The following is a 57671-nucleotide window of genomic DNA, read 5'->3' as shown; positions in this document are numbered from 1 at the left end:
CACCAACCGTGACTTGGCGGACTTGGTTGGACTAAATCGATTTCGGCAAGACCTGTACTACCGCTTGAACGTGGTCAGCATTCTGCTGCCGCCTCTTCGGGATCGTCGCGACGACATCCCCCTGCTGGCGGAACAGACAATCCGTTTATTGGGTCGAAAGTATCGATGGCCACAGCTCGCGATTTCGCCCGAGGCGCTCGCATTGCTTTACGAACATCCATGGGCAGGCAATATTCGTGAGATGCAGAATGTTCTGGCTCGTGCAGCGATCATTGCACGAGGACGATTAGTCCTACCTGAAGATTTGTATGCGACGGCATTGCTGGCCGCAACCCCCTCAGCCACCTGCGCCTCCGCCCCTCTCTCTCTCAAGGAGATTCTTGCTGAGACTGAACGACGTGTGATCCACCAAGCTCTAGAAGAAACGAAGTGGAATCGTACCAAGGCCGCGCATCTGTTAGGAATCAGTCGCCGACAGCTCTTCGACAAGATCCTGCAATACGGGCTGACCCGCTAGCCTTGGGTGGAAGTTCCTCACTGATGGGGGAATTCTGCTCAACTCACGTTCCTTGCCTCGTTTATCGCAAGAAATAGTCTCTAGGCGTAGCCTCATTCCTGCGGTACAGCCTAGTGCCTCGATTCTGTCGCAATCCTATTGGCAGCAATGGTTTCCATGATCATGCGGCAGTGGCTCTTCCAATTTACAGGGATTGCATGTCTCTGCGGTCGCGTTGCTCTTGCCTTGGTCCGCGACTTGCTCAGTCCCTTCTGTACAAAGGGTTCACACTGGACCTTTTGAGAAGGCATCAGGCGTTCCAGAGCTACCTACATTCTAGAGGAGGTTTTCCATGAAACCCATTATGCAGCACACCATGTTCACTGGCCCCGTGCTCGTTGCGACCATGGCGTTAGCGTTCGCCAGTGCACAGGCACAACCGACGCCACCGCCACTTCCGACTCCAGTGCCTGCTCCGTCGGCTCCAACTCCCGGTGCATCTACGGGATTCGGGCAGCCCAACCCGCTCATACAAGGCACAGTGACCCAGTACATGATGAATCCACATGGCGAGGTGGATGGGCTGCTTCTCAGTGATGGCACTCAGGTGCATTTCCCACCGCACATGGCGACTGAGTTGGTGGGCACGGTCAAGCCTGAGGATTCGGTGAGCATTCAGGGATATCGGAGCGGAGGGGGACCGGTCGTACGGGCGAACGTCATTACGAATACGCAGACCGGTCGATCCGTTATGGATCGAGAGCCTGGCATACTTGATCGGCCGCTCCTCCCACCGTCGGTCAGGGACTGGTCCATGGTCGAACGGCATGCTGACGGCATCGTGCGCATTCTACTCTATGGACCCAGGGGTGAAGTGAATGGAGCGGTGCTTGAGGATCGTAGCATCGTTCGTGTTCCGCCCCACGCCGCGTATCAACTTAGGAGCCTTCTTCAAGTGGGGCAACCAATCAGTGTCGTTGGATACGGCGTAGAAAACGAGTATGGGCGAGTGATCGAAGCGAGCTCCATTGGTGCCCCAGGCAAACCAATGACTCTTATGAGCGATCCGGGTCCCGGTGGTCGGCGTTGAGAATCAATTGACAGGATGCGAACTAGCCGTGGTGCATGCGCCACGGCTAGCGTGTGGACAGAGGGGTCAGAGTCCTACAATCTTTCGACCTGATGAGTCAGGGATCACTCGATCATACTGGTAAGCCTGTGCGCAACTTCCGAGAGAGCTTGACCTAGACCCAGCACCGTAAGACAAAGGAACGATTGAATGAATAGCAACATTGGGGCTAGCGCACAGAGTCTCCGGGCTCTCGACTATCTCAATGTATTCTTGGCCGATGTACGCGACGGCGTGGGCCCGTACCTCGCAATCTATCTGTTGGCGACGCATCACTGGGATGCGGCCAGCATTGGGATCGCCATGTCGGCCATGGGGGTCGCCACCGTGGCCGCGCAGACCCCCTGTGGCGCGCTGCTTGACTGGTTCACACATAAACGCCTCCTGGTCGTCGCGGCGGCACTCCTGGTCGGCATCAGTTGCACCGCGATGACCGTCTTCCCTTCTTTTGGATTTATTCTCGCCGCCCAGGCGCTCAACGGTGTAGCCGCGGCGATCTTTCCTCCCGCCATCGCTACTATTACCCTCGGCATGGTGGGGCCTAAGCGGTTCGCCAGGCGGATGGGCCGCAACGAAGCATTTAATCATGCGGGGAATGTGGGAGCGGCTCTTTTGGCCGGCTCGGCCGGCTATCTCCTCGGTCGACAGTGGATCTTCTACCTCGTGGCGGCGATAGCTGTGGCCAGCATCGTGTCCGCATTGTTGATCAAGGAAGAAGATATCGATCACCGGCTGGCCAGAGCGGAGGCCACAGAAGCGGATAGAGGGGGTGACGCGGTCTCAGGGATCCGAGCGGTGTTTGCCAGACGCGAATTAGTGGTGTTTGCGGTCGCGGTTACTCTCTTTCACTTCGCCAATGCGGCGATGCTGCCCCTAGCAGGACAACTCCTCTCTGAAGGCAAAGCCACGGGCGCGTCTTTGTATATGTCGGCCTGCATTATTGCGGCGCAACTCGTGATGATTCCGGTCGCGGCCCTGGCCGGCACTTTCGCCGACCGCGTGGGCCGGAAACCGATTTTCTTGATCGGGTTTGCCATCCTCCCCATTCGCGGATGTCTGTATGTGTTCAGCCATGACCCGATCTTTATCGTGCTGGTTCAGCTCCTGGATGGGATCGGAGCCGGGATTTTTGGAGTACTGTGGGTGACGGTCGTCGCCGATCTCACGAAAGGAACCGGCCGGTACAATCTCGCCCTAGGGGCCATTGCGACCGCGCAAAGTATTGGTGCCGCACTCAGCAATGTCGCGGCAGGCTACGTGGTGCATTTGTGGAGTTATGATGCGGCCTTTCTGGCGCTCGCCGCCGTGGCGTTAGCCGCTTTCAGTCTCTTTTATGTAACAATGCCCGAGACGAAAGACGCGACGGAAACCGAACGTGTTCGCAGAGGCATGACAAGCGTCTCTGCCATATAAACTACTGGCGTATTTGTCCTCTTTCTCAGACACAGGAGACGACAGCGATGACATATGCCCTCACCATTCTTCTTCTTGTTTGCTCGAACATATTTATGACCCTGGCATGGTACGGCCATCTCCGGTTTATGAATAACCCGATGTGGCTTGCGATTGTCGCGAGTTGGGGCGTGGCATTCTTTGAGTACTGCTTGCAAGTGCCCGCGAATCGGATTGGATATCAGCTGCTCTCCGCCTATCAGCTCAAGGTTCTTCAAGAGGTGATCACGTTGACGGTGTTCATCATCTTCGCCCAGCTGTATCTGGGCGAAGGGCTGAAGCCCAAACATCTTGCAGGATTCTTATTACTGGGTGTAGCGTCCTGGGTGGTCTTTCAAGAGCATTATGGACTGGAATGGTAGGTGAGACTCGCGGCATTCCCTGCGAACTTGATGTATGTTGGTGGCTTTATCGTTGGCAAATAAATCAAGAGGCCATTTTACCCACCTGTATGCAGGATGCTTGCTAGAATGGAGTCTCTCAATCGTGCGGTGAAGACCATTATCCTGTAGCAGGACCCATGGCTACTGCTCATAGCAGAAAGCTTCTTGTATCACTTGCTGTGCTCGGCTTCGTGGGCTGCGCTCCTGAAGTTCAGTACACCAAACCAGGCGGAACGCAGGAGGAGCTTCACTGGGACCGGTATGAATGTCTGTCTCCTCGGGGAGCGAGAATGGATCGGCCCATGCCTGGGCAACAGGAACTTGACCGGTGCTTAGCCCGGAAGGGCTGGCGTCGAGTGGATGCTATGAAGCAGGGCGACTTCCTATCGTGCGATCTGGCATCGGAATGTGGCTCTCATAGGCATTTACACGTATAAACAATATTAACTGGAACGCTTGTACGCGAACTTCAAGAGATGGCTCAGATTTGACGCTCTCCCGCCACCACCACGTTAGCACTTCAACGTCGTTCTCCTTCCCATGCTCCGAGAGCATTACGCTTCGGACACAATTGCAGGAAGTTTTTTCGCAAGGCGAGTGTTTGCAATGCCGTCTGTGCCTGCAACGCCGCATACTTTGCCAAGGCGTTAGAGCACTCCCGTGGGGCATTCGCACCCGCCGCTAAGCACAGCAGCGCTTCGCATGCAAGGCGCTGATCGCCTGTCAGGACTTGCGCCTGGGCTGGCGGTGTCATCAATGTTTGCGCCAATACCATCAGTGCCAATGCCAACAACATGGTCTTTGTCGTTTTCATTGTCATATCCTCACCTTTTTTCCTTTCTGACCCTGCTTCTTCCTCCTGCTGTGCCGGTTTGTATCGACGGTCTCGCCCCACAAGAGGCACCCGCTCGGTGAGCGGTTCTACCATTGGCCGCCACACGACGTGAGGCCTGCTGGATTGTCTGACCCCTAGGACGACACAAGTATGCTGCTGGGCTGATGTCTCTGTGCCATGGCCTCGCGTTCGAGCACCACGCCGTGGCCGCCGCTGTGCCGGCACAGCCCGGCACGTGCTCGGGCTCGTCACGGTGAGCGCTCGACTCATCGGCCATCGGCGCATACCCTCCAATCATAGTGGCCTTCGCTCTCCACGTGTGGCGAGAGAGCAACGGCCATATGTTTTGGAGGTTTTATGAAGAGACCCGTCAGCCCGTTTACGATTCACATCTATGAGGCTAATTATGTGGTGAAACACATCGCCGCCCCACGACACTCGACCTGGGTTCGTACGCAGCCGCAGATGACACAGGGACTGATCCGCGCGGGGCATAGCCTGGTGCGATCCGGGCTCGTGGCGGTGTTCGTGGTCGCTCGGTTGTCCTATATGATCGCCCGCATCTGCATCGGCGCCGTGAGAGGTATTCGCCTCGTCTACGACGTCTCGATCAGGTTGCTTGAATTCGTGTTTATCACTATCCCCCTGTTCGTCATTGGCCTGTGCTTTTTGCTGGCTACGATCGCATTTGCTTGGGGGATTGTCGATGCGCTGTATCGTAGCTTTTCTCATCTTCCTCGTCCTTGACTGACCTCTGTGCTTGTCCTTGACCGGCAAGGGATCAGTCTTCCTTCACAGCTATCGCACATCATGACGTGCTCAATGGTTCACGCGCATCGCTGTATCGAGCACGAGCCACTCCTTCACACACGTGTCCGTCGTTGCCGCATATCAGACCGGTTTCTCCGTCTACCAGTGCGAGAATACGAGCGTGACGGTCACCTGAAAGCTCGAGGCAGTGCCAGAACTGGTGTCCGGAAGTCCGCAGTTGGATGCGCCCCAAGTCAATCGCCACAATTGTCATGGCAGGGTCCGCCAATCCTGGACTCGATGAATCCAGTTCGAACCCAGTTGCACGATGAAACGCGAGAGGCCGAAGCATGTCGCTCGCTTCGCTCAACGATTACAACGTCGATTGATAGGATGTCTGGATGTCGTGCCATAATGTTTCATGAGTGGTTCTGAATTCTGAACCCCAGCAACAGGAGGACCGCAAGGTGTGCGGGATAATAGATATAGAAAAAGCGTGATGCTCTCGGAATCTCGAGCGTAACGCCATAGGCCATTCCGGCGAGGACCACAAACGACGCGCAGGCCCACCAATTGCCATTGATCAGCGTGAGGCTGGCTGTGCCCGCCAGCCACAATAGGAGCGCCCCCCAAGTCGGATGCTTCCAGTACAACCATGCGCCTACACAGAGCGCGATTCCCGGCCACCAAAATTCAACCATGGCGCCACCCAGAAGAAACACCGCCGCCGCTCTGGTTTTCCAGAACGGCCGACGTGACTCGATCACGGACATGATGCAGACAGCGACAGCGAGCGTCCCCATGCAGTTGAGCGGCCACCAGCCAAACCCGAGTCCTCCTAAGGCGATGAACGGGACTGATGCGATCACGCCACAGAAAAGAAGACGAGTCAGTACTCGGACGTAGACGGCAGGATCGTGGCTCCGAACTCGAGCAAGGTTGTAGGCCAGCACGATTCCAAAGAGCGGCATGGCCAATCGTCCTGCCTCATAAACCCCCGCCACGACCGGCATCATGCCGTATTTCTGCACATGGTCCGCCGTCATCAGAATGAGTCCGAGCCACTTCATGGCTTCCACCGCACCGTCCGACAACTCTACATGAGGCAACGTCCAGACAGGCATACTCGATTACCGTTCTATCCTGATGCGCTCCTGTTCACGCATTCGCGTCTCATTGGGGACGTGATCGGTGTGGGCCGCCGTGCGATCAAAGACCTGCACCACTGGTTCATGGGTCGTCGTCCTCACGGCGGACGTGATCGTGTCGCGAGCTTTGACGCCTAGGGTCTGGAGATTGAGGACTTCCCACACATTACGCCGTACAGCATGGGGCCCCATGCCCACTACCTCCCCGGCCTCGTTCTTCACCGGAGACTGGACGGTCACCCTCTCATTCGCTCGTTGGATGAGGGCGACCGCCTGGCCTATTTTGGCGTCGCTTCGCTCAATCGCTCGCGCCAGATTTACGCCCCACACGGTTTGTTCTCCTTTTGCCGTCTCCACGGTGACGAAATAGCTTTGGGGGGCCTGTTCGTCATGACCGTACCGAGCAGGGCCATGTTCTACGATTGTGCCGACCACGAGTCGTTCGCCGTGCAGCCGCGCGGTCGCTTCCTCCACCGCAGCCGCAATCATCGCGGCCGAGTCACCCCGTTCGCGCAAAATAGCCTGAAGAGTAGTGATTGCCACATTCTGTGAGGCAGTCAGTGTGGTCGGACTTTTTTCAACAGGAATGGTCGAACGGTCGCGAGGTGCCCTCTCTCCAAACGAACTCTTTTGTTGTTTCGTAAGTGTTTCTCCCTTGCGTTCGTTCAGTCGCGCTCGATCAATCTCACGCGGGTTGTATCCCTCTACCTCAATGCTCGCAATGGTGGCTTGAATCCAGACCTCCACCTTGAATCCTTCCGACCCTTTCACTCGGAGGGAGGTCCACCCTTTTTCTTGGGCCCGGAGCATCATGCCGTGGATCACGGTGTGATCATTCTGATCCGTTGTCAGGCGTTCCCCATGATCAGAAAATGCCACTTTCGCGGCTTCACCATGGCCAGCACGAAAGTAAAATTTGTTGTCGGCTTTAAGGAAGCGTCGCCGCAACGATTCGGCGGCGGCTGTGCTCTGATTCATGAACGGTTCAGGTGGTACGGTGTCTCGTGGGTCCTCCCCAGGTAGAACAATTTCATTCACGCTGCCCCTCTCTCGAGTCTTTCGCTCCCGCAATTCGTTCATCGGACGTTCTCCTGATGCTCTCTTGGGCCATATACACTATCGAGTTTGATAGCCATGACTCACCGTCAACACATCGAGTTATTCACCGGCCCGCGGCCGGCGCATGGATGGCGAAGCATTCGCCGATCGGGAGCATCTGGCCTTCGGTATTCGTCAACGTCTAGCCACGAGTCTCGGCAAACAACCCTGCTGTTGTATATGATCATCTCTTGCCCCTCATTGAGCTTGGCAGCTACCGGAACACCACACTCCTGTTCCAAAGCTCGGAGCACTACCACGTGTGACAGACCGGCAGGGTCCATGGTCGGCCCGGCCATCAGCGCTACGATTTAGGTAATCGGAGGTGAGGTCGATCCACCCCTCGAAATTCGCAGCCCCTGGTCGCGGCCCGCATGTATCGGTGGGAACCGCTTCCATCGCGATCATGGGCACCACAGACGCATTGATTGGCGCCGTCGAGAGCGGAAATACGGGCAGGGATACCGTCACTGCCTTGTCTTTCGTGGCCGTCTTATCAGCGGCTTGACTCAGAAACGGTGGACTGCCGACACCCACAGGCTGCACCTGGCGGACACGGCCTTTATCCGATTCCTGTTGTTGAAGTTGTAACAGTGTCACGTAGGCTTTTAATTCCTGAACTTGTTTCGTAAGCGCGTCTACTTGACGTGCGAGGCTACTTCGCTCCACTCGATCCCGGTGATCACCCTTTACCCGTTCCCTGTATTGGCTGATCACTTCCTCTGAATTGACCGGGATCCGAGACTCGCCTGATGGAACAACCGGCTTCGGCGCACAGGCGACGCACAACGCACTCGCGAGGTAAAGGATCAGACCTTGAACGCGCCACGATTTCATAGGTTCCTCCCTGAGCCCTCTCGTTCCAGCCCAGATGAATCACGGACGGCGCGCAGAGGCGCTAACTGTGCGACTAGGCTCTCATCCGTTGGACGGTCCTCTACTCGCGGACAATTCAGTGGACGGCCATTCGCGATGCTCGGATCGCCTGGGACGGTGCAAGCATCCGGCTCCGTCCACTCTAACTGCGCAAAAAATGCATCGACCAGTTGGGTGACGTCTTCGACTTTCGGTGGACGGTGAACCACGGGCGGCAATAACCCTGTGTCGATCGTGAGCTTGGTGAGGTCTAGCGGTTCGTTCGCGGTCAGTGGACGAACGCGCCGTTCCACCTTGGCCATGTGGAGATCCACATCGAGGAAAGGAATGTCTGCTGAGAGATCCTTACGCACAAACGCGGCAGTCTCGAACTCGCTCTGTGTGGGCAATCTGCGGCCTAAGCTGGCGAGAAATGGGCTCACCGTTTTCAAGCGATTCACCAAGATCGGATCGAGGTAAAAGAAGGCTTTATTGCAAAGGATGGGTTTCGTGTTGATGAGGTTGATAATTTGCCGCGTCTGCCCCAACTCCTTCAATTCCTGTGGCAACATGAGGGGCCGCGCGTGGTCGGATACATTAGAGCTTGTGGAGCCGTGGCCTGTATGGCCCCAGGCTTTCGGGTAGCTCATGCCCGTGGAAACGGCTTTAGCGGTGTAGGTGCCTAACATGTGCGAATACTCCTGTGCGTCTTGTTGCTCGCGGGGCGCAAACATCACTTGGCAGGCGTGGTTCGTGACCAAGGTGCGCGCATCCTTCTCTCCGTAGATCGATTCCAATTGGGACAAGCTCTGGATGATGGGAAAAAGCCGGATGTTATAACCCGCGATAAACCCCACACTCTTCGCCAGAATATCGACGCGTCCGATGGCCGGAAACTCATCGAGGAACAGCAGACATTGGTGCTTCAGCGCGGGATCGGTCGCGGGGAGATCAATCGTGTTGTAATGAATGAGTTGCGAGAAGAAGAGATTCACCAATAGGGCCGCATCGCTCAGACGATTGGCTGGAATGCCTACATAGATAGCCATGCGGCGCTTCCGTACCGCGCTCAGGTCAATGTCCGTCGCGCTGGTCGCCGCATCCACAATGGGGTTACTGAATATGGTGAGGGGAGCCGTAAAGGTCGCCAGGATGCCGGCCATCGTGTTGTCGCTCGTGGTACAGAAGCGTTGCAAGGCTTCGGTACACTCATTGCTCAACGGCGCATGACCCAGGCCACGCTTGTTCATCAGCCCATTCACATAGTCCTTGATGGGTTGGCCCTTCCCGGACGCTTGTCGGAGTAATTCCCCCAAGCTACAAGGCAGCGTCGGTGTTTCGAGGAGGTACAGGCATAGACCGAGGAACAAATTTCTCGCGGACTCATTCCAAAACGCATCTTTGACATGCTCTGTCGGGTACAGCACATGCCCGATCGCCTGGATTTCACCCACGCGGAGGTGAGACGTGCGATGCACCGCATCGAGCGGATTCCAGCGATGGCTTCGATTATCCGTGCCGAACGGGTTAAAGAGAAACACCGCGTGGCCGTGCATCTGTCGAAACTTCGATGTGTATGCGAAGTTCTCCATTTTGATATCGAGCACCACCACCGAATCGTTATAGTTGAGCAAGTTCGGCAGGACGACACTGACCCCTTTTCCCGATCGAGTTGGCGCGGCCAGCAGGACAAATTCTTGACCGCCATAGATCAAATATCGAGAGCCTTGCTTCCCGATGATCACTCCGCGGTCTCCGTACAATCCGGCCCGGGCAATTTCCGCCGGACTGGCAAATCGCGCGGCACCGTGTAATGGGATGGCGGCATTCTTCAGAGTCATCACCAGCACGCCGGGAATACCGAACACCATAAAGAGGCTAAGCCCGGCTGAGAGTTGCAGACGCTTGCGTTGGGTCGCATCATCGCGATAGGCCCGCCAGGCATCCGGCCACCTCTGTAAGGACACCTCTGCCGGGACACGTTTGTTCGTCACATCGAACATCGCCCCGGCGAGGCAATCAGCACCCACAAGGCCCACCGGGATGTATAGGAGCGCCGCGAGTACCGTGGCCATCAGATTCAGTCGCATTGGACCCTCATGCCCGTACCACCGTGGCGGCTCCGAACCGAGCCATGAGCTTCGCGATGGGGTCGTAATGGACTTCCGCGACGTAGCGTTCTTTATGAGTCGGTTGGCCGTGGACGTCATAGTGGTTGTGCGCGACGACGTGTACGATCACATCGATCGTCAAGGACACGAGGCGCTTGAGGGACGCTGCATCATAAATGGCGGCTTGCTCATGTTCCTTGCACATAAAGACATAGCGCTCTGCCGCCAAGGCGCAAGACTCGGCATGATAGGACGTGATCGAGCCGCTGTGTCCCGTGGTCAGCAACTTCAGGAAATCGAAGGCTTCCCCTCCTCGCAACTCAGCTAACAAGACTCGATCCGGCTTCATCCGCATATTCGACGCGATGAGATCCGCTGGGGTCACTTTCGCCACGCCTAGACCACCTTTCGAGTACAGGAGATGGACTCGATTCCCATGATTCGGCAAAAACAGTTCGCGCACGTCCTCAATCGTCATCAGGCGTTCATCGGTAGGAATGGACTGACAGAGGGATTTCATCAGCGTGGTTTTGCCAGAGCCGGTCTCCCCCACCACGGCAATGTTCTTTTTCGCCCGTACAGCTTGGTGAAGGAATGCCCCCAGACGTTTCGAGTCCAGACAGTCCACCAAGCTGCGTTCCACCACGTCGAGATCACCTATACGTCCATCCAGGTCACTGGAGCGCGCCCAGACATAGCGATGGAACGCCTGTTCATTCTCGTACTCGTCCAGGGACTTGATCCTGGCGCTGGGTCGACGTATCGAGAATGAGACGGTCCCCAATTCGACGGCCGGCGGGAGCACAATCTGAACGCGCTCTCCATCGGGAAGCATGGCCGACAGTATTGGTTTGTGTGGTCCGACCTCTTGCTCAGTGTAAGTGGCAATGGCGGTCGCGAGGGCCATGAGTTGGCCCAACGTCAAGTCCGGCGCATCACACCGTGCCCAAGCCGCGCCCACCTCGATATAGACCTCTCCGGGACGATTGATCACAATTTCTGTGGCCTCAGGCCGCGAGAGAAATCTGAGCAATGGACGCAACAATTCGCGCACCATGGTATCGTGCGCGAGGACATTACTCGGCACGGAGTGCATAGACCGTTCCAAAGTCCAAGTCACGGGCCACGAAGATCGTCGCCCGATCGCCCTGGTGTTTGTAAAGTGTCGGCTTCATGTTGATGGTCGATTGCAACACAAGCTCTGCCATTCGATTGCCCGTCGTGGCAGAATTTTGATAGATCGAGAGTTGCCCTTGTCCGCCGCCGCCAGCGGCTTGCGCGGTCGCAAATCCAATGGCATCCTGCACGACCGAGAGAAGAAATCCTGCCCCTAAACGGTCCCACCAGTGATTGTCCACATAGCCGGCAAGCCCGGAGGTGCCCAATTCATCGGCGGCCGGTGAGTTGAGATTGATGACCACTCCATTCGGTGTCTTCACCCGCGTCCATAACAGGAACAGCCGACGTTGTCCCTGTGCCATCGTCGCGGAGTATTCGCCTACCGCTTCGGAGCCACGATCAAGGAGCACCACCCGGCCGTTATCGCTATAGACATCAGAACTGAGCACGCAGGTCGCCATGCCGGCCACCTCATTGACGAGACGGATGGTTAACGCGCAATCAATGCTTCTTCCTTTTGGAAGCAGCATATTTCGGTCTCCTACCATGCCCGCTTGAACCATCGGTGTGGAGGAGGGAGTGAGTAATCCCCCGATTGCGCCGGCGCCGCTGGGCGCAGGGCTCGGGGGGAGCGGCAGTCCCGCAGGCCTGAGACCCATGAGTGGCATCCCAACGCTACCTCCCTGCCCGGGCTGTCCAGGATCGGACGTCGAACTGGACAAGTCCGTCTCCGGAAGGTTCAGGCCAATCGCTTGCGCCCCGCCGATTAGGGCTTGATCCAGCGACCCAACTCCGCGAGGATTGCCGAGCAGATCGCGCACTAATGAAAGTGCGGCCTCTGGTCCGGTGGTTTGGAGGTGCTGTGTGGCTGGTCCAGTCGGAGCATGGGTGCTGGCCAGGATCGCCTCTCCCCCAAATCGGCTCTGCCGTCGTGATCCCGGTTGCTTCCCCCCATCTCTTCCAGTTCCATAAGGCATCGACTGCCCACTTTCAATCTGACCATTCTCCATCCCTGAAACGACCATCCGAGAGGTGAGGGACGCCGGGTGAGCCTGACCCTTGCCCATTGAGGAGGAAGCTTTGTGAGGCTGATACACGGGATCCGAGTCGAACACACGTTTCGGCCCCACCTGGGCGGGTTTATTCTCGACCTTCGCCGCGTGCTCCTCTTTCTCGGCTTCGGCGGTTCGATGAGCGGTCCATTTGTTCAGGGCCATCAGGAGGCCGATCATAAGGACCAACCCCACCACCACGAGGAACCCGAGTTTTGCAGCCCTATGGCCCAGCGCACCAGCTCGATGATTGACGGAGACAATCCCTAGCTCGCCGCTCCCGTCTGTCGCCACGTTCTGTTCCATCATGCCTCCCTCAACGCACTACGCGACTGACACCCGACACCGTCACGCCATTGGTGGGAGGGACGCCGGTCATATCGTACGCGTCATTCCACAGGCCCACGACCGCCTGCCCCAGCCGCAAGACAAAGCGCCGACCCGTCCGCTGGACCACGGCCAGTTCCTTCTCCATGTGAAAATTGAGGCGGGTTTCTTCCCCGGCCGGAGAGATGTAAAAAATAGCTGGAATGTCACGGTTAGATGGGAATGAAAAGTAGGTAAACCGTCCATCGTCGAACACCAGCGCGGGAGCGATTTCATCCGCGCCGGTCAGGACTTCCATCGAATAGGCCCAATTCTGTGGCTCCGGCGTAAAGGCTGCGAGGCGATCGGCCACAATTTGTTGATTGTCACGCGCTTGCTGAGTGTGGTCCAGACTGGCGGTGAGAGCCATGACGGTCTGTGGGTTCGGGAAGGGGATCGGATGGCGGAAGATCACCCGATACATAGCCTCCTCGATGTCGTGGCCATCGGCTGGCCTGCGCGACCGTCCCAGCTTGGTGTCCGCAAGGACATGAAACTCCAGGCTGTAGTCCCGCTTATCCGTCCGAATTTCGAGATTGTTATGCGTCGCGTTGTCCTTCGGCTTCACCCACACTTGATTCGTTCCCACGTCGGCCCTGATACACCATTCCGCTTCTGACTTCGCACAATCACCCAAAAATCCCGTCGCGGCCACGACGATTTTTTCATCTTCCCCGAGGACGACGCGCGTGATCACGCCGCGGCGCACGTGCACGGTGGTGACATCATCCTGTTTGTACGTCACATAACGCACTCGTTGATCGAGTCCGCCAGGCTCTGGAATTTCCGCCGCGGAGACCCCTACATTCGCCAGCCCCAATGCAAGGATCAGACACCTGACCATCCGCCTGAGTTTTCCGTTCATGATGACCTTTCTAGGGGCGTTCCATCAGAGCCAGGGCGCCCGCCGGGCTGACCGTACCAATTTCATCGTCTACTCTGTAGCTCGTCACTTTGTAGCCCAGCGGGTTCTGAATCAGATCCTTTTCCTGGCCCTTCATCGACATACGATATTCATAGGCCAGTGTGGCGATGAAATACTGGGGCGAGCCTACAGTCTCGGCTTCCGTATGCTTGGCTGTCTTTTCAAACCGCACGGTGGCCTTTAATCCGACAGCATCGGCGTGTAACGTCACACTCAGGACCTTGACCTTCACTTCCATCCCCGCACCGAATTTCTTGTCGCGCGCGTGTGGCCCATCATAGATCTTCGCGTAGTCCCGCCCCACCTCGTCAGCACTCATGGATAACACCGTGTCGTAATCTGCCTGGAGCAGCCGGAAGTAGTAGGACTCCCGCGCGAGGACATATTTCTGAGTCCAGTGCTTATCGAGTAATTCTTGATACCCCATCACGGTGCGATCATCCGCCGCGCTGACAAACTCCACGTTTCCAGTCGCCCGATCGACCGCGAACACATACGGAATGGTGGATTTCAGTGGAGCAAGACAGGCCAGCCCGATCCCCAACCCACAGGCCAACAGGCAGGCCAGCCCGGCTACCCACCAGGCCCGTCGTTCGGACTGCTTGAGACGGAGGCTTCGATCTATTTCCCAATCACGGCTCTGCTCGTAAAATTGTCGCTCATCGCCACTCTTCACAGGGCTTGCGTCTGCCATGGTCTTCGCCGTCCTTATCGGTGTCTCTGTCTATGGGTAGGTCAGTCTGTCGATGCCCCGAGGCGTGCCCGGAGCTAACATATGCAAGGTTCGTTCATGATGTTCCTGTTCCGCTGCCTTCTCTTCCGCTTCGGCCATGGCGTGCATCGTCATAATACGATTGGTATCGTTCTGAACCAGTGCCTGCTCTCCGGCGATTCGCGACTGAAGATCTAACGAGGCTTTCTCGTCGGCGGTGCTATCGATGCTGTTGGTGAGTGAGCGGATTTGATTCAGGCGGCCTTCCAACATGCGAAAGGTGTTCGCGTAGTACGCTTGGGATTGGGGGGTTTGGTTGAGAATGTTTTGGCAGATTCGAAGGGCATCGCCGGTTCGCCCCTCACAGTTATAAATCATGCGATTGTTGCGAATAATTTGCGCCGCCGTCGTCAAGCCATTGATCCCCCCACTGCGAATCGCCCCATAGACCGCGTTCACATCCGAGGGCACCACGCCAGCCAATGCGAGGTTGTTAAACAGGCTCGCCATATTCCGGGAACCCGTGATGGCATCAATTTGGGACTGCGCTTGCGTAATTTGCTGCTGCATTTGCTGAAGCTGTTGAATCCAGGAAATCGCCTGAATCACAGACTGCACCAGGTTGGCCGAATCAATGACGGGTATCCCCGCCTCTGCCCTCGGCACAAAGCCAACCATCACCAGCGTGATAAACGCACCCAGGGCAACGGCTTTTTTCAAGACCCGCACACGGGACCTCCTTCGGTTAGGTAGAGCGCTGCAATCGTTCCAACACCCCTCGTTGATAGAGATCTGAGCCTGCCGGACTCGTTGGGATCGGGAGAGCCACACTCGTGCCAGATTGGCCGCTCTTGGAGCGACCGCCGGACGTGTTAATGAGGGTCCCTGACATGGATGGCGTATTCCCCTTTATGGCTACAGCCCGGGCAAGGCTTCGTAACCCTCCGGTCGCAACCAGTGCGCTCTCCCCTCCAGCACTCCCAAATGAAATCGATCCTGCTAAGACCGCACCCAACGATTGAACGTGAGTCAAGACATAGGCACAGGTTAAGGAGAGTAAGAGGAGGCCACAGGTGTCGACCACAATGGAGGTCTGTGAGTAGCCGGCCAGTATTTGCGTACAGGCCGTGTGCACAATGCTGGTCATGAAACTGACTGTGGCCATGATCAGCACATTGGTAAAGACAGAAGAGAGCGCGGCCGATACCCAACTCTCTGCATAGCGCTGCGTCACGGGAAACATCGCACAGAAGATAAAGGCAGGGCCCAGCGCCAGAAGGACGGCCAGGGAGACCTTGGCCACCAGATAAATACCCATTGAAATAAACCCCATGGCCAACGCCGCCACGGCACACAGGGAGCCGGCGACCAGTAACGCGAACTTGGGAAACAGACTGGTGCTGGCGTCAGTGAACAGTTGTTCGATCAGACTGTAGAAGGGCGCGGCCATGTGATCGACGGTGGCCCCGACCGTCGGACCGCCGCCGAACGCCGTGGCAAAGGCGCCTTGTAGACCGTCCAACCCATCTGTCACGATCGTTTGATATGCCGGTCCATGTAAGGCGAGACCGGAAATCATCGCGATCCGAAACCACTTCCATAAAAGAGTCGACACCGCATCTGGTGCCTCCCCTCGCATCACTTGGAACCCGGTCCAGAGGATATAGGTGGCCACGGCAGTGACCGCAATAGGCGTGAGCACATCAATGACGGCATTGCTGTAGGTCGTCACATAATTCGTGAGTGATGTGTTGATCGCGCCTTCGACAAACGTCCCGATACCCATTGCACCCTCGGCTCTGTCGTCTCACCACTCAGCTGCTAGAGTTGCTCCCACGGGCGAAGACTGTTCCGCTATCCAAGCTACTTCCATCGCATACTTCGTCATTCCAGTGCGGTGTCGTTCCCGGCTGTCCATAGGTATGCTGAGGTTGCCAGGCCCACCACGTTCCATTCTGGCTCGTGGCTTTGGTGTGTCTCCCCGCTGTGCCCGGATTGCTCGCTCGATGCATCTGGAGCCGATAACCCTGCCCTGCGTGTTCGCCTGCTGTTCGTCATTTGATTAGGCCGCGCCGCGCCGCGATTCGTTCGTGCAGCACTGGCATCCAGGCCTCCGGCGCATCGCCGACGTCTTCACGGATCCGATCGAGCAATGCCACATTCTCTGTGGTCCCGGAAATGACATTCAGAATGTCTGGCATACTACCCAAGTCAAAGGTGACAATTGCGGACCCATGCCCTTGCTTCACCAAAAACATGCGGCTGGCCTCTCCCAGATTCTTGATAATCCGATATTCGGATTCGGTGACTTTGAATCCGTGAACATAGTCGGCGTGATCCGCTCGGGGATTCGGCAAGAAAATCTGTGTGACACTTTGCTCCACCATGGTTTTACCAATCGGATGCCCGAGGACGTCGGATGGGGATTGAGTCACAAACACACCCAGACCGGATTGCTTTCGAATCGTCTTTTGTTTATTGAGGGCAAACTCCGAGAACATCGAGTCTTGCAGGGGTTTCCAGAACTCCTCCATAAAGTAGACAAAGGGGTCGCCCGTAATCAGGCTCTCAGTCAGATGGAGTAGGTACGCCACGATCGGCGTCCGAATCTCGGGATCATCGAGAAATTCTGTATAGTCGTACCCAAACAAGCTTGCGCCGCTAAAATCCTGTGTATCGGAGGGATTGTCGAAGGCCCATCCGAGCGGGTGCCCCCTCGTCCATTTCTTCAGCCGCGCCTTCACACTATTCTCACCGGTGGCCGGAAGGTTTTGCATGATCAATGAGAGACAGCGCACCTCGCGTGATACCGCCTCGCTCATCACGATTCGCACGGCATGGCTGATCTCGTGCTGCTCCTTCGCCGATAGCAAGGGCAGGTCCTGTCCCGCAGTCTTGATGAACTGGCGGATCAGTTTTTCGCAGAATTGCAGGTTGTGGGCTGTCGGCTCGAGCTGGAAGGGATTAAACCCTGTTGGCGCGCCTCGCTTGAGGGGAAAGTATTTGCCGCCCATCGCTCGAATCCCGATCTCGGCGCCCCGATCCTTATCAAAAAACACACAGCGGAGCCCGCGGTATTTCGTCGCAAACGAGAGCAAGGCCATTTCTAAGGCGGTTTTTCCCACCCCTGTGGTGCCACAAATGAAGGTGTTGCCAGGATATTTCTCATCCCGTGAATCTTTGTCTTCGGGGGACGCATGAAAGTTAAAATAATACGGTTGGCCGCTCGGCGTTTTGAATAGCGCCAATGCTTCTCCCCAGGGATTGCCGGCTCGTTTCCCACGGGCGAAATTATGAAAGGGGCTCAAACAGACAAAATTCCGGCTGGTAATCGTCGCCTCTCGCGGCCTGAGGCTCCAGTTTCCGGGAATCTGGGCGTACCACGCGCATTCCGGGATCACATCGACCGGGGACATTTTAAAACCTGATCCATCTTGAAATATGGCCCGGAGTTCCGCCAGGGACTTCGCCACCGCGTTCATCGTGGCTCCGAACACGGCGATGGTATAATGATACTCCCCCAGATCAATGAGGCCGCTTTGGATGTCTTCCGCCGCCTGATCCATTTGCTCAATTTCTCTGGTCGCGGCATCTTCTGACGCGATCAAATGGCCTTTCTGTTTGTCGAGCGCCTTGAGAGCATCCCGCTTGTTGTAGATCGAATAGCTCTGCGTCTCGATATACTCGTCCTCTCCATAGAGGATGCCGTTATTCATTCCCGGCTCGGAAAACTGAGGATACTCCTGCATGTCCAGAAACCCCGCGAATTTCCGTTCCTTCGGATGCCAGATCTCCACCATCCCGGTTTTATCGCCAAAGTGGAGCCGCGAGGTTGGGAGGTAGGACGTCAACGGTGCGCGACGAAAGGGGATCTCTTCCCAGACACCGTTGATGAGATAGCCTAGAAAGGCGAGCATCTCCGAATAGACGATGTCCTGTTTCGTATAGGTACCGAGTCGCTGAGGCTCATAGCGCCTCAAGCTGGCTTCCAGCTGGCAGGCCGTATCTTCCAGAATGGCGAGATGTTCGGTCTCTTGATCGCGAATCTGTTGCAGACTCCGCCCCTTTAATCGTGTGAAAAAACTCCGGACTCTGGAGGGGAAGGGGCGATACACTACCGACAGATACAATTCCGTGGCCATCTGCCGATGACTGTCGAAGGACCGATAGTAGCGATCGTTCAACTCTTCACAAAACGCATTTGGGGACTTGCCCGATAACCGTTCGGTGACCACCCGACGAATCTTATGGGACCACACCGCGTAGTTCCCACCTCCTAACGCGCGAATAAAGTTGTGCAACCCTTCTTTCCGCAGCAAAATCTCGGCCCGATCCGCGGTTTCAAACGTGATCCCTTCCAATCGCCAGATGGCAAGGTAATCGCCCGTGTTCGACAGCTTGACCACGTGGGCCGTGATGGGGGTGCCCAACGGAATATAGTCACTGGCCGGAACCTGAGCCGAGGCCGCTTTACTGACTTCTAAGCGAGTTCTCATGGTGTGTGTCCTGCGGGATTGGGCTCACTCTGCCTGGAACAGACAGCAGCCCATTCCGTGATGCTCCTTAGCCCCGCCGCCTTTTAAATCTTAGCGGCCCATACGAAATCGCACCCCACGTGCTGCGATTCGCCATGTGACGCACCCGCATCCGCGCTCGCATCATCACCTGCCGCAGACGTTGATCATCTTGCTTCGTTATCTCGCGCATCGTCACTATGGCCGCAATAGCCATGAGTATCAGAAGCAACGACACATAGCCGCTGACGAGGTAAAACGACCACACAGATAGAAGGAGGGTAGCCCCGCCCGTGAGAATCAGCGGAAGCGTCGGTACACCACCCAACATCGCGGGCCGGGTACATCCTTTGAAAATGGGGTCGCGAAAGCCGTCGCTCATCATTAGTTGAGGAGCCAGGACGCAATCCCGGCCGCCCCGCCGACCAAGATTCCACCAATCACCAGGTTGCTAATCTCGGACCATTGCGCCTGTTGAAAGGCCATTTTGAACCCGGCCCACATTATGGCCACGGTGAACAGCGTGACAGCCACACTGACGAGTACGGTTTGCACGTTAGTCATCACCGAATTGACCTTCGTAATCTGTGCCCATGCAGGATGGGCCTCCAATATCACCGCCAGGCCCAATAGGAACGATGCCGCCTGTACCATGACTACTCGGCCACCCTGCGCCTGATTTCCGTCCTGTGCCCTACCGTCAGCCGTGCTTGTGCTCATCACTTGTCCTCCATAAATCGTGACAGGTTACAGAACGAAACGAGATTCCATATATCTATATTTGGACGCCAAATATACACATATGGCTTTTTCATATACACTCGCTTTGAATCTTCGATGACGCGCCCCTCCGCTGTGTACTTTCCGCTAGTATTCGCATGTCCGTCGATCGTACACGGTTGACTTTCACAACGTCTCTTCTTGTTCCTGAGTCATCCTAAGCGTGCGCATAGTAGAGCGAGCCAAGGTAGCTTGGCTATACCTCAAGAGGTGGAGCTTCTCGAAAAATTCGCTCTGCCATGCCGGGCCAATGGCTGGCCGCGCTCCAGCTGCCGTGCGCACCGGCAATGCCAGAAAACTGTCACTGCCGCTGCTCGTGACCCGTCCACTCTGAGCTTCATCGGCCTGCATGGCCCTCGACCTCCCGTTGTCCTACACCGGCTCTCCGGTTTCATCGAGAGAGCCAGTGAGTCCAACACAAGAGAGGTCCCAGCATGACAAAGCGATACACTCCGAAGACTCCCACATTCTCGATCGTCCCTCGCCCGGACGTGACGAACCCGCTGCTTATCCCGCGGTACACTCTCCAGCTGGTGCCGGGAAGTGCCCGCCCCGATCCGCCTGTCGTCATCCGCGATTCTGCGGGAGCGGCCACCATACTCCGGCCCCTCTATCAGGGTCTCGATCGTGAACAGTTCCTTGTTGCCTGTCTGGACGCCAAACATGCAGTCATCGGCGTCAACATCGTGTCCATTGGTTCTCTCACGCTCAGCATCGTCCATCCGCGCGAAGTCTTCAAACCCGCGATCCTGCTCAATAGCGCCGCTATCATCTGCGCCCACAATCATCCGTCCGGCGATCCGCAACCCAGTTCAGAAGATCGTGTGCTCACTGCCCGGCTCCGTCAGGCCGGCGATCTCATCGGCATCACCATTCTTGACCACATTATTCTAGGCGACGATCGCACCTTCAGTTTTGCGGATCAGGGGTGGCCGGCCTAACACGCCGCACTCATCCCTCTTTATCATTCCGCTGCCAGAGGCCTGTTGTTATTTATTGTGTTCGGTGTTGCGCCGTTTCATGTTCTGCGGGCCGCACGATGAACCAGCGCCGGATGGTTACATCACCGATGACCGCCACGACAACCCGATCACAATTCAACGGTTTAACATCTGGAGAGGCTATTACATTCTATAAATGGCTCAAATAATAGTCAAAAATGAGCCGATTAAATGGTATAATCGGCTCATGCGTTACAGCTGGCAACACCCCAATTGGCCCCGATTTAAATACCACCTCACGAACATTGAGGATCTACTGCTTGCCTTCGCGGAAAAGGAAGGCCATGTCAGCGGCATTCTCAAGGCCTTGCCCGAAGACACTCAGACAGAAACCATTATCGACATGATGGTGGCCGAAGCCGTCAAGACCTCAGAAATCGAAGGTGAATATCTCAGCCGCAGTGATGTGATGTCGTCTATTAAGAATAATTTGGGGCTGAATCAACACCCGGAACGCATTACGGACACAAAAGCGCAGGGTGCGGCGGAGCTGATGATCGATGTACGGAAGAGTGTTTCAGAAACGCTGACGGAAGAAAAGCTGTTTGCATGGCACACCATGATCATGAAAGGAAATACGAAGCACAAGATCGGCGCCTGGCGTACCCATGAGGAACCCATGCAAGTCGTGTCGGGAGCGATCGGAAACTGGAAGGTGCATTTTGAAGCGCCTCCTTCCGCGCGAGTGCCTCAGAACATGACGCAGTTTATCGAGTGGTTCAATGACACTGGGCCGGGGGGCCCCATGGAAATCAGAAAGTCTCCGGTGCGGTCTGCTATCGCCCATCTATATTTTGAAACCATTCACCCCTTTGAGGACGGAAATGGAAGAATCGGACGGGCCCTTTCCGAAAAGGCTTTATCCCAGGGCGTGGGACGCCCCATTCTTCTCAGTTTGTCAAAGACTATTGAGACCGGTAAAAATGCTTACTATGACGCGTTGAAAGCAGCACAGACATCACTCGACATTACCCTATGGATTCACTACTTCGTCTCGATGATTCTGGATGCACAGACGGAAGCCGCGCAGCAGATCGATTTCACTCTGAAGAAAACAAAGTTTTTTGCCCGATTTCAGAATCAGCTCAATGATCGACAGCGCCGCGTCATCAGCCGGATGCTGGAGAAAGGTCTCAAAGGTTTTGAGGGTGGGATGAGCCCCAAAAAATATATCGTCATCACAGGCACCTCGAAACCAACAGCGACCAGGGATTTGCAGGAGTTGGTCGAGATAGGGGCTTTAATTTCTTTGGGAGCTGGGCGAGGTAGAAACTATCAGATCAACCTTTAAGATCGCTTTTTAAAAGACAGGGCCCGGAAACCCGTTACGCCACCAGAACTGTCCAACATGGAACCCGCTCCCCCGTCATGCCAGCGCCGCCACAAGCGCACGCGGGACAACGCTGCCCAAGCATAACGACCGTCTTCCTTTGCAGCCCGGCCTGATCAACTCACGGCGACACGTGGCCCGCCGGTGCTAACGATGGAGAATAGAAGGAGGTGAGCCAACCGGCTCAACGGGAAGGTGAAAATCCAATGAGCAAAAGACCCGAACACAGGCAAGCGTAAATCCTGAAAGCAGGAACAGAGAAATCTACCCGGACCGCACCGAGCATCGCCTTGGCCAATAACGATGTAAAGCATTGTTTTATAATGGTCTCTATTTTGGCTTTTATCAAAAGCAAAAATAGGATATTTTGAATATTTCGTTTGTTGCGTTTATTTCGTTTATGGGCTAGACTGGTCTTAGAACACAGGAGAACCACCATGGCCACCATGACCAGTAGAACAAGAGATCCAATTGTACCGACCGCGCAGGAGGCCGCGATCGCGCGCGAAGCCAGCCGTACCCTCGCGCCCTATCTGGATCATCTTGAAAATCTAAACTTTCAAATAGGGGAGGAGAGGAAAGCCACCCACAAGCTTGCCCTCCCGCCCTATGCCGTTCGGTTGTTGCTGGATCTGCTTACCGAGATGGCAGCCGGGAACGCGGTCACATTAATCCCCGTCCATGCCCAGCTGACGACACAGCAGGCAGCAGATGTCCTCAATGTTTCCCGCCCCTTTCTGGTCCGCCTTCTGGAAGAGGGGAAAATACCCCATCAGAAAGTCGGTACGCATCGCCGTGTCATGTTTGAAGATCTAATGCGCTACAAGAAGGATATCGACAAAGACCGGCAAAAAGCTCTCGATGAACTGGTTAAACAGGCACAGCACCTCGATATGGGCTATTAATTTTGGCAACGTTCACCGCACTGTACGATGCCTGCGTTCTCTATCCGGCGCCGCTCCGCGATCTCCTCATGGAGCTTGCGGTGACGGATCTTTTCCGCGCGAAGTGGTCTCAGCGCATCCACGATGAATGGACAGCTTCTCTGCTAAAAAATCGGCCCGACCTGACGGCCGCAGACCTTAAAAGAACCCGTGAGTTTATGGACATGAGCGTAAGGGATTGCGTGGTTGAAAATTTTGAAGAATTGATACCATCACTTCATCTTCCCGATTCTAAAGATAATCATGTTCTTGCCGCTGCCATCAAAGGAAGAGGGGATGTAATCGTTACCTATAACTTAAAAGATTTTCCCGCCAAGGAACTTGGCAAATACGACATCGCGGCTCAACATCCCGACGAATTCCTGACGCACGTCGTGGATCTTGCCCCGGGGATTGTCTCTGCGGCCTGCCGAACACATCGCAACAGGCTTAAAAATCCTGCCAAGTCAGTCGAGGAATATCTTGAATGTTTGGAAAAACAGCAACTAAACGAATTTGTCGCGAAGCTACGCGCTTTTGCGAACCTTCTTTAGGAATCGGAGGACGATTTGGGAGCTACCACCGCTAACACCTCTTCGAAATCGGCTTCCCCAGTGGATGATGTCACGTCGAGAGCGATCGACCCCAAAATTCGTCTTCACCTTTTTGTTGTTGCCGACGGACACTGCGAATTCACAGGCTGTAATGACTACCTCATAGAGCATCATCTTACTTTGACCCCTAGCAATTGGATGCTAATCGATACCGCTTCATTTTTTTCTTGAAAAGCTTCACAACCGGCAATTCTTCCCACCATGTCGTATAGCGGGGGGCTACGGAAGGCCAGGTGCATTGACCATTCCGGCCTGCCCCTCCGATGTCTCCGAAATGAACCGTCCGTGCCCCATGCCCGGCATTGATGAGATCGACAGCTTTCATCAGTCTGGCGATGTTGGTCCCGATTATCGAAGAGATCATGCCGCTCCATAGTGGCGGGTATAAGATCCAGCAGCATGACGCCGCATTTTTGAAATGCTAGGCCAGGCCGGTACATTTATCAAGGAGCGACATGGCGCTATTGATGACCGCTCCTCAAACACAAGCCGCATCCGCAGCAAAAGTCTCCACTTTTATTTTCTTCGCCCGTTCTCCCACCTGCGCCGCATCAAACTGAAACTGCAGCCGCATCCATCCCTCCGGCGTGCTGCCAAACGCTTTCGACAAACGAATAGCCATATCCCAGGACAGGTCTGCACCCTCGTTCACCAGATGGCTCAATGCCGACCGCGACACACCAAAAACCTTCGCCCCTTCGGTCACGCTCAACCCATGCGGCTCCAGACAGTCCACGCGCACCGAAAATCCCGGATGCGGCGGATTTTTCATTTTCAAAGCCTTCATAGCACTCTCCTTCTTCAATGGTAATCCTCTAAATTCACATCTAACGCATACCCATCCTCGAACCGGAAGGTAATGCGCTAGTTCGCCCTCACCGTTACGCCCCATTCCCCTTTCCGGCTTCCTTTCAAAGGATGACGCCTGTAGGAATGGATGTTCATATCCTTAATCACTTCCGCTTGGTACAACCGCGCCAGAATTGCCTTAATCCGATCACCATATCCGGTGCCAGCTTCCGGGCATCTTCCTCCTCGAAAAACCTTTTAAGCCCCCGGTGCCTGAAACTCACTATCATCTTCCACTGTAGCGTGTAGCGCGTCACTCATCAACTGATTCCATGCGGCCGCCTCTTTCCCGTTAAGGAAAACGCCGTCAGGCATCCCTGCCCCGTGTCCCCCCTGACATGCGAGCCAGATTTCCGCTTCCCCGCTTTCTATAGCCACCGCCGCCCTCCGGCCTGTGGGCTTTTCTCCCTACGCGCTGCACCGCCCACGCCAGCCTAAGAATGCTGTCATGTTCGCCGCTCCCGCGCTTCGGGTACGCCCTCCGGCTCCGGGCTATTCCTCCTTAAAAATGTTGCCTTGGCTCTCCGGCGCTTTGCGAGAGAGCCAATCACATTTTTTCAACGGAGGAACCACATGGCTACAGAAACAGACACCAAGAAACCCGCTCAGACTTTCCGCAAGGGAACCATTCAGGCCGCCGTCTGGGAGAACGCCAGCCGGGAGGCAATGTTTTACAGCGTCACATTCTCACGCTCGTACAAAGGCGTTGAGGACAGCTGGAGACACACCACGTCTTTCCATGCCGGCGACCTTGAGGCTTTGGCTGATGTCGCTTTTCAAGCCAGGCTTTTCATCATGAAAAACAAATAAGGAGAACATCATGAAAACATATCAACACTTCGCAACAGTCCTCACGCAGTTGCTCGGCAACGATACCGCTATCCGTCTTACCGTGAACGGCTACATGCCCTTGTCCGTTGAGGATATCGGCAAATCCACAGACGGCCATCGCCTCGTTTCTATCTGCCACTATGGTGCGCAGAACGGCGACCTCATGCGCGACCCGGATATGGTCTTTGAATTGCGCCAATGGCCGGATGCTCTTGCCGCAGAGCCTCTTTCCTTCCGGAACGATTACATGGGAACGATGCAGGAGGTTTACCGCTATGACGATTCAGGCAAGAAAACCCACGTTAATGCGCGCTTGAAACAGGATCTGAAATCCTTCGCCCGGACATGGTTTAAAAATCTCAAGGATCAGGGATTCCTCAGCGATACCGTTATTCGGGAGCGGCTCACCTGAGCTGTCTTTCCTCCCCTTCTCATCGGCGCGCGTTCACGCTGTCCTCGACTGGTTGTGTGTGCGACATCCCCTACACCCCTAGCGGAGGTTTGAACAGGCACTACATACAACAAGTAACGGCTGGTTTACGCGTTCGCCTTCTTCAAGAAAACAATTTTTCGATCACGCTCATGGGCAAAAAGAGCCTGATCGGCGGGTCTACCAGCGGCGTGAAATCATACTGTGTGTAAAACTCAGCGGCCCGACGGTCTTTCGCATCGACTACCACTGCCACCGACGCGACCTCCCGTGCAGTGCGCCAGCTGCGATGCAGGGCGTCCATGAGAAGATGTTCTCCGGCCCCTCGCCCCTGACGCTGCTTGTCGATGGCCAAGCGCCCGAGGAGTGTGGCCGGGATGACCGGATACCGAGGGAGTTTCTTCGCCACACTCTCCGGCCACGCGCCAATGTCCACGCTGATAGCCGAAAGGGTGTAGAACCCAATCACCCTGTTACTTTCCCCCTCGCACAGTACAAAAGTCGCGGCCACGCGCTTTCGCGTGTCCTGCCCCGCCTGTACCTCAAGGTAGTGATCCAGCGGCCCGCTGCCGCAGGTAAACCCTTCCTTGTCATGCTGCTTGCCGAGCGCCTCAACGCGGTAGGGGGTATCCCTCTTTTTCCCAAGCAACTAGATCCTCGTCCTCTCCTTGTAGCGTGTCGCAGCCTGACGAAGCGTCTTGCTGGGCGCGGCGGGCTTCACAAGAGTCTCTACAAAGATTCTCCGGTCACGTTCGCTCAGCGTCAGCACATCATGCGCGCGCAAGGCTCTCTCCGCAGCTTCCTGCACGCTCGCAATCAAAAAATCCGTCAGCGATCGGCCCTGCACTGTCGCAGCTCGCAAAAACAGATTCTTCTGCGCCTTACTGACACGCGCTTCAAGTCGCTCCACGCGGGGAGCCTTTTCTTCTGTTTCTAGATCGGTCGGCGGCATGATGTCCTCCTTGTGCTTCTGATTCAAGCGTACGGCACAGTGCCGTACATGTCAATGGCTATCCGTTTCCCCACGAGATTCCAGGCACTTGCCCTTCCCCGGTCCTCACAAGGAAAGCGCCGACAGGCATAACTGCCCAGTATCCCTTTGACAGGGCGGCAAGACTTCCTCCCCTACCACTTCCTTGCTTTTTGTGTAACCATGACGCCCTCTCGCCTATGGGCTTTTCCCCGGCGCGAGGCACCGCCCACGCCAGCAACGAGCCGCTGTCCTGTTCGCTGCGGATCCCGCGCCGGTACGCCCTCCGGCTTCCAGGCTCGCCCCTCTTTCAAATGCCGCTTGGCTCTCTAGCGTTGTGAGAGAGCCAACCAACATTTTTCAAAGGGGGAACGACATGGCTACATCACACTCAAAACCAGCGACTGCTTTCAGGTGCGGCGCCGTCAACGCCGCTGTCTGGGAGAATACCGGAGAAAGAGGCATTTTCTACTCCGTCACCTTTTCCCGTCCCTATAAGGACGTGGAAGGCAACTGGAAAACCTCGGCTTCCTACGGTCTCAACGATCTGGATGCCCTGGCATCCGTGGCAGAAATGGCCAAGGACTGGGTCCGTGGGCAAGCACGGTAAACAGCGTTGCTTCCCATCGGGAGCCTCTGGCGCTCAGCGCCGGGGGCTTCCCTCAAGGAGTCACTACGATGAACACCTATCACCATTTCGCGACAGTCCTGACTCAGCTGCTCGGCAGCGAGACCGCCGTCCGCCTCACGGTGAGCGGCTCTCTGCCCTATTCGTCGAACACATTGGGAAATCCGCAGACGGCCACTGCCTGGTGTCTCTCTGCCACGATCGCGAACAGAATGGCAACCTGATGCGCGATCCCGAACTGGTCTTTGAACTCTCGTTATCCCCTCTTGCCTCCATGGCAATGCCGCTATCTTTCCAGAACGATTATATGGGTGTTCTACAGGAGGTGTACCGGTATGACGAAGATGGTAAGAAGACCCGCGTCAATGTACGGTTGAAGCAGGAGCTCGCCTCCTTCGCCGAGACTTGGTTCGCCAATCTCAAGGACCAGGGGTTCCTCGGCGATACTGCCACACGAAAAAGGCTCTCAGGAGCCTTCTATTCATAATGAAGCTACATCACCGACCGCCGCCATGGCCATAATCCTTCGTCTCGCTCGCACATTGGGATCCCTCCATTTGATAACATCGTTTGTAATGAAGCCGCGCAGCAGTTTGAACCATTCCAGGTGTTATCCTTCTTCTAGCACGAGGCGACCCTCTGCACGGTTAGGTTTCGATGCCTAACAGGCTCCACCAGTCGCGTGCCGCGTGCAGCACGCGCACGATCGACACGCCGTCAGGGTGCGGCAGATAGAAAATCAGCTGGTTGTCGAAATCCTTAATGCGCCACTTGCGGATGCCCGCGAGACTGGGGTGTTGCAGCGTCAGCGGGGCACCGAGCATGGGCTGACAGGCCAGATCGTTGAAGCTGGCCTCAGCGTTGGTCAGAAAACGCTGCGCCATGTCCAGGCCCGCCACTTCCGCCAGATAGACGAACTGCTCTACCAGGTCGCGCCTGGCTGCCGCACGCTGATACACCGTCGGCATCAGCGCGGTGTCTTTCGGGCCGTCAGCTTCGCCAGGGCTTCGCTGCGAATGTCCTTCCAGTCCGCCGGCGTCAGGACGCTCTCGGCGCTGTTCAGACCTTCCAGTAATTTCGCTTCCAGCAGGTCTTCCGCTTTGCGTTTTTCGTCGGCTCGAATCAACTCACGCACATACTCGCTCGCGCTGCTGTAGCGACCTTGGGCGATCTGCCCATCCACGAATTGCTTCAGGGGATCAGGGAGAGAAATATTCATGCTCTGCATGGTGCACCTCCTGCTCTTACCTCCAACAATGCCATACATAGGGAGAGATGGCAAGGATTGGCATTACGTGTCATTCTGGCTCACGCACACGTCAGCGGTCGGGTGACTTACACGCTGTGCGCGAGCCCTGATCTCGACCTGTCCGTACGGGATGAGGCCCCTGCCTTTGAATTTGTCCGAATGCATTTACGGGGTATCAAAAGCGTCAGCCTGAGAATGTAGCCAGTGTCAGACTCGTCCTACAGGAGAGGGCGGATATTGCTTACAGTAAGACGAGTTTGAACTGACGGGTGGAACTAACCCGCTGGCCAGCGGCTAACGCTGCATCGAAGCGCTTGAAGGGACGGGGCACGTGCGGCGTGCGGCGCGTGCTGAGATAGTACACCTGCGGACGATGCTTCAGCTTCACACTCAGGTGCCACACCTTGGTTCTGCTGCGCCATATCGTCATGTCTTCTAGCCCGGCGATCTTGACCAGGTGTCTGAGCACGTCTTGCTGCAGGCATTGCACGCGCGTGGTTGACGATCCGTGGCCGGGTTTGTGCTTCATCTCGTCACGTCAACGGGGCCCACGCATAAACTGACCGAGGTGTTTCCGAATGGCCTCGCGGCGTGATGATAACACGGTCATCGTAGCTCTTCGCCGAGTCCTACTCGTGGTGCTCCCGTCTGTCACAGACGGTGGGAAGTGGGACGGAAAAGTCGGGGATGGTGTGTTCGGCCGCGTTCAGGATGCGGTCCTTCTCGTGCAGATAGATCATGGTGGTCTGGATGTCGGCATGACCCAGCATGGACTGGACCTGTCTGATCGTCGCACCATGTTTCAGTGCGAGCGTGGCGGCCGTATGTCGAAGCGAATGCGGGGAGATCGGACGGACGCTTTGGGTATCCGGGTTGATCAGCCGACTGAGGCCCGCCTCCTCGAGATGGTGGCGCATCATGGCCTGAATCGAACCGACTCCTAAGGGCCGGCACCCTCGAGTCTGGGCGACATTCTGCCTCTTCGAATGATACTTGCCCGGGCCCCGCAGCCAGGCAAACAAGGGGTGCTCGGGAAGCGGACCACGGAACGGTTCCGTGGGGCCCCCACCATGATGCCGGCGGTCATGCATCCGGAAATAGGCGGTGAGCGCATCGAGCACCCAGGGTGCCAGCACCACCGGCTGTTCGGCACTACTGCTGCCTTTGCGGTGGAGATAGAGGATGGGGTGGCCATCCCGGTGATTGAGATGCCGGCGCTGCGCCCGCGCGAGTTCGATGCTGCGGGTGCCGGTACTGACCCAAAGTAGCGTCATGGCATAATCGCGCAACACCTGCTCTTGGGCGGCCGGGTCGGTGACGGTCACATCGAAGGTGGCGATCAGGCGTTCGACTTCGGGCTCGGTCAGGCTGTCCCGGACGAACCGTTTGGCGACTTTCATGCCCTTTACTGCGCTCATCGGGTTGTAGGGGATCTGTGCGGTCCGTTTCAGCCACTGACAGAAAGCGCGTAAGCTGGCGAGGTAGACGTTGATCGTCCGCGCCTCCAAGCGTTTGTGTGTCCCCTCCCGCTGTTGGAGGGTGAGGCTGGCGCGGTAGCCGTGCAGCAACTGTTCGGTGAAGCTGTCCGGCTGGCCTTCCCTCGCGCGGGCCTGGCCCCACCAGCGAAAAAAATAGGTCAGACTGCGGCGGTAGAGGAGCTGGGTACTCCGCGCGGGATAGGTGGCACAGAAGGGCGAGACCACCGCGGCCAGAAAATGATCAAACGCGGGGCTGTCGACCGCCACCCCAGTCGGCCATGTGAGGATGGAGAGGGTCTCGAGCTGGACCTTGGGTCGGGTCGCCGGCAGCCAGGGTTGTAACGCCTGGTCGATCACGCGGGGGTCGCCGTCTGCCGACCCTGCCGTCTCAGCCGTCTCAGCCGGCGGTTCGTCGTCCTGCTCACACCCCATAGACCTGTTTTCCTCCGACCGTTCAAAACCCGCGCTGGCGTGCGGTGTCATCTGTATCACACTACAAACTCCATATCTACTGAACATCGACTAATGACCACTTAATCGATCTTCAAGCGATGCAGACCCCATTGACAGGGGTCTTATTTAGGCGTCTAATCCATCCCGGCATGAGTCAACGCTCTGAATGAGAGGTAACTCTTTGTCTTTCTTTAATAATTCAGACGTTCTAAACACCGCATGAGAATACGCACTGACAAATTGGAGGGATGCAGATGCCTCATGGAATTGGACCTCTAAACTCAGCAACGTCTCCTCTACCGGTGACTGATCCCCTGGTCTTCGAACGATTCCGACAGGTGCTCGATCACTCGACGTTTCGAAAAATGCCGCCAGGCAAATCATTGCTCTATCTGCAGCTGCTACGGTGGTCTCATGGCAATGGAAAAGAATTGATTGAAGCCTCACGCCTTGAGATGTGTGCCTGGACAGGGCTCGCACTTGAGACGATTAAAAAATATGTACCACAGCTCATGGAGGAAGGGCTTATCCGGCAAGTGCGCGAATCGACTCCGATCAATGCCGCCGCCTATGAGGTGTGTTGGTTGGCGGCCTCTTCGGCTGCTCCTACCACAGCCCATCCTGCGGCGGTTTCCTACTATGTCGATCAGCTCACAGCACGCGAGCTCAAGGAGTGTACTCGGATTGAAGTGCTCCTCACGCGCGAAGAGCGGCGCCAAATACAAAGTGCGGTTGGCGATTCGCTTCGAACGTTGGGCATTCCCTGGAATTATGAGCTCATCAAAAAACTGATTAAGTGGTACCACCTGACCCATTCTCCGTACCGGGATCAACTCGAACGCGATCACCCAGACTGGTTTGCTACCCCCTAAAGATCGAAGTCATTAAACATTATAAATGAAACAACCAATCAAGGCATGCGGGATAAAACGTTATACACAATCTTGATGTGATGATTGTGAAAATACGCATACTGAGGATATCTCTGCCTGTGACCTAGAAACCAGTTGCGTTGACGCAACTGTAATAGTTTATTACTTTTCTAATTAATACAGTAAACCATTCTCCACATTAATTAGCTGGAATACGGCAAATGGGTTGCGTCAACGCAATTGACAAAGATTCATAATATAGTATGGGGTGCATTGATGTGGTGCCCAGCTTCCGTGGCAGATTCTATTCCCCCTGGTGGTACCTCCAGCCTAAATACATCATAACTACGATATTAATGACGCGCTCTTGAGCCAGTCCACCTGCTGTAATAGTCCCATTTGCAGGGGATCTTGCCTTGGCCATCCACAATACATCAACAAAAGTCCTTGACATTATATGTCAGCACAGATAAGAGGATCATTAAGCATGACAATTCATCATAACTAGGGGGCTAACAGTGACCAGAATAGTCGCTATTTCGTCCCACAAAGGTGGTGTTGGCAAGACTACTACGGCTGCGAATCTTGCCGCTGGTATCGCTCGAATGGGTAAGAAACGGGTCCTTGTGGTTGATGTCGACCCCCAGGCCAACCTGACTGCAACTCTGTTTCCACACGAACGGCGGGAATATAAGGGTGCCATTACGCTAGCACAGGTCTTGGGGGGCACGGCCGTGCTCGATGATGCCATTGTTGAAACAACCACCAAAAATCTTGACCTCATCCCCTCACACATCGACCTGTTTGAGCAGGAGGGTTACATCCAAAATACGCCTCGGGCCCTTCTGGGACTCGACGCGGCATTCAAGCAATCTGCGCTCTTGAGTCGCTACTTCATCTGCTTACTCGATTGCCCCCCCAACCTTGGGACGTTCATGTCGAATGCCTTGTACGCGGCTCATCATGTAATCGTGCCGGTCGGCGCCGGCGATAAGTACGCGCTGGACGGGCTGCGCTCTCTGCAAACAAAAATTGGACAGGTCAATGTGGTGAAGACGGATCGCAAGACCGAGTTGCTGGGATATCTATTGACTCGATGCGACATGCGTACAAACGTGGCGAAGACAATCGTAAAAACCATGCGAGACACGTTTGGCGAGCAAGTCTTTAAGACTGCGATTCGTGAAAATACGGAATTCGGAAAAGCGATCATGGTCAACAAGACCATCTTCCAGCAGGAGTTGCGCGCTTCCGGAGCTGAAGACTATGCCAGCTTGGCCGCGGAGGTGATCGCGCGCCTCGCACTTGACCACTCGAAACAGGGTGAGGGTGACGACTCGCCGCGCTCGGAATCCCCTGTTAGCGAATCAGAAGTCGGGGTCAACTGATGTCTCAGAAGATGTCCAAAGAACGGGAGCGTCTGCTGGCTGAAGGTAAAAAGGCCCTGGCCGGGTTGGGCATGTCGAATCAGTCCGCGGTCGAGGAAGTACTCAAGGAGACATTAGGGGAAGACATCCGCGCTACGCCAAGCGCCACGCCTTCCTTGGAGAACCGTCATGCCCTCGACGAAGACCGAGAGGGTGCTCAGGCCGCTGAGCGAATCTACAATCTACCTCTCCATCAGCTGGAACCCAGTCCGGACCAGCCCCGCATGAACGTGGAGCCGGACCCAGAGCTCGTGGAGAACATCCGAGTGCATGGGATACGCACCCCGATTCATGTCAGACCGCTAGGAAAGAATCGCTATGAAATCGTCGCTGGTGAACGACGCTGGCGTGCCTCGCAAGCGTTGGGACTCCAGACGATTCCCGCACTTGTGCGACAGGCGTCCACAGACTCCGCAGCCGCAGAGGCCCTGCTCGATAACCTATTGCGGAAGAATCTCTCGGGCTTTGAGGAAGCGAAGGGCTACCGAAAACTCATCGATCAGCACCACTACCGCCAGAATGAACTTGCCCAAGCCCTAGGGTGCGACAAAACACGTATATCTCGGGCCTTGCACGTTCTCGAACTTCCAGAGGCGATTCTCGATCTGACCTTAGGGCCTGGATCTCCGCTCTCATTCACCCATGTACAGGAGCTCCTTCCCCTGCGATCCAATCCCATTCGACTGGAACGGGTGGCTCGCCTCGCCGTTGAGCAACAATGGACCGCCAAGCGAATCCGTGAAGAGATCCTCCGTCAGCCGCGCATCAATCAAGGTGCCCAGTCGGTGCGTTTTACTCCCAAGGGAGACAACGGAGCCTTTTTTCTCGTCATTCGCTTTCATCCGAATCGGCTCAATGATGTTCCTATCGTCATGGAGGCATTAGATCAAGCTCGAGATTATGTGGCCCAAGCCCAAAAACAAAATCCTTCCTCCTGACGTTGCTTTCGCCTCTGGACTGACCGGTTCCGCTCTTCTTTTGACTCTCACAAGTTTCGAACGTTTACGGTTCGGAGATTCAACTTTTCTTCCTGCTCTGCGATTAGCCCGTGCGGGTCCTGACGATACCTCCCGGATCAGCAACATTTTCCCCAACAAGGCCACGGGGCCCGCAAGGGGCTAGGTTATCCACAGGGCAAGTGAGAGCCAAAGGACGATTTCGTGAGAGTGAAAAGAAATTAGTGAGAGGCAAAGGATAGCAATGGGCCGTTATTTGGTGAGACTCAAAAGAAATCTTGTGAGAGTGAAAAGAACCGTGAGAGTGAAAAGAAACTGTGTTGTCCCATAAGTCCGCTATTTGATTGATGATCGTGGCTCTGACTAAGACGTGGAAATGTGGACTTACGTAAAGAATTACGAAAGAAAAGACTAATACGTAACGGAGGACTACGTGAGTAAACACATCTCCTTGGGATCAAATACAGAATCAACCGGAGGAACCTCCTCCGTGGACGCGGTCATAATTCCTGAACCGACTTTTATCCAGAGTGAGCGCATCCTTAACCGCCATCAGATTTGGAGCGTGAAGGCCAGCAAAGGAGTTCGAACGGCTCATAAGAAATCGATTGTGAGTGAGGTGAAGGTGGGGGATGAACTTCACCGACATTGCTTAACGGTTTATGGTGGAGATGGGCTCCCGAATACGTTGGATTTGGAATTCTTCCGTGCCATGGAGCAAGTTCTCACAGAACAACAGCGGAAGAAAGAAGATGCCCCCTTGGAACAGACGGTCGTGTTGCGGGCAAAGGACATCATTGAGGCGGCAGGCAAGAAAAAATGCGGGTCAGCCTATCGGGAATTACGCCGCTTCTTTGTTCGATTGGGCGCCACGGCTCTGGGGCTGGAGATCACAGAGCCCGGTCGGCGAGGTCAGGAGCAGTTGGTGCATATTTTCGAAAATCTCACGCAAGTCCTGGATGAGGACGCCGGTCCACAGAATATGCAGGTACATCGCATTCGTCTCGCCGACTGGTATGTTGAAAGTTTTAATTCGGGTAACTGCTGGGTGGTCGATCATGCCTTATTCACCCGCCTCACGCGCCCGATCTCTCAATTGTTGCATCAAGCATTGCATGCCTTATTTCCGGATGGGGGAGGGGAAGCGAGAATTCGCTATGCGGAACTCGTACGCAATTGGCAATTAACGCCGCGATCAGGCCTCTCAAAAATTCGAGAGCAACTCGATCCCGCACATCAGGAGCTGCAGAGCCTTGGGTTTTTGGATGGGTGGGGATATACCGCTTTGAACGGTGACAAAAATGATCTTCAAGTACGGTGGGTGGCTGGACCTGCCTGGTGGGAAGCCGATCGTGCCTGCCGCCATTTAGGTTTGGCCAGTCAATTACCCGATGGAATTCGTGACCCATTGCTGCCGTTTCGGGCTCCGGCAACCAAGCTCCACGAGGAGGAGGAGAGTCGAATCAAGGCCACGGTGGCCGAGGTGTTGGATTTTGTCGGCATTAAAGATAAACGGTTTACACCTTTTTGGACTCAGGCCGCACGAGATATTCCCTTAACGCGAATTCGAAAACTAATCGGTGATGTTCGGGAACGCGTGATGTGTGGGCAACGAGGTGGAGCCAAGGACGACCGGGTGATGAACCGGGGCGCGTATCTGCTGTCGCTGCTTAAATTGGAGGCCAGAAAGCGGCAGTTATCATGGGGAGATAAGAACTGAAAGGGACAAGCTTGGGCACAAAGTGCGATCAAACTCAATCAACACGCCCGGCCGATACGGCCATTGCCATCTTCGAATGGGTGTATCGATTCAAAGTAGACATGCGTGACGACCCGACCGCACCACGGCTTTTCTGATTCGTTTTTTCTCTCCTGGCGCGGTGTCGTTGAACCAACGAATGAAACGCGTCATCACCTCAGGTATACGCGAGGATGGGAGTGCCTCGAAGTGCACCTTTTCTTTTCCTACTGGCCCTGAATCACCTGCATGGGTTCGGTGTGTGTGCGCCGCATGCCAGCCTGAACGCGCTTGCTCCCCGACATGATTATTTTGTGCCGTCATAGAGCTTTGCTTCGGAGAGCGGCTTTGCGAAACTCTTTCGCACATCGACCATTAGGGGGCTGCGACACCCTGTGTTCATTTGTCTCCTGCGCGCGCGCGGGGGGGAAGAGTCGAGGAACCACCACCTGGCCCCGCGGGGGTGTGGGCCAAGCCTCCGACGTTGTAACAACCAGTCAATTCTCACATCGCAAAGGCATAGGGTTCCAGGTTGGTCTCGCTGAGTCGTAATTTTTCAGAGGCGGTTGTTGGTATTAATTATGGTGTTGCAGGATATGGCTTTCGCCGGGTATTGTATTACATTGTTTCTAGGCTTCATTATCGTTCGCAGGGGCAGCTCAAAGGAGGAGCCTGCAATGGCTGTGGAGGAGGGGGGCTTTTAAATCGTCTTTTCTCCGCTCTGCAAAAATGGAAGGGTGCGTCAGCTCCCGAGTGGTTTGCCCGTCAGAAGGGATTCGTGGGTATGCGTGCCGGTGAAGCGGTGGACGAACAGCTGGTTCCGGATATAGAGGGTCACCTGGCCCGGTGAGGCGGGGGGGAGCTAGTATGACTAAACGAGTGAATACTATTAGCGTCGACTTAGGAGGGCTCAAAGAACCCTGGTTAGACTGGTGTGCCAGGCAGAAGACGCAGCCGAGTCATGCGCTCCGACAAGTTCTGGCCAAGGTCGTTCAGGGTGGTCTCCCCGGATCCATATCCCCTCGAGCCGTGGTCAGAAATCGACCTGAAAGGCCCATGGTTCGGGTAGAGATTAAACTCACCGAGTCCGAGCACGGTACTCTCAAACGGATGGCACAGGCGCAAGGGTTTACGGTTGCCAAGTGGATCATTGCCTTGATTCGGACTCGACTCGTGGGACACCCACAATTTGGCCAATCAGAATTGGAAGTGCTCGCCCGTTCCAACCTGCAACTATTGGCAATCGGGAGAAACCTGAATCAACTCGCCAAAGCGCTGAATACCTCTCCGGATGAGAGGAGTGCCTTTCGGGTCGAACTCATCACCGAATTATCTAGGCGCATTGAAACTCATACGACCACCGTGTCGAGTGTGATGAGAGGCAACCTGGAGCGATGGCACATCCAATGATGCCCCAATTTGCCAATAGCACAGATGCCACCTTAGATGAATGGGGTAGTCGCCTCTTTAATGTGTCTGCGTCGACCGTGCGACGAGGACATGAGGGTAGGACAGGCCGGGGGGGCCAATCACACGCGGGCACAGGTGGACACTTACACACTCCAGAGGCGCGGGCGCGCTTCGTGCGGCAAAAGCTTCGTGACATGGTTCGATGTGCCCCGCAGGTCATGGTCAAGCTCGCCAAAGCCACGAAAGGCCTGCGCGGGATTTCAAATAATCTCAGTTATATCTCTCGGGATGGGAAGCTAGACATTGAAGATCAAGACGGACATATCATCACGGGTAAAGAGGCCGTTGGAGATCTCAAGCGCGAATGGCAACATGGAGGGTTTCCAATCCCTGGGAATTCCGAGATGCGCGATGCCTTTCATATCATCTTGTCCATGCCGAAGCTGACCGACCCAATCTCGGTTCAACGCGCCGCCCGTGAATTTGCGAAACGTGAGTTTGCCAATTATCAGTACGCCATGGTGCTGCATACTTTCGAGACAGACCCGGACCCACATCCTTCGTCTCATCCGCACGTACATCTCACCGTTAAAACCGCAGGACTTGATGGGACACGGCTAAACCCAAGAAAGCTCGATCTCCAACGTTGGCGAGAAGGATTTGCTGAAGCGCTTCGGGAACATGGGATCGACGCCACCACTACGAGCCGTATTCATCGCACAACTCAAGAGCGGTGGAAGGTTCGGCATTTCGTGGAGGGCGCGACACAAACCATACGCGTGGACCGTAGCAGACGAGAGACCCACGCACCACATGTTCAGCGCGAGATAATGAAAAACTATGAAGGGGTCATGAAAGCCTTGGCGCGTTCTGATCGAGGAGATGATCGGCAGCTTGCGGTAGACTTGGTACGTCACTTAGCCGGACAGAGCCGCATGCAGGAGAAAGAAAAGGGGCGATCACCGGAACGTGAATAGTCACCGTTCTGTGCCAATCGCAAGAGCAGCGGTTTCGTAAGCTTTTCAGTCACTCCCGCATAAACCAACGTGATTTCTGCTGAACCTCGCTCTTAAAGCCGCCTCCCGGACTTTTGTAAGCTTCGTTTTATTGAGTTGAAATGAGCTAGATTGAGATCGTATTTGTTGTATATAAAACACTCCTGTGACACGTAGGGTTAGTACTATATAAGGCGCAGAGCATCATGCCACAGATGAGCGTAGGGGAGGTGGGTTTAATTGCCCAATGGATATTAAAGGGTAATCAATTCACATGCTTCCCCATTGGCTAAAATCATTGGGAGCTAACAACCCGTAAGGTCGAACCGACGGCCCATTCATTAAGAGGCCTCCCGAGGCCAGGGAACCAAGGTAGCGGTACCATTTACCAGATCGCGTGTGAGTGCCTACTAGGGCGCGTGCGCAAACTTGATCGTGTGCTCACGGGCATTACGATGCTGAATTCCGTCCCTTGGGCCTGAAAGTAACCCCGATTAATCTTCTAGTTCTTGTGGCCAAGGCAGGCCCCATTTGGCGTATCGAGATCGTGAATGGTCTGCACCTCGACCCATCCACGCTGACCCGGAATCTGAAGATTATGCTCACCAATGGGTGGATCAAGAGATTGCCCATGAAGAAGACGGCCGTGGCCTCCCAGTAGAGGCGAGGGCCCAAGGTTGTGACCTGCTGAATCAAATCGGTCCGTCGTGGCGAAAAGCCCAAACGCGCACGCAAAAACTTATTGGTGATGGTGCGGCACTATTACGAAAGCTTGCTTCAAATAGAATCGAAGCATCATCGGGTAGGGGACGGCTTTTTGGGGAGCATATATTATATATGTAAATATATTGATCCGATTCACAAGAAGAACATCATGAAACTTACTCTGGATAGTAAATTTTTTCCACGGTGGTGTTCCGCACGAGGCATCAACACCATAGTCCGCCGCCAGTCTTTCGCTTGCCAATTTAACCAGCGTTTGCTGTATGCTGACTAACATTCGTCTGTCTGTCTTGTCGCCAAGCTCCGAAGCAAGACCTTTAATCGCCATTGCAAGCAAATATTCTCGGGAAGCACCGGAAATCTTGGGTCCATGCGGGATGATTGCGTCCAAGGCATGCGACCGGATCTTATCTGCCCCAAAAAAGAAACTTGCTAGCTTTCCTTGCGTTCATAATTGTTCCCCTTTTTAATTACCTATCAACCACTGTTTCTTCATGGCTGTCTTATGGGTGAAGACTTTAATGAGCAATCGCTAACCGTACCAATATACATCCAGGACGGAACCGTCTGTCCCGATCCACATGCTTTCCATGCTGTTAGGAATGCGCGATACACCATGCTGATGCCGGCATTGCGTTCCCCGTGCCTCGAAAGTCAACCCGTATCATCTCCCACCCCCTTCAAACCGTAGAATCGTACTCACTCTTTCTTCCGCCTCTGCCTGCCGCAGTTCTTCAGAGAAAAAGCGTAACTGCTGTGGCTCGCCAATCGGATTGTCTTGGTCAAGAGTAGGACCGCTCGGAGTCCTAGACAGTGTAGTCACGAGATATTGAGCCAGAGGGCGAGGCAACGGATGTGGACGGCGGCAAGGAAGGACGTGCTGTTTTTGGCGTATCTTGTTGCAATGCCGCGCCATCTTTTGAGGTGCAGGAACGCGTTTTCGATCAGGTGGCGCAATTTGTAAAGGTCTTCGTCATATGGCCTTTGATTGACGCGATTTTTCTTCGGGGGAATCACGGCGTTCATGCCTTGCGCGGCGGCCTGTTCAATGATCGCGTCGGTATCATAGCCCTTGTCCGCGATAAGCTGATCTGCATCAATGCCCTCGATCAGCCTTGAAGCCTGTGTGCAATCAGCGGCGGTACCGTGCGTAATAATAACTCTGACCGGCAGACCAAACGCATCCACGGCCAGATGCAGTTTGGTGTTGAGCCCCCTTTTGTGCGGCGCATCTCCTGATTGCCGCCACGCGCTCCGGCGGCATGAGGATGAACCTTGCAATGGCTGGCGTCGATCATCAGCCATTCGTAATCAGGCGCATCAATCAAAACTTCAAGCAGCCCTTCCCAGATGCCCTTGTCCCGCCAGCGGATAAAGCGGCGGTGCGTGTTGCTCCACCCGCCGTATTCCGGCGGCAAATCGCGCCATGGCGCACCCGTTCTCAAAATCCAGAAGACCGCATTGATAAACAGGCGGTTGTCTTCGGCAACACCGCCCCAGGCGCCTTTGCGCCCCGGTAAATGCGACGCCAAAAGCTTCCATGTTTCATCGGATATATCGTGGCGGCGGTAGGCGGGGGGCGAGTCTTTCATGCGAGCCTCCTTCTGTGGCTCACCGATTCTCTCACATTTCCAATCTCGTGACTACACTATCTAACAGGCTGCGGAAAAACTCGACTTTTGCACAATACGCCGCGGGCAGCTCACGTGACCGGTTGGTATCAGAATAGCCAACAGGATGCGCAAAAAGGCCGTCCAGCAAGGCCGCAGTGAGCGAAGAGGCGAATCGTACTCTTGCCGTACGGTGAGCCTCTGAACGATGCGAGAACGCCGCTGGCGGACTTTTTCCGCATCCTGCTAGAGCCGAGCTTACATCGCGTAGAAGACGGGCAACTATATCCCCTCGATCGAGATCGAGAGTTCCAACGGTGGATCCAGCAACCATCCCTTGGACAAATATACTGTAAGGTGCCAGGCTGGCCCGCATCGTGTTCCATGAGTGCAACGACAAAAATGGCATCGTCGGGATTCTGTATTCCTACAGGTTGGCCCGTTGTGCCCAAAAAGATTGACTATATCCTGGCGAAAAATAAGTTCCACCTGCATCTACACCTTGGAATGGGCCGTATCTTGTCACCTCGAAAGTTGGGGGCGGTGCTGGGATACCGGGTCGAGTACTACGCGTGAAAGATCAACGACCGTTACCAGCACGTATGGTTCATCAGACGCAGACGAATCTTCTTCTTCCACTATTTTTCTCGACGAGCCGACCTCCGGTGTGGACCCGATCAGCCGCCGGAGCTTCTGGGACCTCATTTACGAGCTGGCCGAGCGGGGCGTCACGGTCTTCGTGACCACGCACTACATGGAAGAGGCCGAGTACTGCGACCGCTTGGGGTTGATCTATCGTGGCGAATTGATCGCGTCCGGAACACCCGACGAGTTGAAGACGCGCTTCATGCAGGACGACATCATCGAAGTGCTGTGCGAGCAGCCGCAGGAGGCGATGCTGGCGCTCGAGGGCGTCAAGGGAGTGAAGGCGACCGCCTTGTTCGGCAAAGGTGTGCACGTGGTGGTCGAGCGTCGGGCGGAGGGGGTGATGACTGGGATCGCACGCGCGCTGGCGGATCGAAACGTGTCGGTGTCGCGGGCGGAGCGGATCGTGCCGTCGCTGGAGGACGTGTTTGTCTCGTTGATCGAGGCGCGGGATCGACAGGAGCGGCCACAAGCCGAGGTGGCGGGATGAACGGGCGGCGTATCTGGGCGGTCGCCCGCAAAGAGGGCATTCATATCAGCCGGGACTGGCGCAGCCTTGTCATGGGGATCGCCATTCCCATCCTCTTGTTGATCCTGTTCGGCTATGCGCTGACCTTGGACGTGGACGCGGTGCCGCTGGTGGTGTGGGATCAGAGCGGTACGGAAACCAGCCGCCGCTTCATCGGTCATTTTGACGGCTCGTCATATTTCAGCCTGCGCCGCTATGTGCAGACCTATGCGGAAGTCGAGCAGGCAATCGATGAGGGGAGCGCTCTGGCGGCGCTGATCGTCCCGACCGATTTCGGCCCGGATCTAGCAGCGGGACGGGTGGCACGGGTGCAAGCCATCCTGGACGGCAGCGACTCGAATACGGCGACGATCGTACTCGGCTACGTGGAGACCGTGGCGCGGACCTACAATCGGGACCTGGCGATCGAACAGACTGCCCGCACGAGCGGCCGGACCGTCATGGTTCCGCTCGACTTGCGCCCGCGCGTCTGGTTCAACGCCGATATGGAATCCAAGAACTACATCATTCCGGGATTGATCGCGGTGATCATGATGGTCATTGCCGCGATGCTGACCTCGCTGACGGTGGCGCGGGAGTGGGAAGCCGGCACGATGGAGCAAGTGATTTCCACGCCGTTGAAAGGCCCCGAGCTGATCCTTGGCAAACTCCTGCCGTATTTCGGAATCGGCCTATTCGATGTGCTCGTGGCCGTGCTAATGGGCGAATTCCTGTTCAGAGTGCCGTTGCGCGGCAACGTCGCGCTCCTGTTCAGCATGGCGGCCGTCTTTCTGGTCGGCGCGCTTGCCCTCGGCATGTTGATCAGCATCGTGACCAAAGCGCAATTGCTGGCCAGTCAACTCGCCATGGTGCTCACGTTCTTGCCGGCCTTCCTGCTGTCCGGGTTTATGTACGACATCAGCAACATGCCGGACGCGATTCAGGCCATTACCCATGTGGTGCCCGCCCGGTACTTCGTGTCGCTGTTGAAGGGCATTTATCTCAAAGGGATCGGCCTGGAGCTGCTGATGCTGGAGGCGACGCTGCTGGCCGTCTTCGGCCTGCTCGTGCTCCTGGCCGCTAATCTAGTCTTCAAGAAAAAGCTTGTGTGAGCACAGGATGTTCGAACGGATCACGCACATGCTGATCAAGGAATTCATCCAGATCCTTCGCGATCCGCGAATGAGGACCGTGATTTTCGCGATGCCGCTCGTGCAGACGCTGGTCTTCGGCTATGCCGTCACGACGAATGTGACCCATATCCCGACGGCGATCTTCGATCTGGACAACAGCCGTGCCAGTCGCGAACTGGTCGCCCGGTTTACCGGTTCCGGCTATTTCGACGTGGTGGCGTATGTCGGTCGGGAAGAAGAGGCGCAGGACCTTGTGGATCGTGGTGCGGTCAAGGCGGTGCTGCAGATGAACAAAGGGTTTGGGGACGATCTCCGCGCCGGCCGGACGGCCCCGGTACAGGTCATCGTGGACGGGACGGACTCCGACACGGCGGGCATCGTGCTGAACTATGCCGGTCAAATCGCTGGCCGGTTCAGCGAGACCGTGCTGCAGACGCGCGTGATCCGGGCGACCGGTGAGCCGGCTACCCCGGCTCGGGTCAAGCTGGAGACACGCGCTTGGTTCAACGAGAATCTCGAATCGCGGAACTTTTACGTCCCCGGCGTCATCGTGCTGATCGTCACGCTGGTCACGCTCATGTTGTCCAGCATGGCGGTAGTCCGCGAAAAGGAAATCGGCACAATCGAACAAATCATGGTGACCCCCATCAGGCAGGTAGAGTTCATTCTGGGCAAGACCTTGCCGTTCGCGCTGATCGGCTTCGCCGACGTGGCGTTGGTGACCGTGATCGCCGCCTACTGGTTCGAGGTTCCCATCAGGGGCAGCCTGTTGCTCCTCGTCGGTGCGACGAGCCTCTATTTGATGAGCACGCTGGGGATCGGCTTGCTCATCTCGACCATCAGCCGGACGCAGCAGCAGGCGATGATGAGCGCGTTTTTCTATTACTTCCCTGCCATGCTGCTCTCCGGCTTCGTCTTCCCGATCGCCAACATGCCCGAGACTGTGCAATGGCTGACCTACCTCAACCCGCTGCGCTACTTCCTCGTCATCATCCGCGGGATCTTCTTGAAAGGAGTAGGGCTGGAGATTCTCTGGCCGCAGATGGCGACGCTGTTGATCCTGGGGTCGCTCACGCTCTGGGTGGCAACCAGACGATTTCAGAAGACCGCTTTGTAGAGGGAGCGGTCGATCGAGCATGCCCACATTGTGCAAGAACAGGCCATTTTCGCGGCGGGATCCCAGGAAGGGGATGGTGGGACGAGGGCTTGTTCGGCCGGACGATGCATAGACGCAGGTGACGGGAACACCGGAGAGGATATTGCCATGGTGCGAGATGGAGCCCGACCGGCAAGCGCCGTATTTCGCAACACGGCTCTCGACGACCTTGATTCGTGTCTGACGACATGCGAAATATAAGAAATGAATGCAGGTAAGGAAGGTGTGCGATGCAACAGGCAGAACATGACGAGAAGAAGGGGATGACGTCGACGGGTGTGTGGACGACCTACGATGTCCTCGCATCCCTCGGGCAACTCAAACTCGAGCCGGCCTGGCTGGAGGGCAAGGACCACACGATTATCCTGACGAAGTCTGCAGCGATGCGGGTCGTGTTACGGGCGCTGCATGCGGGGAGTGCATTGGGGACACATAAGGCGGATGGACAGATTTCCGTGCAAGTGCTCCAAGGCCGGATTGAATTTATCGCCGATGGCCGGACGGTCGAGATGAGGCAGGGGCAATTACTCGTCCTGGAGGGAGGCGCGCCCCATTCGCTGCGGGCCATCGACGAGTCGGCCATTCTCATCACCATTGCCGTCGATCGGGCACGATAGGATCACCGATGGCAGACATGAACGTACCTCCGTCGCCGCTCGATGTCGGTCCTCTGTCCCACACCTGCAGGCCAGCCTGCGTCTCCCTGCGGGAGAATCTCGTCGGGCGCCAGTACCTCGAGATGGTGTTGCTGGCTCTTGTGGGCGGCTGGGCCTATTTTGCCAACCTCCACCTGTCGTTATTGGAAGGCAGCGAAGGGCTCTATGCGGGCATCGCCGGAGAGATGGCCCGGCGGGGTGAATTCTTCGACCTCACTTACCAAGGTATTCCCTACTTCAATAAGCCACCGTTGTTTTTTTGGATGCTGAATCTCTCGACCTCGATCTGGGGCGACCACGAAATTGCCTTGCGCCTCCCCGGTTCGCTGGCCGCGGTGGGCACCATCCTGTTGACCTACGTGCTGGGGACCCAGTTGATGTCGTCTAAGGCCGGGTTCTGGGCGGCGCTGGCGGTGGCAACCAGCCACGTCTTTCTCTGGTATGGACGCCGTGTGTTGTTCGATTCGACATTAACGTGTCTGGTCACCCTGGCCCTCTTCGCCTGGATTCAGGTTCACATGCTGGGTCGCAGCTCACGTTGGTATCTGGTCGCGTTCGTGAGTATGGCGCTCGGAGCGATGCTCAAGGAGATGCATGGATTTTTCCTGCCCCTGCTGATCATGGCTCTGTATGCCGTGATTCAGCGCGACGCTCGAATGGTGCGAGACAGATTCTTCTGGGCCGGCCTGGCCTTGGCTGTCGCGCTGATGGCGGGATACGCGCAGATGCTGGGTCCCGGGTATCAGCACCATTTTCTACTAGAGAGTGCCGTCAAATCCATCTGGAACAGCGGCTTGTCCGGGGCAGCCGGGACCGCGAAGGACGGCCACCCGATTTATTGGTATCTGGGCATGATGTGGGCCGATTTCTTCCCCTGGTGCGCGCTGCTGCCGTCCGCCCTCGTGTTGTTGTGGACGCAGCGACCGCTGCGCTCGCATCCGACGGAGCTGTTGTTGCTGGTGTGGGTGCTGGGACTCTTCACGGCGTTCAGCCTGGCCACGCTCAAACGGGAGCCCTATCTGACGACCCTCGTTCCCGGCATCGGCCTGATGATCGGCTATTTCTATCATCGGTCAGACTCTTCCCCGGAAGCCTCTCGGCCGATGTCTCCGTTGTTGAGAGGTCTCCTGGTGATCCTAGCCCTTGTCTTCATCGGGGGAATGTTCTTCGGCGCCGCCCCGTTGCGTCGTCGCTGGCTGGTGTCGGCTCCGGTCGTGTCTCCCGTATTTGTCGTGATCATGGTCTCCCTGGCCGGGATGCTGCTGTATGCCGCGATCACAGCCCGCCTCCAGTTCGCGCTGCGTATGGTCGGCGTGCTTGCGGTAGCCTATATGGTGTTAGTCGTGAACTATGTGTTTCCGGCGATCGATCAGGCCGCTTCACCGCGAAAGGCCACGGAGGAGATCAAGTCCATGGCGAAGGAAGCGGGGCCGGCCATGTTTCTCTACATTCCCGGTTGGCCGAAGAACGAAGATGCCGTGTACTACCTGAAGCGGGACCAGATGGTGCCGGATCTGCAGAATCCAGAGGCGGTTCTGGCGGCGGCGCACAGCAACGGGACTATCAGAGTCATCACCGAAGAGAACCATGCCGTCATCCTGGAGAGCCGATCGGATCTCGCGACGGAGCGGATTCGCGAATTTCGGCAGCCGAGCCGCAAGCACCTGCTCCTGCTGTCCGTGCGGGAGCGAGCGTGAATCGGTCCGGCAGCGTCGCAATTCCGGGAGAAGAAGGAAGGGGGAAGTGTCGCAGAATCATGCAGGCGTTCCTTAGAGATACTTAAACGCACGTCTTGCATTCCTCGCGTGTGACCCGCAACACCACAGTCCTCTCATCGTGTTTGGCCCGAAACGCCACAATCCTCCATCTGATGCAATTTCAGCAGATCTTTCTCGACCGGTCTAACTCGTCGTTGTGTATACCGTCTCATTAAATCGTTTTCTCTTTTCTCCGCTCATGGCAGCTGAGTTGCAAGGAGAGATTCCACATGTCACAGGGCATCAGTGGGCGAACAGAGGGAGACAGCAGGTGATTCGGATAGTCGAATACTTGAAGTCATTCGTCGATCGTCCGGCAGCATGTCGGGCGATATCGTTCTCGACTGTCAGGACCTTACGTGGAACCAAATCTTCCTTCCGATCGACCGATTGAGTCGGGAGGGCAGGCTCATCCTCATCGCAAAAGGGCACGTCTCTATCAGGTTCAACGTCGAATGATAGGCTCCTCGAAGAGCGGTACCACACGAGTGTTTGAGTCGCCGGATAAGATAGGCTGCAGGGGAAGTCACGTACAGAAAACCTGACATGATCTGCTGCGAAAGCACGACCGGGCCCAGGTTTTGCCTTGACGAGCGTGTGCAAATTTTGGCAGTTATAAGTGGAAGAACGCAATCATGCCTCAAACCATGAACACATTCGTCATGAAAAAGATCGGCTCGGTGGGGATGATGGAAAAACCCATCGCTGATCCGGGACCGAACGATGCGATCGTCAAAACCACCGCCGCGCTCGTCTGCACGTCGGATGTCCATACCGTCGGCGGGGCGATCGGAGAACGCACCAACCTGACTCTGGGCCATGAAGCCGTCGGAGTCATTTACAAACTGGGCAGCGCGGTCAAGGGGTTCCGGGAGGGAGACCGGGTGGCCGTCAATGCGATCACCCCCTGTTACCAGTGCGAGAATTGCCTGCGCGGCTACACCTCGCAGTGTCAAGAGATGCTCGGCGGGTGGAAGTTTGCGAACGTGAAAGACGGAAACCTTGCCGAATATTTCCACGTCAACAGCGCGCAAGCGAACCTGGCGCCGATTCCCGCGACACTCACCGATGAGCAGGCCGCCTACTGCTCCGACATGATGTCGACCGGATTCATGGGGGCCGAGCATGCGAATATTCCCATCGGCGGCACGGTGGCGGTCTTCGCCCAGGGCCCGGTCGGACTCATGGCTACGGCGGGAGCCCGGTTGTTGGGCGCCGGCCTGGTCATTGCGGTGGAATCGGTTCCGCAGCGGAAGCAACTGGCGAAAGACTTCGGAGCCGATGTCGTGATCGACTTCACAGAGCAGGATCCCGTTCACGCCATTCTGGATCTGACGGGCGGCCAAGGCGTGGATTCCACAATAGAGGCCCTCGGGGCTCAGGCGACGTTCGAGGCCTGTATCAAGGCGACCCGTCCGGGCGGGACCATCTCCAATGTGGGCTATCACGGGCATGGAGACTACGTGCAGATGCCCCGCAAGGAATGGGGCGTCGGCATGGGCGACAAGGTCATCAGGACGGGGCTTTGCCCCGGTGGAGCAGAACGGATGAAACGGCTGATGCGCCTCATGGAAACCGGGCGCGTCAATCCGCTCCCCCTGACGACCCATCGATTCACATTCCACGATGTGGAGCAGGCGTTCGAGCTGATGAGAACGAAGGCTGATGGAATTTTGAAGCCGCTCATTACCTTTGCGTGAGGAGGCCCTTTCGCAACCTGCACCGTCGACGGTGCAGGGGCGGAGAGGTGCCCTCGCGTTGAGCGACGATCCGAATCGGAAACGGAATCGGGAAGGGAGAAGCAACCCTGTTGTCGAGGGAGTGACGGCTTATGCGTCTCAACACGTGGCTTTCCATCGTCGGCATCGGGCTGGCCCTGTTCTGGAGCAGGGAAGCGGAGACCAAGCCGTTGCCGGTGGTCCAGATTGGGATTGTCCGGGACGGACCGTCGGATCTCGTGCCGGAATTCCGCGACCTCATCCGGAAGGAGATCGTCGAACTGACCAGCCGGGAGTTCGACGTGCGGTTCCCCGACGAGGGACAGTTGCAGGGGGGATGGTCGGCGAAGGGAGTGAATCAAGCCGTCGATCGCTTGCTGGCTCAGCCTCGTGTCGATCTCATCATCGCGCTCGGTATCCTCGCCTCGCACGAAGTGAGTCAACGGAAGCCGTTGTCCAAACCGGTGATCGCTCCCTTCGTGCTCGATCAGCAGTTGCAGGGCTTGCCCTTTAAAAAGGGAACGAGCGGCGTCAAGAACCTGAACTACCTCGTATCCTTGAAGAGTTTCGATCGGAATCTCACCGCGTTCAAAGAGGTGTTTCCCTTTAGGCGGTTAAGTGTGCTGGTTGATCGCGTCCTGCTGGAAACCTTCCCGCTGTTCCAAGCTCGCGCCCGCAAGATCGCGGAAGCACAAGCGGTCCAACTCGCAGTGATTCCCGTCGATAGCTCCGGTCAAGCGGCCCTTGCCGCAATCCCTCCGAACACGGAAGCCGTGTACCTGTCGCCGCTGGTACGCCTCCCTTCGGCCGAATTCGACCACCTCGTGGCCGGTCTCACGGCTCGTCGTCTCCCCAGCTTTTCGTCCTCGGGACAGCGCGACGTCCAACGAGGCGTGTCCGTCGCCCTGTCGCCTGAGTTGGATGTGCGCCGAATGGCGCGGACGATTGCAGCGAATGTCCAGCGCATTCTCTCGGGAACCGACGCAGGACGGATTGAGACCGCCTTTGCTCAGGGCGAGCAGCTCTCCATCAACATGGCGACGGTGCGGGCCATCGACAAGTGGCCGAGTTTCCAAGTGCTCAGCGAGGCGGAGCTGGTGAACGAGGATGTCACCAATACCTCGCGACGCCTCGCATTATTCGATGCGGTACGCCACGCCATGGAAGGGAACCTGGACCTGGCTGCCGCGAACCGGAAGGTGGAGGCGGGACTCGGGCAGGTCGGTCAGGCACGGTCCGGCCTTCTGCCTCAGGTCCTCGTGGGCACCTCCGGCGTCCTCAACGGTCGAGGCCCCGACACATTTGGGACAGGCGGGACCCCCGGGCAAGCGGCCATCGCCATCGGCGGATTCCGCCAGCTCCTCTATTCGGACGATGCCTGGTCCCGTTATACGGTCGAGCAGAAGACGCAACTGTCGCGTGAAGAGGAGCGGAACCAGTTGCGACTGGATACCGCTCAAACTGCCGCGGTCGCCTATCTGACCGTGCTTCGGACAAAGACCGTGCAACGTATCCAAAAAGACAATCTCAAGCTGACGCGTTCCAATCTCGATTTGGCCGCCGCCCGTGAATCCGTCGGCTATGCCTTGCGGGACGAGGTCTTTCGATGGGAAGCAGAGGTGGCCAACGGACAAAAATCCGTCCTGTCCGCCGCGGCGCAAGAACGGCAGGCGGAGGTGTCCTTGAACCGAGTGCTCAACCGGCCCTTGGAGGAAACGTTTTCCACGGTGGAGCAAACCCTGGAAGATCCCGCTCTGCTGGGCGATACGCGTCAGCTGTTCGAGTACATCGAGAACCCGCGGGGGTTTCAGGTGTACCGAGACTTCGAAGTCGAAGAAGGGATCAAGGCGGCTCCCGAGTTGCGGCGGCTGGATGCGTTGATCGCGGCGAAGGAACGGACCCTCACGAACGCCCAACGAGCCTTTTGGGTCCCGGAGATCGCCCTGCAGGGCGCAGGGTTCCAGCAGTATGCCCAAGGGGGAGGCGGCGCGGGGAGCCTGACCGTTCCGCTAGGGCCGGTCGGCTTTGCACAGACGCAGAACAATTTTTATGTGGCGAGTATCGGCCTGACTTTTCCGCTGTTCCAAGGCGGGAATAAAAGCGCCACTGCGTTGAAGGCCCGTGAAGAACTGCGCCAGATTCAGATCGAACGGACCGCAGCCGCACAACAAGTGGATCAGCGAGTCCGCACGGCGCTGTATCAAACCGGTGCTTCATTCCCCAGCATCCGACTCTCGCGGAAAGCGGCCGAGTCGGCCCGCAAGAACTTGGATCTCGTTGTGGACCAGTACTCGAGGGGAGCGGTCGACATCATCAAGCTGCTGAATTCGCAGAACGCCGCGATAGCGGCGAACGAAGCGGCGGCCAACGCCGTGTACGATTTCCTGATCGATTTGATGGGGGTGCAGCGGGCGGTGGGACAGATGAGCTTCTTTCAGAGTTCGGAAGAGCGGACCGCCTGGTTCGAGCGGTTGAAGTCGTTCTATATGAACGCCGGGGTGTCGCCGGTGGCGCACCGACAACAACGCAACTGATTGCCAGAGGGTGAGCCCATGCCGAATCCGAACATGACCCGACGCCTCATCGGAGGCACCGTCCTCATCCTGTTGATCGCGGCGGGAACGTCCGTATGGTGGTTCTATCTCCGTACTCCGCCGCTGATCGGATTCGGCAGCGGGAATGGACGGCTCGAAGTGCAGGAGATCGATGTGGCCACCAAGTTTCCCGGCCGCATTGCGGCGGTGCTGGTCGATGAAGGCAAGACGGTTCAAGCCGGGGAAGCGCTGGCGCGCATGGACACCAGTTCCCTGAACGCTCAGTTGAGAGAGGCGCAGGCGCAAATCCAGCGATCCAGACAAGGCAAAGTCACGGCCCAGGCGGGAATCGCTCGACAGCGAAGCGAAGAGTTGTTGGCTGAGCGGGATCTGGAGCGGGCGCAGGCGCTGTACGTCAACGCCAACATCTCCGTGAAGGACTACGACCGCGCCCAGGCTCAGATGAAAACGGCCAAGGCCGCCACCTCCCAGGCCGAGGCCCAACTGGCCGAGGCGGCAGCGGCCATCGAGGCGAGCCTCGCCCAAATGGATCGGATTCAGGCCGACCTCAAGGAGAGCGTGCTGCTGGCCCCGCGGAGCGGCCGGGTCCAATTCCGGTTGGCCGAACCAGGCGAGGTGCTGGCGGCCGGAGGAAAGGTCTTGACGCTCATCGATCCGACCGATGTCTACATGACGGTGTTCCTGCCCGCCGCGGTGGCGGGGAAAATAGCGCTGGGAGCCCAGGCGAGGATTACACTCGATGCGGCGCCGGATCTCGTCATCCCCGCGGCGGTTTCGTTTGTCGCGGATAAGGCGCAGTTCACCCCGAAGGAGGTGGAGACCAGGTCGGAACGCGAGAAGCTGATGTTTCGGATCAAAGTCAAAATCGATCCGGAGTTGGTCAAAGGCCATGAAGCCCTCGTCAAACCGGGACTTCCCGGGGTGGCCTATGTGCAACTCGACTCCGCCGCTCCATGGCCCTCATATCTTCACACGAAGCTCGTCCCATGAGTGCATCATCGACCATAGTGGCTCGTCTTACCGATGTGACCCATCGGTATGGGGACACCACTGCCGTGGATGGGGTGACGTTGGACATTCCGGCCGGAGGCATGGTGGGGTTCCTCGGGCCGGACGGAGTCGGCAAATCCAGTCTGTTGGGTTTGCTCGCCGGCGCGAAAAAAATTCAAAGTGGTCGGGTCGACGTCCTCGGTGGCGATATGGGGACGGTGCGCCATCGCACCGAGGTCTATCCGCGAATCGCCTATATGCCTCAGGGATTGGGAGGCAACCTCTATGCGACCCTCTCCGTGTTCGAAAACGTGGATTTCTTCGGCCGCCTATTCGGGCAGAACCGTGAGGAGCGCGAATGGCGGATCAAGGACTTGCTGCACAGCACGGGGTTGACACCGTTTCGGGACCGTCCCGCCGGGAAGTTATCGGGCGGCATGAAACAGAAACTGGGCTTATGTTGCTCGCTGATTCACGACCCCGATCTGTTGATTCTGGATGAACCGACCACCGGAGTTGATCCGTTGTCGCGCCGGCAGTTCTGGGACCTTGTTGATCGGATCAGGAAGCGGCGCGCGGGGATGAGCGTACTCGTGGCCACCGCCTACATGGAGGAGGCTGAGCGATTCGACTGGCTGGTGGCCATGGACGCGGGGAAGGTCCTTGCGACAGGGAGCCCGGCGGAACTGAAGGGTCGCCTGAACGTCCGCACGTTGGAAGACGCCTTTGTCTCATTGCTCCCCGAAGAGAAACGCCGGGGCCACAGCGCCATCGCGATACCTCCCCGCCGGAGACACGAGGGCCCGCCGGCGATCGAAGCGCATGAACTCACGATGCGGTTCGGCACGTTTACGGCGGTCGATCATGTGAGTTTTCGCATCGAGCGCGGCGAGATCTTCGGCTTCCTCGGGTCGAACGGCTGTGGCAAGACCACCACGATGAAGATGCTCACCGGCCTGCTGCCCGCATCGGAAGGAGATGCCAGGCTGTTCGACCGGCCGGTGAACGCCCAGGATCTGGAGACACGCAAGCGTGTCGGCTTCATGTCCCAGGCGTTTTCTCTCTACAGCGAACTCACGGTGCGGCAAAACCTGGAGCTGCATGCCCGCCTCTTCCACCTCCAGCCGGAGAAGATCCCAGGACGCGTGTCCGAACTCACCCAGCGGTTTAAGCTGAAAGACTATTTGGATGATCTGGCGGAGGCGCTGCCGTTGGGAATTCGCCAACGTCTCTCCCTCGCCGTGGCGGTGGTCCACCAGCCGGAGGTGTTGATCCTGGATGAGCCGACATCCGGCGTCGATCCGGTCGCTCGCGACGGGTTCTGGGAATTGCTGATCGAACTCTCCCGCAAGGACAACGTGACGATCTTCATCTCCACCCACTTTATGAACGAAGGGGAACGTTGCGACCGTATCTCGCTGATGCACGCGGGGCGTGTGCTGGTGAGCGACACGCCCGAAGGCGTGATCCGTACTCGCGGCGTTGCGAACCTCGAGGAGGCCTTTATCGGCTATCTCGAAGAAGCAAGCGGAGAGGCGACCCAGAAAGAGGGTATTGAGGAAGCCGCCCGGACAATGCCTTCCGCAGCGGGACCCGCACGAGCTGATCGTGGCAGGGCGTTCAGCCCCATGCGGCTGTTCGCCTATGCCCACCGCGAGGCCATGGAGCTGAAACGGGACCCCATCCGGCTTACGTTCGCGCTGCTGGGATCGGTGCTGCTCATGTTCATTCTCGGGTATGGCATTACCATGGACGTGGAGGACCTGCGCTTCGCCGCCCTGGACCGTGACCGAACGCCGCAGAGCCGGGACTACATTCAGAATCTCGCCGGCTCACGCTACTTCATCGAGCGTCCGTTCATCACCGATGATGCGGAACTGGACCGGCGGATGCGCAGCGCCGAGTTGAGCGTGGCGATCGAGATCCCTGAGGGGTTCGGACGGGATCTGAAGCGAGGGCGCCGGACCGAGGTCGGCGTGTGGGTCGACGGCGCCAGTCCGTTCCGGGGCGAGACCATCAAGGGATACGTACAAGGCATGCACTATCAGTACCTCGCCGACCTCGCCCGTCGCACGGATGGCGCTCAGCCACAGACCGGCCTCGCCGATCTCGAGATGCGCTACCGCTACAACCAGGACTTCAAAAGTCTGGAATCGATGGTTCCGGCGGTGATTCCGCTGTTATTGGTTTTCATTCCGGCTCTCATGACGGCCCTCGGCGTGGTGCGGGAGAAAGAGCTCGGCTCCATCACGAATCTGTATGTGACGCCGGTCACACGCCTGGAGTTCCTGCTGGGAAAACAGCTCCCCTACGTCGCCCTCAGCATGGTCAGCTTCTTCGGCCTCGTCGCCTTGGCGGTCGTGGCGTTCAACGTGTCTCTCAAGGGAAGTTTTATCACGCTGACGTTGGGAGGAGTTCTGTATGTGATCGTCACGACGGGAATCGGCTTGCTGATGTCCGCGTTCACCCGTAGCCAGATCGGTGCAGTGGCCGGGACAGCGATCTTGACGATGCTGCCCACGGTCCAGTTTTCGGGGTTGACCGATCCGGTGTCCTCGCTTGAGGGGATCGGCGCACTTATCGGCCAGGTCTGGCCGGCGACCTATTTCCTCGTGATCAGTCGCGGGACCTTTACCAAGGGCCTAGACTTCTGGGACCTCTATGGGTACCTGATGGCCTTGGCGATTTTCATCCCGGTCTTGACTCTGCTCAGCGTGGTCTTGCTGAAAAAACAGGGCACATGAAGATGACGCACGTATCCAATATCATCCAGCTGGGGCTCAAAGAATTGCGCAGCCTGGGGCATGACAAGATTCTGGTCTTCTTCATTCTCGCGAGTTTCTCGATCATGATTTATTCGGCTGCGACGGCTCAATCCCGAGAGCTGCATAACGCGCCGATCGGCATCGTCGACGAGGATGCGTCGCCGCTCTCGGCTCGCATCATCAGCGCCTTCTATGGTCCCTATTTCAAACAGCCGCGACTGATCTCGATGGACGAGATCGACCCTGGCCTGGATGCCGGGGAGTACACGTTTGTGCTCGATATCCCTCCGGACTTTCAAAAGGACGTGCTTGCCGGCAAGCACCCGGCGCTTCAGGTCAACATCGATGCCACGCGGATGACGCAGGCCTTCATCGGCGCGAATTACATCCAAAACATTGTGACGGGTGAAATCGCCGAAGTTGTCCAGCGCCATCGGACCGGGACCGTGCTGCCGATTACGCTCGCGATACGTGTGAAGTTCAATCCCAACCTGAGCGGCGTTTGGTTCGGCGGCGTGATGGAGATCATCAGCCAGGTGACGATGTTGTCGATCATCCTGACCGGTGCCGCCCTGATTCGGGAACGCGAGCACGGCACACTCGAGCATCTGATGGTCATGCCTCTCGCTCCCTTTGAGATCATGGCGGCCAAGGTGTGGGCGAACGGCTTCGTCGTATTGATCTGTACCGGGTTGTCCTTGCGGTTCGTCGTGCAGGGAGCCTTGGGGGTTCCCATCGCTGGTTCCGCCCCGTTGTTCCTGTTCGGGGCGATGCTGCACCTGTTCTCCACGACCTCGATGGGCATCCTCATGGCGACGGTCGCTCGCTCGATGCCGCAATTCGGGCTGCTGATGATTCTCGTCATCCTGCCGTTGCAGATGCTGTCCGGTGGCATCACACCGCGCGAGAGCATGCCGGAGATCGTGCAGACCATCATGCTGGCGGCGCCGACCACGCATTTTACGAGTTTGGCTCAGGCCATCCTGTACCGCGGCGCCGGCTTCGACGTGGTCTGGCCGCAGTTTGCGGCGATCATCGGAATCGGCGCCGTATTTTTTGCCGGGGCTCTGTTACGTTTCCGCGCAAGTTTGGCCGCAGAACGATGACAGGCTCGCTTCGAGGTTTTTGCCGGAGTCGGATCACATGCGGAACTTTCTCGACGCAGCAATCGGTCAAGAGCACTCTCGTCGTCTTTCGCGGCTTGCGCAATGCACGGTCCTTGCGCTGCTCTCCCTCAGTCACCATGGTCCGGCCACTGCCGAGGAAACGACCCATGGTGATTGTCGCTATGAAGGAATCGGCACGGTCTCTTCAAGCGACGGTTCGTCCGCGATGGAAGCCTTTCCCGAAAACGACGTCTTTCGTCCGCTCTGGGCCGATCCGAAACAGCCGCAGTTTTTTGCCTCCTGGCAGGCGACCCGCATCCGCTCCAACAACACCTCTGCCAATCTCGGATCGGTCGGGTTCGGCGATAACTTCGGTCTCATCGGACGGCGGAACGGTTGCAACGGCTGGCAGGTCGGCATTCTCGCCGGTGTCTTTGCGCAGTTCGATATGGATGCCGCTTCCTCCGACCTCATCAATGCTGACTACATAATCGGGATTCCTGTCTCGTGGCGGAGCGGACTCATCTCCGCCCGCGTGCGGCTGTACCATCAGAGCAGTCACCTGGGCGATGAGTTTCTCTTGGGCAGACCAGGATTCAATCGGGTGAACCTGAGCTTCGAGGCGGTCGAGGCGATCGTGTCCCTCGACGCGCCGGGAGGGTGGGGACGGGTGTACGCCGGCGGAAGCACGTTGATTCACCGGGAACCGGCCACCCTGGACCGGAACGGGGTGCACTGGGGAATAGAGTTACGAGGACCAACCATCGTGGCCCCGATCTTGGCGGGATCACTGCCTCGACTTCGTCTGACTCCGGTCCTCGGCACGGACTTTCAGACCTTCGAGGAACTTCATTGGATCATCAATACCAACGTCATCGGCGGTGTGGAATGGTCGAAGGCCGGCACCGACCGCCGCTTCAGGTTGCTCCTGAACTATTATCACGGTGTCGCTCCCTACGGGCAGTTCTTCGCCCAAAAGATCGAGATGGTCGGTGGAGGACTGTATCTGTCGTTTTGACCGAGAGCTGACCGAAAGGAGTGATGTATGGACCAGGCGAGAGAGACTACCGATATCGCGACGATCGGTGAAGGGGAGACGAAGATGAACGCAGTAGTTCATACGCTGCTTATCCTCATCGTCCTCATGGGCGCATGCGAGGGTGGCGTCATGGCGGCAAAAGAGTCTGCTGTCCCAGGTAAGCAGCTCTACGTGAAGTACTGCATGGTCTGCCATGGTGCCAGTGGAAAGGGAGACGGCCATCGGTTGTTCAACCCACCGCCTGCCGATCTAACCTCCGCCTCCGTTCGGAAGAAACTCGATAGTGACTTGCTCAAGACGATCCATGATGGGAGGACGAATACCGCGATGGGAACCTGGCAGTGGGTACTGTCCGATGAGGAGGCCCGTGAAGTGCTCGCGTATGTGCGCTCGCTTCCACAGTGAAGCAAAAGGCAAGAAGCGACAGAACTTCACCATGGCAAACCTGTGGGAATCGGACCAGGCGGGCACGGCATGGCTCCTCGTCTGCACGTTGAACAGAAGATCCAGCCAAAGGAAGGAGTCAGGCTTATGGGCAGAGTGTCGCAGAAAGGATTGAGCCGGGAGTTGCTGCGAAAGATGGACGCGTACTGGCGCGCGGCCAATTATCTCTCCGTCGGCCAAATTTACCTGTACGACAATCCGCTGCTGAAACGGCCGCTCAAGCGCGCGCACATCAAGCCGCGGTTGCTCGGTCATTGGGGGACGACCCCTGGTCTGAACCTCATCTATGTTCATCTCAACCGGCTCATCAAGGAACAGGACCTGAACGTCATCTATATCACCGGCCCGGGACACGGCGGGCCCGGCCTGGTGGCCAACGCCTACCTTGAGGGGACGTATAGCGAGGTGTACCCCAACATCTCCCAGGATGAGGAAGGCATGAAGCGGCTGTTCACCCAGTTCTCGTTCCCCGGCGGAATCCCGAGTCACGTCGCGCCGGAGACCCCCGGCTCCATTCACGAGGGCGGCGAGCTGGGGTACTCCCTCTCACATGCGTACGGGGCAGCGTTTGATAACCCGGAGTTGATCGTCGCCGCCGTGGTGGGCGACGGCGAAGCGGAAACCGGTCCGCTTGCGACGAGTTGGCATTCCAACAAATTTCTCAATCCCGCCCGCGACGGAGCCGTGTTGCCGATTTTGCATTTGAACGGCTACAAGATCGCCAATCCCACGGTGCTCGCGCGGATTCCCGAGGAAGAGCTGACCCTCCTGTTCCGCGGCTACGGCTATACCCCCTATGTCGTCAAAGGCAACGATCCGATGTCGGTCCATCAGCAAATGGCCGGGACGCTGGATGCCGCGATCGCGGAGATCAAGCGCATTCAAACCCGTGCGCGGACACAGGGACTGAAGACACGTCCGAGTTGGCCGATGATCATCCTCCGCACGCCGAAAGGGTGGACCTGTCCGAAGGAAATCGACGGCAAG

General features: G+C 56.8%; 56 protein-coding genes (1 of these 56 running past the window's edge). 34 read left to right on the top strand and 22 right to left on the bottom strand.

Annotated features, from left to right (window positions below):
* The 4 genes from V9G17_00895 to V9G17_00880 form a co-directional block, all read left to right on the top strand.
* Window positions 1-517, top strand: partial view of a sigma-54 dependent transcriptional regulator gene (locus V9G17_00895; protein ID MEI2751131.1) — the final stretch only. Its footprint begins 872 nt before the window's first position; the window shows 517 of its 1389 coding nt (coding positions 873-1389); its start codon lies off the left edge, out of view; it ends in the stop codon at window positions 515-517.
* A gap of 331 nt (window positions 518-848) precedes the next feature.
* On the top strand, window positions 849-1586 hold the full coding sequence (locus V9G17_00890; GenBank protein ID MEI2751130.1) for a hypothetical protein: 738 nt from the start codon (window positions 849-851) through the stop codon (window positions 1584-1586).
* Between the two features lie 189 nt (window positions 1587-1775).
* Entirely contained in the window at window positions 1776-3038 is a 1263-nt protein-coding gene (locus V9G17_00885) for an MFS transporter (GenBank protein MEI2751129.1), read from the top strand.
* A 47-nt stretch (window positions 3039-3085) separates the two neighbouring features.
* Complete coding sequence (locus tag V9G17_00880) at window positions 3086-3439, top strand: DMT family protein (protein MEI2751128.1); 354 nt, start codon at window positions 3086-3088, stop codon at window positions 3437-3439.
* 541 nt (window positions 3440-3980) lie between these two features.
* On the opposite strand, the gene V9G17_00875 is transcribed toward V9G17_00880, so the two are convergent.
* Window positions 3981-4274 carry a TrbM/KikA/MpfK family conjugal transfer protein gene (locus tag V9G17_00875; protein ID MEI2751127.1) on the bottom strand — a complete coding sequence of 98 codons (294 nt, stop codon included), beginning with the start codon at window positions 4272-4274 and terminating at the stop codon, window positions 3981-3983.
* 378 nt (window positions 4275-4652) lie between these two features.
* Here V9G17_00875 and V9G17_00870 point away from each other — a divergent pair, with 378 nt between their 5' ends.
* Window positions 4653-5042, top strand: coding sequence for a hypothetical protein (locus V9G17_00870; GenBank protein ID MEI2751126.1), 390 nt, complete (start codon window positions 4653-4655; stop codon window positions 5040-5042).
* A 422-nt stretch (window positions 5043-5464) separates the two neighbouring features.
* Here the strand turns inward: V9G17_00870 and V9G17_00865 are convergent, their stop codons facing one another.
* From V9G17_00865 to V9G17_00815, 11 genes are all read right to left on the bottom strand, one after another.
* Entirely contained in the window at window positions 5465-6169 is a 705-nt protein-coding gene (locus tag V9G17_00865; protein ID MEI2751125.1) for a TraX family protein, read from the bottom strand.
* A gap of 6 nt (window positions 6170-6175) precedes the next feature.
* A complete protein-coding gene (locus V9G17_00860) occupies window positions 6176-7171 on the bottom strand; it encodes an LPD7 domain-containing protein (GenBank protein ID MEI2751124.1) in 996 nt (331 codons plus the stop codon).
* Window positions 7172-8124: 953 nt separating this feature from the next.
* The gene (locus V9G17_00855) at window positions 8125-10236 is read right to left on the bottom strand and encodes a type IV secretory system conjugative DNA transfer family protein (protein MEI2751123.1); all 2112 of its coding nucleotides are present in this window, start codon (window positions 10234-10236) and stop codon (window positions 8125-8127) included.
* Window positions 10237-10243: 7 nt separating this feature from the next.
* Window positions 10244-11353: a P-type DNA transfer ATPase VirB11 gene (gene virB11, locus V9G17_00850; protein ID MEI2751122.1), complete on the bottom strand. Its 1110-nt coding sequence runs from the start codon at window positions 11351-11353 to the stop codon at window positions 10244-10246.
* Window positions 11334-12737, bottom strand: coding sequence for a type IV secretion system protein VirB10 (gene virB10 / locus V9G17_00845; GenBank protein MEI2751121.1), 1404 nt, complete (start codon window positions 12735-12737; stop codon window positions 11334-11336). Before virB10 ends, virB11 begins: the two co-directional genes overlap by 20 nt.
* 7 nt (window positions 12738-12744) lie before the next feature.
* Window positions 12745-13659, bottom strand: a complete 915-nt coding sequence (locus V9G17_00840; protein MEI2751120.1) for a TrbG/VirB9 family P-type conjugative transfer protein — start codon at window positions 13657-13659, stop codon at window positions 12745-12747.
* Window positions 13660-13669: 10 nt separating this feature from the next.
* Window positions 13670-14413: a VirB8/TrbF family protein gene (locus tag V9G17_00835; GenBank protein ID MEI2751119.1), complete on the bottom strand. Its 744-nt coding sequence runs from the start codon at window positions 14411-14413 to the stop codon at window positions 13670-13672.
* A 30-nt stretch (window positions 14414-14443) separates the two neighbouring features.
* On the bottom strand, window positions 14444-15160 hold the full coding sequence (locus V9G17_00830; protein MEI2751118.1) for a type IV secretion system protein: 717 nt from the start codon (window positions 15158-15160) through the stop codon (window positions 14444-14446).
* Window positions 15161-15176: 16 nt separating this feature from the next.
* Window positions 15177-16217, bottom strand: a complete 1041-nt coding sequence (locus V9G17_00825) for a type IV secretion system protein (GenBank protein MEI2751117.1) — start codon at window positions 16215-16217, stop codon at window positions 15177-15179.
* 268 nt (window positions 16218-16485) lie between these two features.
* Complete coding sequence (locus V9G17_00820; protein ID MEI2751116.1) at window positions 16486-18927, bottom strand: VirB4 family type IV secretion/conjugal transfer ATPase; 2442 nt, start codon at window positions 18925-18927, stop codon at window positions 16486-16488.
* Window positions 18928-19329: 402 nt separating this feature from the next.
* The gene (locus V9G17_00815; GenBank protein MEI2751115.1) at window positions 19330-19665 is read right to left on the bottom strand and encodes a TrbC/VirB2 family protein; all 336 of its coding nucleotides are present in this window, start codon (window positions 19663-19665) and stop codon (window positions 19330-19332) included.
* Between the two features lie 494 nt (window positions 19666-20159).
* On the opposite strand from V9G17_00815, the gene V9G17_00810 reads away from it, so the two are divergent.
* From V9G17_00810 to V9G17_00795, 4 genes are all read left to right on the top strand, one after another.
* Window positions 20160-20666, top strand: a complete 507-nt coding sequence (locus tag V9G17_00810) for a JAB domain-containing protein (GenBank protein ID MEI2751114.1) — start codon at window positions 20160-20162, stop codon at window positions 20664-20666.
* A gap of 247 nt (window positions 20667-20913) precedes the next feature.
* Complete coding sequence (locus V9G17_00805) at window positions 20914-22017, top strand: Fic family protein (GenBank protein ID MEI2751113.1); 1104 nt, start codon at window positions 20914-20916, stop codon at window positions 22015-22017.
* 476 nt (window positions 22018-22493) lie between these two features.
* Window positions 22494-22961: a helix-turn-helix domain-containing protein gene (locus tag V9G17_00800; GenBank protein MEI2751112.1), complete on the top strand. Its 468-nt coding sequence runs from the start codon at window positions 22494-22496 to the stop codon at window positions 22959-22961.
* Between the two features lie 2 nt (window positions 22962-22963).
* Complete coding sequence (locus tag V9G17_00795; GenBank protein ID MEI2751111.1) at window positions 22964-23533, top strand: PIN domain-containing protein; 570 nt, start codon at window positions 22964-22966, stop codon at window positions 23531-23533.
* Between the two features lie 187 nt (window positions 23534-23720).
* Here V9G17_00795 and V9G17_00790 read toward each other — a convergent pair whose 3' ends face one another.
* Window positions 23721-23957, bottom strand: a complete 237-nt coding sequence (locus V9G17_00790; protein MEI2751110.1) for a DUF4113 domain-containing protein — start codon at window positions 23955-23957, stop codon at window positions 23721-23723.
* A 114-nt stretch (window positions 23958-24071) separates the two neighbouring features.
* Window positions 24072-24380 carry a HigA family addiction module antitoxin gene (locus V9G17_00785; GenBank protein ID MEI2751109.1) on the bottom strand — a complete coding sequence of 103 codons (309 nt, stop codon included), beginning with the start codon at window positions 24378-24380 and terminating at the stop codon, window positions 24072-24074.
* 635 nt (window positions 24381-25015) lie between these two features.
* On the opposite strand from V9G17_00785, the gene V9G17_00780 reads away from it, so the two are divergent.
* Together V9G17_00780 and V9G17_00775 are read left to right on the top strand one after the other, a co-directional pair.
* Entirely contained in the window at window positions 25016-25252 is a 237-nt protein-coding gene (locus V9G17_00780) for a hypothetical protein (protein MEI2751108.1), read from the top strand.
* A gap of 10 nt (window positions 25253-25262) precedes the next feature.
* Window positions 25263-25685 carry a hypothetical protein gene (locus V9G17_00775; protein MEI2751107.1) on the top strand — a complete coding sequence of 141 codons (423 nt, stop codon included), beginning with the start codon at window positions 25263-25265 and terminating at the stop codon, window positions 25683-25685.
* A 142-nt stretch (window positions 25686-25827) separates the two neighbouring features.
* On the opposite strand, the gene V9G17_00770 is transcribed toward V9G17_00775, so the two are convergent.
* Complete coding sequence (locus V9G17_00770; GenBank protein ID MEI2751106.1) at window positions 25828-26352, bottom strand: GNAT family N-acetyltransferase; 525 nt, start codon at window positions 26350-26352, stop codon at window positions 25828-25830.
* Window positions 26353-26655: a DUF1778 domain-containing protein gene (locus V9G17_00765; protein ID MEI2751105.1), complete on the bottom strand. Its 303-nt coding sequence runs from the start codon at window positions 26653-26655 to the stop codon at window positions 26353-26355.
* Window positions 26656-27049: 394 nt separating this feature from the next.
* Between V9G17_00765 and V9G17_00760 the strand changes: the two genes are divergently transcribed.
* The 3 genes from V9G17_00760 to V9G17_00750 all read left to right on the top strand — a co-directional run bounded on the left by V9G17_00760 (window position 27050) and on the right by V9G17_00750 (window position 27788).
* Window positions 27050-27283 (top strand): hypothetical protein, encoded by a 234-nt coding sequence (locus V9G17_00760; GenBank protein ID MEI2751104.1) that lies wholly within the window; start codon window positions 27050-27052, stop codon window positions 27281-27283.
* Between the two features lie 68 nt (window positions 27284-27351).
* Complete coding sequence (locus tag V9G17_00755; protein MEI2751103.1) at window positions 27352-27525, top strand: hypothetical protein; 174 nt, start codon at window positions 27352-27354, stop codon at window positions 27523-27525.
* Entirely contained in the window at window positions 27525-27788 is a 264-nt protein-coding gene (locus V9G17_00750; protein MEI2751102.1) for a hypothetical protein, read from the top strand. Before V9G17_00755 ends, V9G17_00750 begins: the two co-directional genes overlap by 1 nt.
* Window positions 27789-27948: 160 nt before the next feature.
* Here the strand turns inward: V9G17_00750 and V9G17_00745 are convergent, their stop codons facing one another.
* From V9G17_00745 to V9G17_00730, 4 genes are all read right to left on the bottom strand, one after another.
* Window positions 27949-28269 carry a type II toxin-antitoxin system RelE/ParE family toxin gene (locus V9G17_00745; protein MEI2751101.1) on the bottom strand — a complete coding sequence of 107 codons (321 nt, stop codon included), beginning with the start codon at window positions 28267-28269 and terminating at the stop codon, window positions 27949-27951.
* Window positions 28269-28529: a type II toxin-antitoxin system ParD family antitoxin gene (locus V9G17_00740; protein MEI2751100.1), complete on the bottom strand. Its 261-nt coding sequence runs from the start codon at window positions 28527-28529 to the stop codon at window positions 28269-28271. The genes V9G17_00745 and V9G17_00740 overlap by 1 nt, the downstream gene beginning before the upstream one ends.
* Window positions 28530-28791: 262 nt before the next feature.
* A complete protein-coding gene (locus V9G17_00735) occupies window positions 28792-29079 on the bottom strand; it encodes a hypothetical protein (protein MEI2751099.1) in 288 nt (95 codons plus the stop codon).
* A 100-nt stretch (window positions 29080-29179) separates the two neighbouring features.
* Window positions 29180-30511 (bottom strand): tyrosine-type recombinase/integrase, encoded by a 1332-nt coding sequence (locus V9G17_00730; GenBank protein MEI2751098.1) that lies wholly within the window; start codon window positions 30509-30511, stop codon window positions 29180-29182.
* 272 nt (window positions 30512-30783) lie between these two features.
* On the opposite strand from V9G17_00730, the gene V9G17_00725 reads away from it, so the two are divergent.
* The 6 genes from V9G17_00725 to V9G17_00700 all read left to right on the top strand — a co-directional run bounded on the left by V9G17_00725 (window position 30784) and on the right by V9G17_00700 (window position 37861).
* Window positions 30784-31353 (top strand): hypothetical protein, encoded by a 570-nt coding sequence (locus V9G17_00725; protein ID MEI2751097.1) that lies wholly within the window; start codon window positions 30784-30786, stop codon window positions 31351-31353.
* Window positions 31354-31871: 518 nt separating this feature from the next.
* Entirely contained in the window at window positions 31872-32741 is an 870-nt protein-coding gene (locus V9G17_00720) for a ParA family protein (protein ID MEI2751096.1), read from the top strand.
* Window positions 32741-33718: a ParB/RepB/Spo0J family partition protein gene (locus V9G17_00715; GenBank protein MEI2751095.1), complete on the top strand. Its 978-nt coding sequence runs from the start codon at window positions 32741-32743 to the stop codon at window positions 33716-33718. The genes V9G17_00720 and V9G17_00715 overlap by 1 nt, the downstream gene beginning before the upstream one ends.
* Window positions 33719-34226: 508 nt before the next feature.
* Window positions 34227-35456 carry a replication initiator protein A gene (locus tag V9G17_00710; GenBank protein ID MEI2751094.1) on the top strand — a complete coding sequence of 410 codons (1230 nt, stop codon included), beginning with the start codon at window positions 34227-34229 and terminating at the stop codon, window positions 35454-35456.
* Between the two features lie 885 nt (window positions 35457-36341).
* Window positions 36342-36884 (top strand): hypothetical protein, encoded by a 543-nt coding sequence (locus V9G17_00705; protein ID MEI2751093.1) that lies wholly within the window; start codon window positions 36342-36344, stop codon window positions 36882-36884.
* A 218-nt stretch (window positions 36885-37102) separates the two neighbouring features.
* Window positions 37103-37861: a relaxase/mobilization nuclease domain-containing protein gene (locus tag V9G17_00700; protein MEI2751092.1), complete on the top strand. Its 759-nt coding sequence runs from the start codon at window positions 37103-37105 to the stop codon at window positions 37859-37861.
* 757 nt (window positions 37862-38618) lie between these two features.
* Here V9G17_00700 and V9G17_00695 read toward each other — a convergent pair.
* Window positions 38619-38993 carry a hypothetical protein gene (locus V9G17_00695; GenBank protein MEI2751091.1) on the bottom strand — a complete coding sequence of 125 codons (375 nt, stop codon included), beginning with the start codon at window positions 38991-38993 and terminating at the stop codon, window positions 38619-38621.
* A gap of 428 nt (window positions 38994-39421) precedes the next feature.
* A protein-coding gene (locus V9G17_00690) for an IS5 family transposase (protein ID MEI2751090.1) occupies window positions 39422-40194 on the bottom strand; the annotation gives its coding sequence in 2 pieces (ribosomal slippage) (window positions 39422-39813 and window positions 39813-40194; 774 coding nt in all).
* Between the two features lie 462 nt (window positions 40195-40656).
* Between V9G17_00690 and V9G17_00685 the strand changes: the two genes are divergently transcribed.
* The 14 genes from V9G17_00685 to V9G17_00620 all read left to right on the top strand — a co-directional run.
* Entirely contained in the window at window positions 40657-40788 is a 132-nt protein-coding gene (locus V9G17_00685; protein MEI2751089.1) for a hypothetical protein, read from the top strand.
* Between the two features lie 64 nt (window positions 40789-40852).
* A complete protein-coding gene (locus V9G17_00680) occupies window positions 40853-41347 on the top strand; it encodes a DUF4162 domain-containing protein (protein MEI2751088.1) in 495 nt (164 codons plus the stop codon).
* Complete coding sequence (locus tag V9G17_00675; protein ID MEI2751087.1) at window positions 41344-42477, top strand: ABC transporter permease; 1134 nt, start codon at window positions 41344-41346, stop codon at window positions 42475-42477. The genes V9G17_00680 and V9G17_00675 overlap by 4 nt, the downstream gene beginning before the upstream one ends.
* A gap of 7 nt (window positions 42478-42484) precedes the next feature.
* Window positions 42485-43615, top strand: a complete 1131-nt coding sequence (locus tag V9G17_00670; GenBank protein MEI2751086.1) for an ABC transporter permease — start codon at window positions 42485-42487, stop codon at window positions 43613-43615.
* A gap of 269 nt (window positions 43616-43884) precedes the next feature.
* Window positions 43885-44271, top strand: coding sequence for a cupin domain-containing protein (locus tag V9G17_00665; GenBank protein MEI2751085.1), 387 nt, complete (start codon window positions 43885-43887; stop codon window positions 44269-44271).
* 8 nt (window positions 44272-44279) lie between these two features.
* Window positions 44280-46007, top strand: coding sequence for a glycosyltransferase family 39 protein (locus tag V9G17_00660; protein MEI2751084.1), 1728 nt, complete (start codon window positions 44280-44282; stop codon window positions 46005-46007).
* A 695-nt stretch (window positions 46008-46702) separates the two neighbouring features.
* Window positions 46703-47767: an NAD(P)-dependent alcohol dehydrogenase gene (locus V9G17_00655; protein MEI2751083.1), complete on the top strand. Its 1065-nt coding sequence runs from the start codon at window positions 46703-46705 to the stop codon at window positions 47765-47767.
* Between the two features lie 131 nt (window positions 47768-47898).
* Window positions 47899-50319: a TolC family protein gene (locus V9G17_00650; GenBank protein MEI2751082.1), complete on the top strand. Its 2421-nt coding sequence runs from the start codon at window positions 47899-47901 to the stop codon at window positions 50317-50319.
* Between the two features lie 18 nt (window positions 50320-50337).
* A complete protein-coding gene (locus V9G17_00645; GenBank protein MEI2751081.1) occupies window positions 50338-51330 on the top strand; it encodes an HlyD family efflux transporter periplasmic adaptor subunit in 993 nt (330 codons plus the stop codon).
* Window positions 51327-54074, top strand: a complete 2748-nt coding sequence (gene rbbA / locus V9G17_00640) for a ribosome-associated ATPase/putative transporter RbbA (protein ID MEI2751080.1) — start codon at window positions 51327-51329, stop codon at window positions 54072-54074. The genes V9G17_00645 and rbbA overlap by 4 nt, the downstream gene beginning before the upstream one ends.
* On the top strand, window positions 54071-55201 hold the full coding sequence (locus V9G17_00635) for an ABC transporter permease (GenBank protein MEI2751079.1): 1131 nt from the start codon (window positions 54071-54073) through the stop codon (window positions 55199-55201). Before rbbA ends, V9G17_00635 begins: the two co-directional genes overlap by 4 nt.
* Before the next feature lie 37 nt (window positions 55202-55238).
* Entirely contained in the window at window positions 55239-56219 is a 981-nt protein-coding gene (locus V9G17_00630) for a DUF1207 domain-containing protein (protein MEI2751078.1), read from the top strand.
* A gap of 27 nt (window positions 56220-56246) precedes the next feature.
* Entirely contained in the window at window positions 56247-56645 is a 399-nt protein-coding gene (locus V9G17_00625) for a cytochrome c (GenBank protein ID MEI2751077.1), read from the top strand.
* Window positions 56646-56771: 126 nt separating this feature from the next.
* A partial coding sequence (locus tag V9G17_00620; protein ID MEI2751076.1) for a phosphoketolase occupies window positions 56772-57671 on the top strand: 900 nt, incomplete at its 3' end.

This window comes from Nitrospira sp. (assembly GCA_037045225.1).
GTDB lineage: Bacteria > Nitrospirota > Nitrospiria > Nitrospirales > Nitrospiraceae > Nitrospira_A.
Note: the sequence above shows the minus strand (reverse complement) of the source record. Positions and strands in the feature narration are given on the sequence as shown.

Excerpts from the sequence above, each read along its gene's own strand:
- V9G17_00780 (MEI2751108.1), top strand. The coding sequence starts at position 25,016 with ATGGCTACAGAAACAGACACCAAGAAACCCGCTCAGACTTTCCGCAAG.
- V9G17_00750 (MEI2751102.1), top strand. The coding sequence starts at position 27,525 with ATGCGCGATCCCGAACTGGTCTTTGAACTCTCGTTATCCCCTCTTGCC.
- V9G17_00625 (MEI2751077.1), top strand. The coding sequence starts at position 56,247 with ATGGACCAGGCGAGAGAGACTACCGATATCGCGACGATCGGTGAAGGG.
- V9G17_00675 (MEI2751087.1), top strand. The coding sequence starts at position 41,344 with ATGAACGGGCGGCGTATCTGGGCGGTCGCCCGCAAAGAGGGCATTCAT.
- V9G17_00820 (MEI2751116.1), bottom strand. The coding sequence starts at position 18,927 with ATGAGAACTCGCTTAGAAGTCAGTAAAGCGGCCTCGGCTCAGGTTCCG.
- V9G17_00810 (MEI2751114.1), top strand. The coding sequence starts at position 20,160 with ATGACAAAGCGATACACTCCGAAGACTCCCACATTCTCGATCGTCCCT.
- V9G17_00635 (MEI2751079.1), top strand. The coding sequence starts at position 54,071 with ATGAAGATGACGCACGTATCCAATATCATCCAGCTGGGGCTCAAAGAA.
- V9G17_00760 (MEI2751104.1), top strand. The coding sequence starts at position 27,050 with ATGGCTACATCACACTCAAAACCAGCGACTGCTTTCAGGTGCGGCGCC.
- V9G17_00775 (MEI2751107.1), top strand. The coding sequence starts at position 25,263 with ATGAAAACATATCAACACTTCGCAACAGTCCTCACGCAGTTGCTCGGC.
- virB11 (MEI2751122.1), bottom strand. The coding sequence starts at position 11,353 with ATGCACTCCGTGCCGAGTAATGTCCTCGCGCACGATACCATGGTGCGC.
- V9G17_00660 (MEI2751084.1), top strand. The coding sequence starts at position 44,280 with ATGGCAGACATGAACGTACCTCCGTCGCCGCTCGATGTCGGTCCTCTG.
- V9G17_00740 (MEI2751100.1), bottom strand. The coding sequence starts at position 28,529 with ATGCAGAGCATGAATATTTCTCTCCCTGATCCCCTGAAGCAATTCGTG.
- V9G17_00700 (MEI2751092.1), top strand. The coding sequence starts at position 37,103 with ATGGTCAAGCTCGCCAAAGCCACGAAAGGCCTGCGCGGGATTTCAAAT.
- V9G17_00785 (MEI2751109.1), bottom strand. The coding sequence starts at position 24,380 with ATGAAGGCTTTGAAAATGAAAAATCCGCCGCATCCGGGATTTTCGGTG.
- V9G17_00825 (MEI2751117.1), bottom strand. The coding sequence starts at position 16,217 with ATGGGTATCGGGACGTTTGTCGAAGGCGCGATCAACACATCACTCACG.
- V9G17_00790 (MEI2751110.1), bottom strand. The coding sequence starts at position 23,957 with ATGATCTCTTCGATAATCGGGACCAACATCGCCAGACTGATGAAAGCT.
- V9G17_00670 (MEI2751086.1), top strand. The coding sequence starts at position 42,485 with ATGTTCGAACGGATCACGCACATGCTGATCAAGGAATTCATCCAGATC.
- V9G17_00855 (MEI2751123.1), bottom strand. The coding sequence starts at position 10,236 with ATGCGACTGAATCTGATGGCCACGGTACTCGCGGCGCTCCTATACATC.
- V9G17_00645 (MEI2751081.1), top strand. The coding sequence starts at position 50,338 with ATGCCGAATCCGAACATGACCCGACGCCTCATCGGAGGCACCGTCCTC.
- V9G17_00860 (MEI2751124.1), bottom strand. The coding sequence starts at position 7,171 with ATGAATCAGAGCACAGCCGCCGCCGAATCGTTGCGGCGACGCTTCCTT.
- V9G17_00650 (MEI2751082.1), top strand. The coding sequence starts at position 47,899 with ATGCGTCTCAACACGTGGCTTTCCATCGTCGGCATCGGGCTGGCCCTG.
- V9G17_00800 (MEI2751112.1), top strand. The coding sequence starts at position 22,494 with ATGGCCACCATGACCAGTAGAACAAGAGATCCAATTGTACCGACCGCG.
- V9G17_00655 (MEI2751083.1), top strand. The coding sequence starts at position 46,703 with ATGCCTCAAACCATGAACACATTCGTCATGAAAAAGATCGGCTCGGTG.
- virB10 (MEI2751121.1), bottom strand. The coding sequence starts at position 12,737 with ATGATGGAACAGAACGTGGCGACAGACGGGAGCGGCGAGCTAGGGATT.
- V9G17_00755 (MEI2751103.1), top strand. The coding sequence starts at position 27,352 with ATGAACACCTATCACCATTTCGCGACAGTCCTGACTCAGCTGCTCGGC.
- V9G17_00815 (MEI2751115.1), bottom strand. The coding sequence starts at position 19,665 with ATGAGCACAAGCACGGCTGACGGTAGGGCACAGGACGGAAATCAGGCG.
- V9G17_00765 (MEI2751105.1), bottom strand. The coding sequence starts at position 26,655 with ATGCCGCCGACCGATCTAGAAACAGAAGAAAAGGCTCCCCGCGTGGAG.
- V9G17_00735 (MEI2751099.1), bottom strand. The coding sequence starts at position 29,079 with ATGAAGCACAAACCCGGCCACGGATCGTCAACCACGCGCGTGCAATGC.
- V9G17_00865 (MEI2751125.1), bottom strand. The coding sequence starts at position 6,169 with ATGCCTGTCTGGACGTTGCCTCATGTAGAGTTGTCGGACGGTGCGGTG.
- V9G17_00745 (MEI2751101.1), bottom strand. The coding sequence starts at position 28,269 with ATGCCGACGGTGTATCAGCGTGCGGCAGCCAGGCGCGACCTGGTAGAG.
- V9G17_00835 (MEI2751119.1), bottom strand. The coding sequence starts at position 14,413 with ATGGCAGACGCAAGCCCTGTGAAGAGTGGCGATGAGCGACAATTTTAC.
- V9G17_00805 (MEI2751113.1), top strand. The coding sequence starts at position 20,914 with ATGCGTTACAGCTGGCAACACCCCAATTGGCCCCGATTTAAATACCAC.
- V9G17_00715 (MEI2751095.1), top strand. The coding sequence starts at position 32,741 with ATGTCTCAGAAGATGTCCAAAGAACGGGAGCGTCTGCTGGCTGAAGGT.
- rbbA (MEI2751080.1), top strand. The coding sequence starts at position 51,327 with ATGAGTGCATCATCGACCATAGTGGCTCGTCTTACCGATGTGACCCAT.
- V9G17_00870 (MEI2751126.1), top strand. The coding sequence starts at position 4,653 with ATGAAGAGACCCGTCAGCCCGTTTACGATTCACATCTATGAGGCTAAT.
- V9G17_00665 (MEI2751085.1), top strand. The coding sequence starts at position 43,885 with ATGCAACAGGCAGAACATGACGAGAAGAAGGGGATGACGTCGACGGGT.
- V9G17_00875 (MEI2751127.1), bottom strand. The coding sequence starts at position 4,274 with ATGAAAACGACAAAGACCATGTTGTTGGCATTGGCACTGATGGTATTG.
- V9G17_00730 (MEI2751098.1), bottom strand. The coding sequence starts at position 30,511 with ATGACACCGCACGCCAGCGCGGGTTTTGAACGGTCGGAGGAAAACAGG.
- V9G17_00630 (MEI2751078.1), top strand. The coding sequence starts at position 55,239 with ATGCGGAACTTTCTCGACGCAGCAATCGGTCAAGAGCACTCTCGTCGT.
- V9G17_00890 (MEI2751130.1), top strand. The coding sequence starts at position 849 with ATGAAACCCATTATGCAGCACACCATGTTCACTGGCCCCGTGCTCGTT.
- V9G17_00880 (MEI2751128.1), top strand. The coding sequence starts at position 3,086 with ATGACATATGCCCTCACCATTCTTCTTCTTGTTTGCTCGAACATATTT.
- V9G17_00885 (MEI2751129.1), top strand. The coding sequence starts at position 1,776 with ATGAATAGCAACATTGGGGCTAGCGCACAGAGTCTCCGGGCTCTCGAC.
- V9G17_00705 (MEI2751093.1), top strand. The coding sequence starts at position 36,342 with ATGACTAAACGAGTGAATACTATTAGCGTCGACTTAGGAGGGCTCAAA.
- V9G17_00840 (MEI2751120.1), bottom strand. The coding sequence starts at position 13,659 with ATGAACGGAAAACTCAGGCGGATGGTCAGGTGTCTGATCCTTGCATTG.